Origin of the sequence: Lawsonibacter celer (genome assembly GCF_014281125.1) — a bacterium.
GTDB classification, from domain to species: Bacteria; Bacillota; Clostridia; order Oscillospirales; family Oscillospiraceae; genus Lawsonibacter_B; species Lawsonibacter_B celer.
Window position 1 is genome coordinate 1 of the sequence record NZ_JACOEA010000007.1, and the last position, 55,767, is coordinate 55,767.

General features: G+C 62.9%; 57 protein-coding genes and 1 pseudogene. 11 read left to right on the plus strand and 47 right to left on the minus strand.

Annotated features, from left to right (window positions below; translation table 11 throughout):
* The first annotated feature begins 209 nt into the window (after positions 1-209).
* Complete coding sequence (locus tag H9Q75_RS10655; protein WP_186566926.1) at positions 210-1,460, plus strand: hypothetical protein; 1,251 nt, start codon at positions 210-212, stop codon at positions 1,458-1,460.
* A 6-nt stretch (positions 1,461-1,466) separates the two neighbouring features.
* Positions 1,467-2,684, plus strand: coding sequence for a hypothetical protein (locus tag H9Q75_RS10660; RefSeq protein ID WP_186566928.1), 1,218 nt, complete (start codon positions 1,467-1,469; stop codon positions 2,682-2,684).
* Positions 2,685-2,728: 44 nt separating this feature from the next.
* Here H9Q75_RS10660 and H9Q75_RS10665 read toward each other — a convergent pair whose 3' ends face one another.
* From H9Q75_RS10665 to H9Q75_RS10760, 23 genes and pseudogenes are all read right to left on the minus strand, one after another.
* Positions 2,729-3,343, minus strand: coding sequence for a single-stranded DNA-binding protein (locus tag H9Q75_RS10665; protein WP_243200801.1), 615 nt, complete (start codon positions 3,341-3,343; stop codon positions 2,729-2,731).
* Between the two features lie 58 nt (positions 3,344-3,401).
* A complete protein-coding gene (locus tag H9Q75_RS10670) occupies positions 3,402-4,463 on the minus strand; it encodes an acyltransferase family protein (RefSeq protein ID WP_186566932.1) in 1,062 nt (353 codons plus the stop codon).
* Positions 4,460-4,912: a helix-turn-helix domain-containing protein gene (locus H9Q75_RS10675; protein WP_186566934.1), complete on the minus strand. Its 453-nt coding sequence runs from the start codon at positions 4,910-4,912 to the stop codon at positions 4,460-4,462. The genes H9Q75_RS10670 and H9Q75_RS10675 overlap by 4 nt, the downstream gene beginning before the upstream one ends.
* Positions 4,913-5,036: 124 nt before the next feature.
* Positions 5,037-5,168, minus strand: a complete 132-nt coding sequence (locus tag H9Q75_RS12815) for a hypothetical protein (protein ID WP_279287671.1) — start codon at positions 5,166-5,168, stop codon at positions 5,037-5,039.
* Between the two features lie 11 nt (positions 5,169-5,179).
* Positions 5,180-5,314, minus strand: a complete 135-nt coding sequence (locus H9Q75_RS12820) for a hypothetical protein (protein WP_279287672.1) — start codon at positions 5,312-5,314, stop codon at positions 5,180-5,182.
* Positions 5,315-5,319: 5 nt separating this feature from the next.
* Complete coding sequence (locus H9Q75_RS10680) at positions 5,320-5,748, minus strand: cupin domain-containing protein (protein ID WP_186566936.1); 429 nt, start codon at positions 5,746-5,748, stop codon at positions 5,320-5,322.
* Positions 5,749-6,831, minus strand: coding sequence for an ethanolamine utilization protein EutH (gene eutH / locus H9Q75_RS10685; RefSeq protein WP_186566938.1), 1,083 nt, complete (start codon positions 6,829-6,831; stop codon positions 5,749-5,751). It lies immediately after the preceding gene.
* Positions 6,832-6,961: 130 nt separating this feature from the next.
* Entirely contained in the window at positions 6,962-7,189 is a 228-nt protein-coding gene (locus H9Q75_RS10690) for a EutN/CcmL family microcompartment protein (protein WP_186566940.1), read from the minus strand.
* Positions 7,164-7,436, minus strand: coding sequence for a hypothetical protein (locus tag H9Q75_RS10695; RefSeq protein WP_186566942.1), 273 nt, complete (start codon positions 7,434-7,436; stop codon positions 7,164-7,166). Before H9Q75_RS10695 ends, H9Q75_RS10690 begins: the two co-directional genes overlap by 26 nt.
* Complete coding sequence (gene pduL, locus H9Q75_RS10700; RefSeq protein WP_186566944.1) at positions 7,433-8,056, minus strand: phosphate propanoyltransferase; 624 nt, start codon at positions 8,054-8,056, stop codon at positions 7,433-7,435. Before pduL ends, H9Q75_RS10695 begins: the two co-directional genes overlap by 4 nt.
* Entirely contained in the window at positions 8,040-8,795 is a 756-nt protein-coding gene (locus H9Q75_RS10705; protein ID WP_186566946.1) for an ATP-binding protein, read from the minus strand. The genes pduL and H9Q75_RS10705 overlap by 17 nt, the downstream gene beginning before the upstream one ends.
* Positions 8,796-8,798: 3 nt before the next feature.
* Positions 8,799-9,089 carry an ethanolamine utilization microcompartment protein EutM gene (eutM, locus tag H9Q75_RS10710; RefSeq protein ID WP_186567210.1) on the minus strand — a complete coding sequence of 97 codons (291 nt, stop codon included), beginning with the start codon at positions 9,087-9,089 and terminating at the stop codon, positions 8,799-8,801.
* A 374-nt stretch (positions 9,090-9,463) separates the two neighbouring features.
* The gene (locus tag H9Q75_RS10715) at positions 9,464-10,933 is read right to left on the minus strand and encodes an acetaldehyde dehydrogenase (acetylating) (protein ID WP_186566948.1); all 1,470 of its coding nucleotides are present in this window, start codon (positions 10,931-10,933) and stop codon (positions 9,464-9,466) included.
* Positions 10,934-11,249: 316 nt separating this feature from the next.
* Positions 11,250-11,903, minus strand: coding sequence for an ethanolamine utilization microcompartment protein EutL (gene eutL / locus H9Q75_RS10720; protein ID WP_186566950.1), 654 nt, complete (start codon positions 11,901-11,903; stop codon positions 11,250-11,252).
* 13 nt (positions 11,904-11,916) lie between these two features.
* A complete protein-coding gene (gene eutC / locus H9Q75_RS10725) occupies positions 11,917-12,801 on the minus strand; it encodes an ethanolamine ammonia-lyase subunit EutC (RefSeq protein ID WP_186566952.1) in 885 nt (294 codons plus the stop codon).
* Positions 12,802-12,813: 12 nt separating this feature from the next.
* Positions 12,814-14,178: an ethanolamine ammonia-lyase subunit EutB gene (locus H9Q75_RS10730; protein ID WP_186566962.1), complete on the minus strand. Its 1,365-nt coding sequence runs from the start codon at positions 14,176-14,178 to the stop codon at positions 12,814-12,816.
* Between the two features lie 41 nt (positions 14,179-14,219).
* Complete coding sequence (eutA, locus tag H9Q75_RS10735) at positions 14,220-15,650, minus strand: ethanolamine ammonia-lyase reactivating factor EutA (RefSeq protein ID WP_186566964.1); 1,431 nt, start codon at positions 15,648-15,650, stop codon at positions 14,220-14,222.
* On the minus strand, positions 15,650-16,249 hold the full coding sequence (locus tag H9Q75_RS13020) for a dehydroquinate synthase/iron-containing alcohol dehydrogenase family protein (RefSeq protein ID WP_480175513.1): 600 nt from the start codon (positions 16,247-16,249) through the stop codon (positions 15,650-15,652). Before H9Q75_RS13020 ends, eutA begins: the two co-directional genes overlap by 1 nt.
* A pseudogene (locus H9Q75_RS12990) lies at positions 16,232-16,699 on the minus strand (iron-containing alcohol dehydrogenase); the annotation flags it as partial. The gene H9Q75_RS13020 and the pseudogene H9Q75_RS12990, both read right to left, overlap by 18 nt.
* Before the next feature lie 120 nt (positions 16,700-16,819).
* Positions 16,820-18,178, minus strand: coding sequence for a PFL family protein (locus H9Q75_RS10745; protein WP_186566968.1), 1,359 nt, complete (start codon positions 18,176-18,178; stop codon positions 16,820-16,822).
* Between the two features lie 374 nt (positions 18,179-18,552).
* A complete protein-coding gene (locus tag H9Q75_RS10750) occupies positions 18,553-18,822 on the minus strand; it encodes an ACT domain-containing protein (protein ID WP_186566969.1) in 270 nt (89 codons plus the stop codon).
* Between the two features lie 32 nt (positions 18,823-18,854).
* A complete protein-coding gene (gene yfbR, locus H9Q75_RS10755; RefSeq protein ID WP_186566971.1) occupies positions 18,855-19,439 on the minus strand; it encodes a 5'-deoxynucleotidase in 585 nt (194 codons plus the stop codon).
* 43 nt (positions 19,440-19,482) lie between these two features.
* Positions 19,483-19,716: an HPr family phosphocarrier protein gene (locus tag H9Q75_RS10760; protein ID WP_186566973.1), complete on the minus strand. Its 234-nt coding sequence runs from the start codon at positions 19,714-19,716 to the stop codon at positions 19,483-19,485.
* Positions 19,717-19,907: 191 nt separating this feature from the next.
* Between H9Q75_RS10760 and mtaB the strand changes: the two genes are divergently transcribed.
* Positions 19,908-21,221 carry a tRNA (N(6)-L-threonylcarbamoyladenosine(37)-C(2))-methylthiotransferase MtaB gene (gene mtaB / locus H9Q75_RS10765; protein ID WP_186566975.1) on the plus strand — a complete coding sequence of 438 codons (1,314 nt, stop codon included), beginning with the start codon at positions 19,908-19,910 and terminating at the stop codon, positions 21,219-21,221.
* 42 nt (positions 21,222-21,263) lie between these two features.
* Here the strand turns inward: mtaB and H9Q75_RS10770 are convergent, their stop codons facing one another.
* Positions 21,264-21,512, minus strand: a complete 249-nt coding sequence (locus tag H9Q75_RS10770) for a helix-turn-helix domain-containing protein (protein ID WP_186566977.1) — start codon at positions 21,510-21,512, stop codon at positions 21,264-21,266.
* Positions 21,513-21,700: 188 nt separating this feature from the next.
* Between H9Q75_RS10770 and H9Q75_RS10775 the strand changes: the two genes are divergently transcribed.
* Positions 21,701-21,949: a hypothetical protein gene (locus H9Q75_RS10775; RefSeq protein WP_186566979.1), complete on the plus strand. Its 249-nt coding sequence runs from the start codon at positions 21,701-21,703 to the stop codon at positions 21,947-21,949.
* A 51-nt stretch (positions 21,950-22,000) separates the two neighbouring features.
* Here the strand turns inward: H9Q75_RS10775 and H9Q75_RS10780 are convergent, their stop codons facing one another.
* On the minus strand, positions 22,001-22,540 hold the full coding sequence (locus H9Q75_RS10780) for an FUSC family protein (protein ID WP_186566981.1): 540 nt from the start codon (positions 22,538-22,540) through the stop codon (positions 22,001-22,003).
* A 188-nt stretch (positions 22,541-22,728) separates the two neighbouring features.
* Here H9Q75_RS10780 and thyA point away from each other — a divergent pair, with 188 nt between their 5' ends.
* From thyA to H9Q75_RS10800, 4 genes are read left to right on the plus strand one after another with little or no spacing between them, the layout of a single operon-like run.
* Positions 22,729-23,559: a thymidylate synthase gene (thyA, locus tag H9Q75_RS10785; RefSeq protein ID WP_186566983.1), complete on the plus strand. Its 831-nt coding sequence runs from the start codon at positions 22,729-22,731 to the stop codon at positions 23,557-23,559.
* A gap of 15 nt (positions 23,560-23,574) precedes the next feature.
* Positions 23,575-24,060, plus strand: a complete 486-nt coding sequence (locus H9Q75_RS10790) for a dihydrofolate reductase (RefSeq protein WP_186566985.1) — start codon at positions 23,575-23,577, stop codon at positions 24,058-24,060.
* Complete coding sequence (locus H9Q75_RS10795; RefSeq protein WP_341480940.1) at positions 24,057-24,632, plus strand: NUDIX hydrolase; 576 nt, start codon at positions 24,057-24,059, stop codon at positions 24,630-24,632. The genes H9Q75_RS10790 and H9Q75_RS10795 overlap by 4 nt, the downstream gene beginning before the upstream one ends.
* Before the next feature lie 50 nt (positions 24,633-24,682).
* The gene (locus H9Q75_RS10800; protein ID WP_186566987.1) at positions 24,683-24,892 is read left to right on the plus strand and encodes a hypothetical protein; all 210 of its coding nucleotides are present in this window, start codon (positions 24,683-24,685) and stop codon (positions 24,890-24,892) included.
* A gap of 127 nt (positions 24,893-25,019) precedes the next feature.
* On the opposite strand, the gene H9Q75_RS10805 is transcribed toward H9Q75_RS10800, so the two are convergent.
* The 7 genes from H9Q75_RS10805 to H9Q75_RS10835 all read right to left on the minus strand — a co-directional run bounded on the left by H9Q75_RS10805 (position 25,020) and on the right by H9Q75_RS10835 (position 35,347).
* Positions 25,020-27,671, minus strand: coding sequence for a translation factor GTPase family protein (locus tag H9Q75_RS10805; protein ID WP_186566988.1), 2,652 nt, complete (start codon positions 27,669-27,671; stop codon positions 25,020-25,022).
* A gap of 371 nt (positions 27,672-28,042) precedes the next feature.
* Positions 28,043-29,032, minus strand: coding sequence for an electron transfer flavoprotein subunit alpha/FixB family protein (locus tag H9Q75_RS10810; protein ID WP_186566990.1), 990 nt, complete (start codon positions 29,030-29,032; stop codon positions 28,043-28,045).
* 13 nt (positions 29,033-29,045) lie between these two features.
* A complete protein-coding gene (locus H9Q75_RS10815) occupies positions 29,046-29,837 on the minus strand; it encodes an electron transfer flavoprotein subunit beta/FixA family protein (RefSeq protein WP_186566991.1) in 792 nt (263 codons plus the stop codon).
* 18 nt (positions 29,838-29,855) lie between these two features.
* Positions 29,856-30,995, minus strand: a complete 1,140-nt coding sequence (locus H9Q75_RS10820; RefSeq protein WP_186566992.1) for an acyl-CoA dehydrogenase family protein — start codon at positions 30,993-30,995, stop codon at positions 29,856-29,858.
* Positions 30,996-31,053: 58 nt separating this feature from the next.
* Complete coding sequence (locus tag H9Q75_RS10825) at positions 31,054-32,475, minus strand: FAD-binding oxidoreductase (RefSeq protein WP_186566993.1); 1,422 nt, start codon at positions 32,473-32,475, stop codon at positions 31,054-31,056.
* Positions 32,476-32,502: 27 nt separating this feature from the next.
* On the minus strand, positions 32,503-33,789 hold the full coding sequence (larA, locus tag H9Q75_RS10830) for a nickel-dependent lactate racemase (RefSeq protein WP_186566994.1): 1,287 nt from the start codon (positions 33,787-33,789) through the stop codon (positions 32,503-32,505).
* A gap of 13 nt (positions 33,790-33,802) precedes the next feature.
* The gene (locus tag H9Q75_RS10835; protein WP_186566995.1) at positions 33,803-35,347 is read right to left on the minus strand and encodes a lactate permease LctP family transporter; all 1,545 of its coding nucleotides are present in this window, start codon (positions 35,345-35,347) and stop codon (positions 33,803-33,805) included.
* 291 nt (positions 35,348-35,638) lie between these two features.
* On the opposite strand from H9Q75_RS10835, the gene H9Q75_RS12890 reads away from it, so the two are divergent.
* On the plus strand, positions 35,639-36,325 hold the full coding sequence (locus H9Q75_RS12890) for an FCD domain-containing protein (protein ID WP_186566996.1): 687 nt from the start codon (positions 35,639-35,641) through the stop codon (positions 36,323-36,325).
* A 106-nt stretch (positions 36,326-36,431) separates the two neighbouring features.
* Complete coding sequence (locus tag H9Q75_RS10845) at positions 36,432-37,214, plus strand: polysaccharide deacetylase family protein (RefSeq protein ID WP_186566998.1); 783 nt, start codon at positions 36,432-36,434, stop codon at positions 37,212-37,214.
* A gap of 102 nt (positions 37,215-37,316) precedes the next feature.
* Here H9Q75_RS10845 and H9Q75_RS10850 read toward each other — a convergent pair whose 3' ends face one another.
* From H9Q75_RS10850 to H9Q75_RS10910, 13 genes are all read right to left on the minus strand, one after another.
* A complete protein-coding gene (locus H9Q75_RS10850) occupies positions 37,317-38,792 on the minus strand; it encodes an acetyl-CoA hydrolase/transferase C-terminal domain-containing protein (RefSeq protein ID WP_186567000.1) in 1,476 nt (491 codons plus the stop codon).
* Positions 38,776-39,780 (minus strand): beta/alpha barrel domain-containing protein, encoded by a 1,005-nt coding sequence (locus H9Q75_RS10855; protein ID WP_186567002.1) that lies wholly within the window; start codon positions 39,778-39,780, stop codon positions 38,776-38,778. The genes H9Q75_RS10850 and H9Q75_RS10855 overlap by 17 nt, the downstream gene beginning before the upstream one ends.
* Positions 39,781-39,792: 12 nt before the next feature.
* Positions 39,793-40,968, minus strand: coding sequence for a thiolase family protein (locus tag H9Q75_RS10860; RefSeq protein WP_186567004.1), 1,176 nt, complete (start codon positions 40,966-40,968; stop codon positions 39,793-39,795).
* Positions 40,969-40,973: 5 nt separating this feature from the next.
* Entirely contained in the window at positions 40,974-41,762 is a 789-nt protein-coding gene (locus tag H9Q75_RS10865) for a cyclase family protein (RefSeq protein WP_186567006.1), read from the minus strand.
* Positions 41,763-41,797: 35 nt separating this feature from the next.
* Positions 41,798-42,673 (minus strand): beta-keto acid cleavage family enzyme, encoded by an 876-nt coding sequence (locus H9Q75_RS10870; RefSeq protein ID WP_186567008.1) that lies wholly within the window; start codon positions 42,671-42,673, stop codon positions 41,798-41,800.
* Positions 42,674-42,691: 18 nt separating this feature from the next.
* Positions 42,692-43,651, minus strand: a complete 960-nt coding sequence (locus H9Q75_RS10875; RefSeq protein ID WP_186567010.1) for an ABC transporter ATP-binding protein — start codon at positions 43,649-43,651, stop codon at positions 42,692-42,694.
* A complete protein-coding gene (locus H9Q75_RS10880) occupies positions 43,648-44,691 on the minus strand; it encodes an ABC transporter ATP-binding protein (RefSeq protein ID WP_186567012.1) in 1,044 nt (347 codons plus the stop codon). The genes H9Q75_RS10875 and H9Q75_RS10880 overlap by 4 nt, the downstream gene beginning before the upstream one ends.
* Positions 44,692-44,701: 10 nt before the next feature.
* Complete coding sequence (locus tag H9Q75_RS10885) at positions 44,702-45,571, minus strand: ABC transporter permease (protein ID WP_186567014.1); 870 nt, start codon at positions 45,569-45,571, stop codon at positions 44,702-44,704.
* Positions 45,564-46,541, minus strand: coding sequence for an ABC transporter permease (locus H9Q75_RS10890; protein ID WP_186567016.1), 978 nt, complete (start codon positions 46,539-46,541; stop codon positions 45,564-45,566). Before H9Q75_RS10890 ends, H9Q75_RS10885 begins: the two co-directional genes overlap by 8 nt.
* 138 nt (positions 46,542-46,679) lie before the next feature.
* Positions 46,680-48,260 (minus strand): ABC transporter substrate-binding protein, encoded by a 1,581-nt coding sequence (locus H9Q75_RS10895; RefSeq protein ID WP_186567018.1) that lies wholly within the window; start codon positions 48,258-48,260, stop codon positions 46,680-46,682.
* Between the two features lie 396 nt (positions 48,261-48,656).
* Positions 48,657-50,231: a sigma-54 interaction domain-containing protein gene (locus tag H9Q75_RS10900; RefSeq protein ID WP_186567020.1), complete on the minus strand. Its 1,575-nt coding sequence runs from the start codon at positions 50,229-50,231 to the stop codon at positions 48,657-48,659.
* A 136-nt stretch (positions 50,232-50,367) separates the two neighbouring features.
* Entirely contained in the window at positions 50,368-51,474 is a 1,107-nt protein-coding gene (locus tag H9Q75_RS10905) for a M20/M25/M40 family metallo-hydrolase (RefSeq protein ID WP_186567022.1), read from the minus strand.
* Positions 51,474-51,986: a deoxycytidylate deaminase gene (locus H9Q75_RS10910; protein ID WP_186567024.1), complete on the minus strand. Its 513-nt coding sequence runs from the start codon at positions 51,984-51,986 to the stop codon at positions 51,474-51,476. Before H9Q75_RS10910 ends, H9Q75_RS10905 begins: the two co-directional genes overlap by 1 nt.
* 183 nt (positions 51,987-52,169) lie before the next feature.
* Here H9Q75_RS10910 and H9Q75_RS10915 point away from each other — a divergent pair, with 183 nt between their 5' ends.
* Positions 52,170-52,559, plus strand: a complete 390-nt coding sequence (locus H9Q75_RS10915) for a hypothetical protein (protein ID WP_186567214.1) — start codon at positions 52,170-52,172, stop codon at positions 52,557-52,559.
* 81 nt (positions 52,560-52,640) lie between these two features.
* Here H9Q75_RS10915 and H9Q75_RS10920 read toward each other — a convergent pair whose 3' ends face one another.
* Together H9Q75_RS10920 and mnmE are read right to left on the minus strand one after the other, a co-directional pair.
* Positions 52,641-54,005, minus strand: coding sequence for a TIGR00366 family protein (locus H9Q75_RS10920; protein ID WP_186567026.1), 1,365 nt, complete (start codon positions 54,003-54,005; stop codon positions 52,641-52,643).
* 187 nt (positions 54,006-54,192) lie between these two features.
* A complete protein-coding gene (gene mnmE, locus H9Q75_RS10925) occupies positions 54,193-55,563 on the minus strand; it encodes a tRNA uridine-5-carboxymethylaminomethyl(34) synthesis GTPase MnmE (RefSeq protein ID WP_186567028.1) in 1,371 nt (456 codons plus the stop codon).
* Between the last annotated feature and the right edge of the window lie 204 nt (positions 55,564-55,767).

Genomic DNA, 55,767 nt, shown 5'->3' on the forward strand with positions numbered 1-55,767 from the left:
TCCGTGACTACTTCACCAACGTGCTGGGCGAGTACTTTGCCCCCTGCGACGGCGTGATGCTCTATGTCATCTCCTCCCTCCCCATCAATGCGGGCGACCCCATTATCGCCATCGGCTGAGTTTTATCCTGTATCCGCGCGGACGGAGACGGCATGTCGCCGTCTCCGTCCGTTTGCAGTATCACCGAAGAAAAAAAGGAGCGAATCGCTATGATGCGTTGGCTGCCTGAGGAAGCGGGCGACCGCTTTCAAAATGCAGTAAGCAGTCTGAACAAACAGACCCAGGCGATCTACGGCTGTGACCTGGTACTGGCCGACTACCGGGCCAAAGTGGGCACCCTGAACTCTCTGCAGGAGATCTGGGACGCCCTGTGCGACACGGAAAAGGCGGTCTCCCAGCTGCCCCACGGGCACGCACGGGACTATCTGGAGGCCATGCTGCCCGGCTTCAAGATGATTGTCCGGGTCATGCAGGGGGACGCTGTCCCCTATGACCGGCAGATCGCCGACATGCAGCAGGTGGTCTCCAGAGTCATCACCCGGGAGCAGATGGATGCCCTGTCCGCCTCCCTGGACCGGGACCTGTACGAGATGGGTTACCGGCAGGCTACCGCGCCGGAGAAGGCCATGGCCTTCCTGGACGACCATGTGCTGGCGGCGGAGGATGTGGTGCCCACCACCAAGGCCTTCCTCAGCCGCTGTCAGGGCGCCTGCCGGGCCAAGGTGCTCCCCCTGCCCGACGGGGACGGCATTGACGATATTCAGGGCGTGCGCAATGTGATCTACAGTGGAAATTCCGCCTATCTGGGGCATTATAAGGGCAAGCTGAGCTTTAACATCGACCGGCCCTGGAGCCTGCCCACCTTCGCCAACGTGCTCTGCCATGAGGGCTATCCCGGCCATCACGCCTTTTACTGCCACTGGGACGTGCTGTTCCAGCAGGGCGAGCTGCCTCTGGAGGCCGCCTACTATGTGAAGAACACCCCCACCAACGCCCTGTTTGAGGGCACGCCGGAGAACGCCCTGCACTTCCTGGGCTGGGACGATCTGAGCGAGGACACCCCGGAGATCGACGACGCCCAGAAGCGGCAGTTTCTGGCCGGCCGGAAGATCCTGGACCTGCAGCGGATGTACCAGCAGAATGGCTGCCACTATGTCAACCTGGAGGGCATGGGCAAGGACGAGGCGGAAGCCTACATGATGTCCAGCGGCCTGTTCCAGCCCTCTGAGGCGGCCAGTGCCTACCGCTTCTTCACCGACGCCACCCGCCGCACCTATTACCCCAGCTATTTCTACGGCCGCTGGCTGGTGCACAACGCCTACGTCCGTTTCCCCAGGGAGCGGCGGGCTGAGTTCTTCCATCTGCTCTATGACAACCCCCATACCAACAGCACCTTTATCAAGGCCGTTACCCAGGCCCTGGGCGCCGGCTTTGAGCCATTTGAAACAGAGAGGAGTTAATTTGTTATGATGCGCTATGCAAAAGAAGGCGTGGGCGAGGCGATTGTGGACATCGTCGGCAGCATCAACGCCATTGACGTGGCCCGGGGCAGCGCCCCCACCATGCTGGCCAACTACGGCCACATCCCCGCCACCTTAAAGACCCCCCGTGAGATATACGACGCTGCCATGAAAGTCAAATCGGAAGTCGCCGGCCTGGGCGGCCGGGAGGAGCTGTACATCAACGGCATGGTAGACGCCTTCGCCATGTACGCCCGCACCCTGGAGGGGGACAAGATTCCCTACAAGGAGGCCATCAAGGTCATGCAGCAGGTAGACCTGGCCCCGATCCCCCAGAGCGACTACGACACCCTGGCCGCCCGCATCGGCGAGGCCCTGGGCAAGCTGGGCTACACCGGCACTGTAGGTGACCAGGTGAGCGCCTTTCTGAAGAACACCGCCATCGAGCCCGATCAGGTGGGCAACGTGGCCATGCAGTTCCTGGGCAAGGCCAAGGAGGCCACCGAGCGCCTGGTGGTCCAGCTGAACCCTGCCGACGGCGTGGACGCGGTCAACACCGTCCGCGGCATGTTCTGGAGCGGCTATTCCCGCTACATCGATGATTTCCGCGGCGACCTGAGCTTCAACATTGACCGGCCCTGGAGCCTGCCCACCTTCGGCAACATTCTCTGCCACGAGGGCTACCCCGGCCACCAAGCCTTCTACAGCCACTGGGACGACTTGTACCGCAAGGGCCTGCTGCCCCTGGAGGGTGCCTACTACTCCACCGCCGGCAACCCCGCCAACTGCATGTTTGAGGGCTCTCCCGACACCGGTCTGCACTTCCTGGGCTGGGACGACTTTGACGAGAACACCCCCGAGATCACCGACGAGGAGAAGCGCACCTTCGCCATTGGCCGGGATATTTTGGACCTGCAGCGCATTCTGCAGACCCAGGCCTGCTACCGCTACCACGTGGAGGGGGCCAGCCACGACGAGGTCGTGGCCTTCATGCTCTCCACAGGTATCTACAACCAGGTGGAGGCGGAGAACAGCTTCCGCTTCTTCACCGACCGGGTGCAGCAGTACTACTATCCCTGCTACTACTACGGCCACTGGATGATCCACGACTGGTACGAGAAGGTGCCCAAGGACAAGCGGAGTGCGTTCTTCCGCCTGCTCTACGACCGTCCCCACACCAATGAGACCTTTGTCAAGGAGACCCAGGAGCTTTTGGCGGACTGATCCACAGCGTTCAGAGGGCCGCGGCATTGCCGCGGCCCTCTTATTTATGCGTCTTCCACCGCCTCCAGCTGCATGACTGAGACCTCGTAGGCGGTTTTTTCATAGGACACGCCGTTTTCCACCTTGGTATAGCCCCGGCTCTGGAGGCGGCCGGCGATGCGCACCCCGTCTCCCACCTCCAGCGCGCCGCATCGCCGGGCCAGGGTGCCCCAGGCGATGCAGGGCAGGTAATCCGCGCGGCCGTACCTTCGGTTCACTGCCAGCATCAGGTCGCAGATGTCCCGGCCCAAGGGCGTGCGGCGGAGCACCGGCGGCTTGCAGAGCACCCCGGCCAGGGTCAGATCATTGATCGGCTCCCCATCGCCCGGCCGCAGGGCTCTGGCGTAAAGGGTAATGACCAGGCGGCTGCCGTGTCCGCTCTTATTGTTGAAAGAGCGCACCTCCCCCTCCACCTCCAGCTCCTTTCCCTCCTCCGCCGGACACTCTGCCAGCAGTTCCCGGGAAGCCACCACATTCACCGTATCCCGCTGCCCGGACAGCCGGAGTACGGACAGGGGGAAGGTCTCGTAGCTCACTCCATGGTTTGCGTGGGAAAAGACGGGCGGGGCGGCGGCCACCCCTCGCAGCAGCGCCCGATTTTCGTTCCAGCCTGTTTGCATATCCATCCACACTCCGTATTCGGTAATATGTGGCATGTATATGCGGGCCCGTCCCCCCTTATGACGGGCGGCGCAGGGCAAAAAGGGTCCGCAGACCCGGGATGCGGGAAATTCCTTCATAGAACAGCAGGGAGACCCCCACGGGCAGCAGGAGCACCGCGGGGAAGGCCGCGGCTGCGGGCAGAGGGCGCACCTCTGTCACGATCCAGGCCGTGACCATCATTGCCAGGTAGTGGAACTGGTATACGGCAAAGCTCCGCGCCCGCCAGAACCGGGACGCCGCCCCGGAGCCGCCGCACCAGCGGCGAAAGCCGGAGAGCAGAGCCAGACAGGCGCACCAGCCGTAGGCGGTGGTGAGCGGATGGGTCAAAAATTCTGCGGCCACACAGGAGACTCCCCAAAAATACAGCGTCACCGCCCCGCCCAGCGCCGCGGCGGCGGCAATAAACGCCGGGGCCAGCCGCTCCAGCCGGTCTATTACCTCCTGTTGGGCAAAGACAAAATACCCCAGCAAAAGCATGAGCAGATTGAGCGCCTCCCGGTTGCCCAGATTGCCGAAGGCGGAGCCCGCCCAGTACACCAGCCAAAATACCGCCCAGGCGGGCGGCCCCGCCCGGCGGGCCAGTCCGGTCAGCCTTCCCCCCGCGTCCAGCCGGCGGGCGACCGGGAGGACCATGGAAAACAGGAAGAGCTCCAGCAGAAACCACTGGGGCCCCATACCCATGAGCGCCAGAAAGAAAAGGGCAATCCCGGGCTGGGGAAAATAGGCGATCATCTCCCCTACGCTTCCCCCCATCACATGGAAGGTCAATGCGACCAGGGGCCAGGCGAAGCACGCCAGCGCCCCCAGCAGGGGGAGGAGCAGCCGTCTGACCCGGTCGGCCCGGAACTGCCGTAGGGTACGTTTTTCCAGGGCATACCGGGCGGACATGCCCGCCAGCAGAAACATCAGGGGCATTAGCCACGGGTAGAGCAGCAGCCCCACCCCATCCAGAACGGGCAGGGGCGGCCCCTGGACATTGAGCACGGCCCCGCTGCCGGCAAAGACCAAGCAGGCGTGGTGTAGCACCACCAGCAGCACAATAGCGCTGCGCAGATTGTCTATGTAAGCCCGTCTCATGTGTCCCCTCCTTTTCTGTGCCCCAAGGCCTGATCCATCTGGGCAAAAAACACCTGAGGGTCCACCAGGGCCAAGCCCCGGGACCCCACCCGCTCGTCCCCCAGCACCAGCAGGGTGTCGCCGGGGGACAGGCGAAAGATCTCCCGGGCCTTTTTGGGAATGACGATCTGCCCTCGCTCCCCCATCGTGACCACCCCGAACATATGCCGCCCCTCCGGGGGTATGGGGAGTCCGGTATCCTCCTGGCTATGGCGGACCAGTGCGTCCAGAGTGACGCCGTAGAGCTCCGCCAAGGCGGCGCAGTTGGCGATGTCCGGCGTGCTCTCGCCGTTCTCCCACTTGCCCACCGCCTGCCGGGACACGCCGATCCGCCCGGCCACCTCCTCCAGGGAGAATCGGTTATACTGCCGCAGCGCCTTGAGGTTCCGGCTCAAATTCACACTTTTCATACCTTTCCCACCTCCATCCCCTTCAGTATAGCGCTTTTTTGCTCTTCCGCAACCAACTGATGCGAGCAATTTTTGTTCACTTTAGTTGACAGAGGCGGCCGCCCTTCGGGCGGCCGCCTCTGTCTTACGGCTCGGTGATGGGCTTGGCCTTTTCCTTGGTGGTTTTGGCCTTGCCCTGGAGCTCCGGCACCGGAGGAGCCTCATTACGGGGCTTCACGTGGGTGCGTGAGGGCCGCTTCATACCCTGTTTCGCCATGGTAATACCTCTCACACGTCGTTGTTGGGGGCGGAGTGCTTTTTCTCATTGGGTCCCTGATTCTGATTTTCTCTTGTGATGGGGGTCTGTCCGTTGCACTTGCGCCTGCGCGCCTGTTTGTTGTCCGGCTGGCTGTCCTTGGGCATGGTACTCACTCCTTTTGATTCTGCCAATCGGCGGGATAGACAAAGTATAAAAACCGGGCGTGTCCGGTGACGGAAAACTCGATGGAGCTTCCTTTGGGGATAAACAGGACCTCCCCTGGCCCGGCAGAGATTTTCTCTCCGCCGATGAGCACCTCCAGCCGGCCGCTGACCACGTAGTCCATCTCGTCGTAGTTCAGCGTCCACGGAAAGGTGGTGTCGGTCATCTCCATAATGCCCGCGCCCAGGCGGGGGGACTGCTCCAGGGAAAACAGATCCCGGGTGTACACCCGGTGGGCGGGATTCCCCGTGTCCATGCGGTGCTCCTCGGCGACGCTCAGAGCGGGAACCGGAACCGCCCGCACTCCGTGAGAGGGGCCTCCCAGGGTCTCCAAAATGATTTGGCGCACCAGCGCCTCCAGGCCTTTGGTATCCATTTATCCCCGCGCCTCCTTCCGGGTGAGGAGCATGGCCACCGCCACGGCGGTAATGCCGCCCACCAGCTTGCCCACAATCATGGGGAAAATCATATCCGCGTCAAACCCCGCGGTAAAACCCAGGTGGTCCCCGAACACAAACGCGGCGGAGACTGCGAAAGCCACGTTGATGATCTTGCCCCGCCGGTCCATGTCGTGCATCATCTGGAACATGGGGATGTTGTTGGCCAGGGTTGCCACCAGTCCCGCGGCGGCAATATCGTTCATGCCCAACACGTGGCCCAGCTTCATCAGGGGCCGCTTGAACACCTTGGTGATAACAAACACCAGGGGGAAGGCCCCGGCCAGCACTACGGCAATGTCCCCCACGATGGCTACACCCTCCTCAATGGGGTTCATCCCCGGAATGAGGGTCAGGGGTGTGAGCTTTTGGATAATGGCGGCGGCCAGGCCGATGGTAATGATGATGACAATAATCCTGCCAAATACCTGAAAGCCTTTGACCATACCGTTTGGAATGCGCCACAGGCCCAGGGCGATCAGCACGGCGATGAGCACAATGGGTACCAGATTGCGCAGCACCATGCCGATGGGAAATCCGGCAGCCAGGCCGCCCACAAATCCCCCGATGGGGATGGTGATGACCCCGGCCAGCACACCAGTGGCCAGGCAGGGCCGGTCCTCGGCCTTGATGATGCCCAGGCCCACGGGGATGGTAAAGACGATGGTGGGGCCCAGCATGGAGCCTACAATGAGTCCGCCGAACTGCCCGGCCTCCCTGGTCAGGGCCAGCTCCTGCGCCAGAGGCGCGCCGCCCATGTCGTTGGCCAGAATGGTGCCCGCAAACATGGCCGGGTCGGCCCCCAGAAACTGATATACCGGCACGACCACCGGCCGTAGCAGGCTGGCCAGCACCGGGGCCAGGCAGATGATACCCACCATGGCCAGAGCCAGGCTGCCCATGGCCAGAATGCCCTCTTCAAATTTTTCACCCAGGCCGAAGCGATTGCCGATGATCCGGTCAATGGCTCCCAGAGCCATAAAGAGGACCATCAGGTATACAATGATCTCATTAATGGACACTTGCATGTCCCCTTTCTTTCACTGCCTGGAACGGACAAAGGTCTTTCCAGGCAAAAAGCTCGCTGTTGTATGCCGCCGCTGGCGGAGTGGCGGCTTTGCCGCCAGGGAGAACAACGCGCCTCCCCCGGACTTAATCTATAATTCCGATAATGGCGGCGTCGATGGGGATCTGTCCTCCCGCCGCCACCCGGGCCGCTCCGCCGGTGGCCACAAGTACCGTTTCCCCCTCGCCCGCCCCCACGCAGTCGGCGCACACCATGGTCCGGCCGTCCACCTCCACCGTGAGGAAGGCCTGCCCGGTCAGGGCCGGGGATTTTTTGGTCGCCCAGACCTTATCGATAACCTGTCCTAGTAACACAAATCCCCATCTCCCGCAGACGCCGCTCCAGGCCGGCGCATTTCTGATAGATGCCCATGGGCGCGCTGCGCCGGTAGCGCCGGTACTCCAGGGCCTCCCGGCCCATGCACACCCGCGCCCCGGCCAGCAGGGCCGCCAGTACCTCCTGCTCCTGCGCCGTATGCGGCGCGCAGGCCGCCAGCCGCCCCATGGAGGCCACTGGCAGCCAGGTGATATACAGGGTGCGGCCTCTCCACTCACAGTTCAAACCAAGATCATACCCCGGTCGCCCTTCTGAAATCCGCAGGCGTTGGCCTCGTCGTAGTCGATGTGCACCACGGTGGCGAATTTGGGGGAAACCCGCACCTCCACGTCCCCGAACACCAGCGGGCGGGTGGTGAAACACTTCAGGCGCACATTCTGCTTGTCCGCTAAGCCGAAGCGCGCCGCATCCTCCGGGGTCATGTGGATGTGCCGCTTGGCCGTGATCAGCCCCCGGGGGAGGGTGATGGTCCGGTCCCCCCGACGGACGGTGACGGCCGGCGTGTCCGCGATCTCCCCAGAGATGCGCACCGGGGGGCGCACGCCCAGGACCACCGCGTCGGTCAGGGAGATCTCCGCCTGGCTCTCAGGCCGCTCAGGCCCCAGAACCACCACGTTGCGCAGCTCTCCCTTGGGCCCGGCAAGGGTCACCCGCTCGGCACACACGAACTGCCCGGGCTGGGACAGATCCTTGACCCGGTTGAGTTGGTAGCCCGTACCGAAGAGCGCCTCCACATCGGCCCGGCTAAGGTGGATATGCCGTCCGCTGGCCTCGATCTCAAGAGTCAGGCGGGCAATCAGCCGCTCTGCCAGGCGCGGTATATCTATGCTATTTACTGCGTTCATATTTTCCCGCCTTCAGCTTAATCATCATAATCCATAGCAGGGAGGACAGCCGGTTCAGACCCAGAATGATATCCTCCCGCGCCACATTGCCGTCCGCGTCCCGGAAGGCCCCATAGGCCGCCAGCTCAGTCCTGCGTACCACAGTGCGCACCTTGTTCACTGCCAGCAGGGCGGGGCCGTCGCTGTAATGGACTAGGAAATGGGGCTGGCCGAAGTGTTTCTCCGGATAGTGGGAATACTCCCTCAGCTGCTCCGGGGTATAGCCGCACAGGCGCACCTCACCCACCGGCTCGTCCAGCACATCGAAGCGAATATTCCGCCGTACAAAGGAGAGTACCTCCTCCAGCTCCTCCGTCAGCGTTCGGTATCCCTCCTCTGCAGCGGCCTGCTGGGCGAGCAGGATCTCCGCCTCCAGCAGGTCGATCATGCCCCGAAAGGCGATGCGGGGGTGATCCTTGAATACCAGCACATTGCCCTTCAGGTGGGTCATGTGCTCGGGCTTCTCGTTCAGCTGCGCACCAAAGAGGGTGCGGTATTTGGCCGGGGCCGCCCCGCCGGAGCCGCCGGGCTTTCCGGACGTTTCCTCCGGCTTTCCCTGTGGATAGACCACCTCCACCCGGTGTTCCTGCAGGTAGTCCCTGGCCCCGGGGGCGAGCACCTGGTCCCGGCGCACCACCACGGGCCCCCGGGTGCCGTTGTTGGACATGGCACGCACATCCTCCAGGGTGAGCAGGGCCATGGCTTAGCCCTCGCTCCTGGCGTGGGGCAGGATACCGTCCACCTCGGCGTGGGGGCGGGGAATGACGTGGACGGAGATGAGCTCCCCCACCTTCTCGGCAGCCGCGGCGCCCGCGTCGGTGGCCGCCTTGACGGCGCCCACGTCGCCCCGGACCATGACGGTCACCAGGCCGCCGCCCACCTGCTCCTTGCCTACCAGCTGGACGTTAGCCGCCTTTACCATGGCGTCCGCGGCCTCAATTGCCCCTACCAGGCCCCTGGTCTCCACCATACCCAGCGCGTTTGTGTTTGCCATGCGAATCTCTCCTTTCTCATTGGGCTTCTCCCGGGAGAAGCCATCGCCTGAGGCGATTGACGCGGGGAGGGTCTCCCCGCTGTTTTTTTGTTTTGTGCTGCCGGCCGCGCGCCTGCGCGCCGGCTTTTGTGTCTGCGCGGACAGCCCGGTCCCCGAGGGGCGGTGCTCCCCCACCGGCGCGGCGGTGGCGGTAGGGATGTGGGGCGCGCCCCCTACCCGGCCTGCCGGCGCCCCATTGGCGGCGTAAACCTCGTGTTCCATATCGTCCTCCAGGCCTTCCGGCGCCTCCGCCATCAGGGCGTTGGACAGGGCCTGCACCTCCTGGAGAATGGCCTCATGGGGGTTGAGGAGCACACCGTCTGCATTGACCTCGCTCATACGTTCAGCCTCCTCAGGATCTGCTCTACCAGTGCCTCCAGTCCGGCGGTGTCCAGTCCGGGCCGCCCGGGCTCAAAGGGTGCGGAGGACGCCCCGGCGCGCAGCTCCTCAATCTCCCGCACGCCCCAGGCCACCCGTTTGATGTTGATCAGGTCCAGCGGGCCGATGTTGTTGGAACTGGAGGAGCCGCCCACGGCCCCGCACCCCAGGGTGAGGGCGGGGAACAGGCAGGTGGTGGCCCCGATGCCTCCCAGGGCGGAGGGGGTGTTCACCAGCACCCGGCTGGCAGGCACCTCCTGCGCAAAGCGGCGCACCACATTCTCCTCCTCGCTGTGGATGGAGAAGGTGTGGCCCGCCCCCTCCCACTCCAGGATCTCCACACAGCGGCGGAGCACCGCGGCCTCATCCTCCTCCACGTAGTAAGCCAGGATGAGACCCAGCTTCTCGTTGGAATAGGGATAGCCCCGGCCCACGCCGGTCTCCCGGGCCACCAGCACCCGGGCCCCCGGGGGCATCCCCTCCAGCCCGGCCAGCTTGGCCACAGTCTCCACGGATTTGCCCACAATGGCCGGGTTCATCGTGCCGTTGGCGCGCAGGATGAATTTGGACAGCTTGCGGTGCTCCCCGTCGGGCAGGATCCACGCCCCCTGCCGCTGAAGCTCCGCCGTCACCGCCTGGTCCATCTCCCGGGTGACCACAATGGACTGCTCGCTGGCGCATACCGTTCCGTTGTCAAAGGTCTTGGAGTCCAGAATACGCTTTACCGCCAGGGCCACGTCCGCGCTTTTGTGGATATAGGCCGGACCGTTGCCTGCCCCCACGCCGATGGCCGGCGTGCCGGAGGAATAGGCTGCTTTGACCATGGCCCCGCCACCAGTCGCCAGGATCAGCCGGGTATGGTCGTGCCGCATCAGCTCGTTGGTGGCCTCCAGGGTGGGGGTCGTGATGCACCCGATGGCCCCCGCCGGGGCCCCGGCGCTCTCCGCCGCCCGGCGGACCACATTTACGGTCTCCAGAATACAGTTTACCGCGCTGGGATGGGGGGAAAAAATGATGGGGTTGCCCGCCTTCATACAGATCATGGCCTTGTAAATCACCGTGGAGGTGGGGTTGGTGGAGGGCACCAGCCCCGCCACGATACCCACCGGCACCCCCACGTCAATGGTGCGCTTCTCCCGGTTCTCCGCCAGGATGCCGTGGGTGCGCTCGTCCTTGATGGCGTCGTAGAGGGTCAGGGCGGCAAAGCGGTTTTTCAGCTCCTTATCCGCCGGACGGCCGAAGCCAGTCTCCTCCACTGCCATGTCCCCCAGCCGCCGGGCGTGATCCGCCGCCGCGGCTGAGATGGCCGCTGTTATTTTGTCCAGGTCTGCCTGGCTCATGCGCTCCAGCACGCTCTGGGCCCGCCGCGCCTGGGCGATGAGGCCGCGCACCTCCTGGATGGATCTTAAGTCTTTGTCCAGTTCCATAGAATACCTCCGTTTCCACCCCCCCAAAGAGCGGAGGGGGCATCGCGCCCTGCGGGCACGTATCCTGCCGCGCAGCGGCAGGGAGCTTCCGCAGAAAATCGACGCGCCTCATACCTCCCGGGGACGATGAGCCACCGCCCTCACCGCTTCCGCAAAGGCGGCCGCGCTCCCCACCCGGCTTCCGCCGGGCGGGGGCCCCATTTTCCTGCATCCTCGGGCGAAGTGAATTCGCCCTGCGGCAAGGGTTTGCCCTCGGTCAAATCCTTGGACGCGCCTTACGGCGCGGCTCGCTTCCGCTCGCGCGGCGGACGGCCGGTCATACCTCCCGGGGCCGCTGAGCCACCGCCCTCACCGCTTCCGCAAAGGCGGCCGCCGCCGCGTTGCAGGCGGACTGGGTTCCGGTGAGCAGGCCGCCGCCGAAGTTGGTCTCACTGGGCGGCTCAAAGAGGGCTACCAGCTCCACGTCGCTGGCCTTCAGGGCCTCGTCCAGCCCCACCACCGCCTCCATAGGGGGCGCGATGAGATAGGCCAGGGCCTCGCCCTCCTTTACCCCGGCGGTCTTGGACAGGTAGGTGCCCGTGCGGGAGACCGTGTGGGCAAAATAGACGATGGAATCGTCCTCGTTGGCCGAGCGGAAGCCCACGCCGCTCTCCAGAAACGCCGTACAGGCCCGCAGGCCGGACTGCACCTCTGCCGGATTGGGTCCGGCCAGGATGCCGATAACTTCGCCGGCCAGCTTGGTGGATGCGTTGGCCGCGCCGGCGTAGAGGCTCCTGCCGTACACCACCTCCACCGCAGCGGCCTTTGTGGCCTCGTCCAGGGCGCAGTAGGTCACGTCGTCGCTGTCCGCGGTGATGATACCGATGGAGCGGTACTGCTCCGGCAGCCCCAATTTTTGGGCCAGTGTATCACTGACATTGGCAATCGTATGGGTGGAGAGTACCTTTGCAGGGATTAAATCGCCTGTCATACCTTTCCCCTCCTTACAGCTTCAGGTCAATGCCGGATGCCTTTTTCTCCAGCATGGTTTTAATCAGCTCCGCCACGTGGGCGCCCGCCTCTACGGCGGTGGTGCCCTGGCGGTGGATATTGGAGATGACGGTGCGCTTGGACTCGGGAATACCCAGATAGGGCTTATATGTGACGTAGGCAGACATGGACTCCGCGGTCACCAAGCCGGGGCGCTCTCCCACCAGCATGCACACCACCTCTGCTCCTGTCAGCTCGCCGATGTGGTCCGACGCACCCACCCGACAGTACTTGACAAAGAGCACCTTGCCCGGCTGGATTCCGTAGCCCTCCAGTCCGGCCCGAATGGCCTCCATGCAGTCGGGCGCATTGGCCTCGATGGCTGCAGAGGAAAGCCCGTCCCCCACCACCAGGGCCACTTTGGGACTGACCCCGAAGGTATTCTTGATGATCTGCTGGTTCTGCTCGTCAAAGCGGCGGCCCCGGTCAGGCCTGGTCAGATACTCATCCTTGTCCGCGCAGAGGGTCTGGCAGAATACCCAGCCGTTCTGATCCACAAACGCCTCGTCCACATGGGAAAAAACCGAATCCTGGGCCGCCGCATGGTCGGCGCGCACCCGCAGCATTGTAATTGTCTTATACCGCGCACCCGCCCGGCCTACTCCGATACGGGCTGGGGTTTTGCGCTTGAGATCCTGAAAGGCCGCCCCGTTGCGCGGGTTGGGTACCAGATACTGCTGCCTCAGGTCAATCTCGGAAATATCGTCCAGGCAGCCCGTATTAGTCCCCTCCGGCTGGGTGGGGTGATAGTCCGCCCCCTTCACCTGGGGTGTGGGGGCCTGTCCGGCCAGTTCGGCCACCATGCGCTCCACCAGAGCGCGCAATTCTTTTTCATTCATTTACTTTCCCCCCTATGCCAGTAAGATGGACGCATCACCCGCTAATTCCGTCAGCTTATTGTCCCGGACAAAGCCCATGTCCTCCAGCCATCGCTGGAAGGGGGCGATGGCGGTCAGGCCGAACATCTCACGCAGCGCCGCCGTCTCGTGGAAGCCGGTGGTCTGGTAGTTGAGCATCACGTCATCCCCGTGGGGAATCCCCATGAAATAATTGCACCCGGCGGTGGTCAGCAGCACGGCCAGATCCTCAATATCATTCTGGTCTGCCTTCATATGGTTAGTGTAGCAGGCATCGCAACCCATGGGAATGCCGGTGAGCTTGCCCATGAAGTGGTCCTCCAGGCCCGCCCGAATCACCTGTTTGGAGTTATACAGGTACTCCGGCCCGATAAAGCCCACCACTGTGTTCACCAGGAAGGGCTGGAACCGCTTGGCAAAGCCGTAGCAGCGGGCCTCCATGACCACTTGGTCGGCCCCGTGGTGGGCTTCGCTGGACAGCTCGGAGCCCTGGCCGGTCTCAAAGTACATCACATTGGGTCCCTGGGCGGTACCCTCCCGCAACGCCAGCTGACGGGCCTCCTCAATGAGCTTGCCGTCCAGGCCAAAGGCCTCGTTGCCCTTCTGGCTGCCCGCGATGGACTGAAAAATCAGATCACAGGGCGCGCCCTGGCGCACTGCCTCCATCTGGGTGGTCACATGCGCCAGCACGCAGATCTGGGTGGGGATGGACCAGCGCTTCTTGATCTCCTGGAAGCGGTCCAGCACCCGCCGCACGCTCTCCACGCTGTCATCCACCGGGTTGAGGCCCAGCACCGCGTCCCCGGCGCCGTAGGTCAGTCCCTCCAGCAGGCTGGCCATGATGCCGTCCGGGTCGTCGGTGGGATGGTTGGGCTGGAGGCGGCAGGACAGGGTGCCAGGCTCGCCGATGGTGGTGTTGCAGTGGGCGGTAACCGTAATCTTTTTGGCCGCGTAGATCAGGTCCATGTTACTCATTAGCTTGGCCACGGCGGCAATCATCTCCGCCGTCAGCCCCCGGCTGATCCGCCGGATAGCCGCCCCGTCGTTTTTTTCGTCCAGCAGCCACTCCCGCAGCTCGGCCACGGTCCATCCCTTGATCTCGCCATAGATTTTTTCGTTCACGTCGTCCTGAATGATACGGGTGACCTCGTCCTCCTCATAGGGGACGGCCGGGTGATTGCGCAGGTCGGCCAGGGTCAGGTTGGCCACCACCACCTTGGCGGCCACCCGCTCCTCGGCATTCTCGGCGGCGATGCCCGCCAGCCGGTCTCCCGACTTCTCCTCATTGGCCTTGGCCAGGACGTCCTTGACAGACTTGAACTCATAGACATGTCCCAGCAGCTTGGTTTTGAGTATCAAATGATCAGCTCCTTACAAAGCGTGCGGCCCTGCCGCCCATTTTACCCTTTGTTGAATACAAGCGTTTTAATAACAACTGGTAATACCGCTCCGTTTGCAATAGGCGCACCCACGTCGATGTAATCGCCGTTGTCCACGCCCACCCCGTCCAAACACAGCAGCGGACCCTCCAGCAGGGGAGCCATGGCCTGACCCAGCACCTTGGCCATGTCAGCCTCCACCACAAGCACAGGGAAAAAGCCTTCCTGACACAGGGGCTCCAGTCCGCGGCACACCCCCTGGGCCAGCTCCTTTACCCGCCGGTACTCCGGGTTTTTGCTCCCCCGCAGGGCCAGGGCGGTCTGGGTCAGCCCCCCCTCGTCGGCAAACCACCCCAGCTTGGCCCGGAGCGCCCCCTCCAGATCGGCGGCGCTCCCCCGCTCCTCCTCCTCGGTGAGCTTGAGGATGGGCAGGTTTTTCAGCGGGAACTCCACCCCCCGGTAGAAAATGGTGGAGCCGGACAGATCGGTAGAGTGGCTGCCCGCCCCCACCACGGTGGCCCGGATGGTCTCCGCCCCCCTCCGCAGCCGGACGGACCGGAAGGCCGCCGAGTCCCGGATGGCCCGGCCCAACAGAACACCGATGTCCCCATAGGCCCGCCAGTCCCCCTGAGGGTCGTAGATGCAGTCGGCCACGCCGCCGGAGAAGGAGAGGACCGGAGCCTGAACCGGCTCCCATCGGGTGCCTTCGGTTTTGAAGTGCTCCAGCCGGTCGGTGCCCGGCCGCAGAAGGGCAGCCTGCTCCAAGGCCTCCACCATGATCTGAACCACAGGGGCCAGCTCCTCCGGCCCCACCCGTTCCCCCACGGCGGGGACCGGACACCAGCCCCGCTCCCCCAGGCGGCGGAGTACCGGAGAGACATAGGTGACTGCTCCGCTCTCCCGCTCCAGCTTGATCAGCCGTCCGCCCACATTCAGGCAGCCAGTGGCGGCCAGCTCTCCCCGGTCGTACAGGGACAGGTTGGATGTTCCTCCGCCGATATCAAAGTGTAATACCTTGCAATGATTTTCCCGGGCGTATTCGTCGGCGCCAGCCCCCCGGGCGGCCAGGATGGACTCCAGGTCAGGTCCCGCCGTGGCCACCACAAAGTCCCCGGCAAAGGCCGACAGGGCGCGCAGCACCTCTCGGGCGTTTTCCTTTCGGGCGGTCTCACCGGTGATGATGACCGCGCCGGTGCTCACGTCCTCCCTGCTGAAGCCGGACTTTTCATACTCCTCCGCCACAATGGCCCGCACACCCTCCGCGTCAATCACCGTGTCGGAGCGCAGAGGCGTAAAGTGAATGCCGCTGCGGTAGCACACCTCCCGCTTGGCAATGGAGATGCGGGGTACGGAAAAGGGATTAGCCCGGTTCTCCAGAGTGAGCCGTGAGATCACCAGCTGGGTAGTGGAGGTGCCGATATCAATGCCTACCGAGAGCAGCTCCTCTGCCATCAGACCACCTCCCGCAGCAGGGTCTCCAGCTCGGCGGCGGCGGCGGCCCTGGGGTTGTCCGGGGTGCAGCGGTCGGCTAAGGCCGTCCGGGCGGCCGCCGGGCGGTCTACGGACTCGGTCAGCCGGGCGGGCATGCCCAGGCTCTCCCGCAGGCGGACCAGCCCGGAGGCCAGCGCCCGGGCCGTGCCTGGGCGGCCGCACAGCTGGGAGAGCCTGCCGTACTTTTTCGCCGCCTCCCCCTCCTTGGCATTGAAGCGGATCACGTGGGGCAGCAGCATGGCGTTGAGCCGGCCGTGGGGCATGTGCACCCGTCCGCCCAGGCTGTGGGCCAGGCCGTGACAGATGCCCAGTCCGGCGGAATTGAAGGCCATGCCGGCCAGGCAGGAGGCCAGCAGCATCTTCGCCCGCGCCTCCAGGTCCCCCGCCACAGCGGCGGGCAGGGCCTGCCAGGCCAGGGCAAAGGCATGCTCCGCCAGTGCGTCGCTGAAGGGGCTGGCCCGCCTGGCCACATAGCCCTCGGCCGCGTGGGCGAGCACGTCCATTCCCGTGTCCGCGGTCACCGCGGGGGGCACCCCGGCCAGAAGGGAGGCGTCCAGCACTGCCGCGTCGGGGAGGAGTGCGTCATCCACCAGGGGATACTTCACACCCTTCTCCTGGTCGGTGAGCACGGCAAAGGAAGTGACCTCCGACCCGGTCCCCGCCGTGGTGGGCACCGCCCAGAAGGGCAGTTCCGGCCGGGCGGAAAAATACCGCATTGCCTTGGCGCAGTCCAGGGGAGAGCCGCCGCCGAAAGCCACCATGGCCTCCGGCTGCGCACTCTCTAGGGTGTGCACCCCCCGGGCCACCAGCTCCAGGGGCGGGTCCGGGATCACCTGGTCGAACACCTCCACGGTGCAGCCCCTCAGCGCCCCTTTGAGCTTGTCCAGCAGTCCGGACTTGGCCAGAAAGCCGTCGGTGACCACCAGCACCCGCTTCCCCGCCAGCGCCTCCAGGGCTCCCAGCGCGTCCGAACCAAAATAAATCCTGGGTTTCAGGCAAAAGGTCTCCATATGCCGCCCCCTGTTTTTTCCTTGATGGCGATAGTATGGCAGGGTTGGAAATCAATTATGCAGATAAAAAGCAAGCCACGGCGCACAAAGTGCGCCGTGGCTTGCTTATGGCTTTGAACTTTAGTTCTTCAGGCTCTGCAGGGGCGCGGGAATCCGACCGCCCCGGGCCACGAAGGCGTCGCTGGAGAAGGGGTGGACGGGCATCACCGGGGCGGAGCCCAGCAGGCCGCCGAACTCCACCGTGTCTCCCACCTTACAGCCGGGGGCGGGGATAATACGCACGGCCGTGGTTTTGGAGTTGACCATGCCGATGGCCGCCTCGTCGGCGATGATGGCGGAGATGGTCTCAGCGCTGGTGTCCCCGGGCACGGCGATCATATCCAGGCCCACGGAACACACGCAGGTCATGGCCTCCAGCTTGTCCAGGCAGAGGGCGCCGGAGGCGGCCGCGGCAATCATGCCCTCGTCCTCGCTCACCGGGATAAACGCGCCAGACAGTCCGCCCACGTGGGAGGAGGCCATGACGCCCCCTTTCTTCACCGCGTCGTTCAGAAGCGCCAGGGCGGCGGTGGTGCCGTGGGTGCCGCACACCTCCAGGCCCATCTCCTCCAGGATGCGGGCCACGGAGTCCCCCACGGCGGGGGTTGGGGCCAGGCTCAGGTCCACAATGCCGAAGGGCACGCCCAGCCGGCGGGAGGCCTCCTGGGCCACCAGCTGGCCCATGCGGGTCACCCGGAAGGCGGTCTTTTTGATGGTCTCAGCCACCACGTCAAAGGGCTGGCCCTTCACCGCCTGGAGCGCGTGGTGCACCACGCCGGGGCCGGACACCCCCACATTGATGACGCAGTCCCCCTCGCCCACGCCGTGGAAGGCGCCGGCCATAAAAGGGTTGTCCTCCACCGCGTTGCAGAATACCACCAGCTTGGCGCAGGCAAAGCCGCCCCGGCCGGCGGTACGCTCCGCCGCGCTCTTGATGACCCGGCCCATTTCCGCCACCGCGTCCATGTTGATGCCCGCCCGGGTGGTGCCCACGTTGACCGAGGCACACACCACCTGCGTGTCGGCCAGCGCCTCCGGGATGGAGGCGATGAGCCTCTGGTCGGCCGGGGTGGCCCCCTTCTGCACCAGGGCAGAAAAGCCGCCGATAAAGTTCACCCCCACCGCCCTGGCCGCCTCGTCCATGGCCCTGGCGAAGGGTACATAGTCCGCCGTCTCGCTGGCCCCGGCCACCAGGGCCATGGGGGTCACGGAGATACGCTTATTGACGATGGGGATACCGAACTCTCGCTCAATGGCCTCTCCGGTGGCCACCAGCTTGTCCGCCCGGCGGGTGATCTTGTCGTAGATCTTGCGGCAGGCGGCCTTGGGGTCTGCGTCCGCGCAGTCCAGCAGGGAGATGCCCATGGTGATGGTGCGGATGTCCAGGTGCTGCTGGTCGATCATACGGATGGTATCTAGAATTTCGTTGGTGTTGATCATGGTTTGATCCTCCCTGTGGGTCTTTGGGGATGTCCTTGGCGGCTCCCGCCGGGGGTCAAAACCACTTCTTTTTGACTGGCCAAAAAGAAATGGTTTTGGATTCCAAAGAAAAAGCCCACCGTTCATCTGACGCCCTTGCCTTCTATTGGTCGGCATGCCCGTCAGGGCGGCCCAGGCGGTTCCTTCGGCGGCTCAGCCGCCTTCCCTGGCGGGGAATCGGCCTGGCAGCCCCCATTGAAGCGCGTCTCGCGGCTGAGCCGTATGGCTGCCAAACCTGAACACGGCGCACGGTGCCGGCGACGGCCCGTCTGTACTGCGCAGAGGCAGTTGCCTACAAGTCTTGCCTTTTACACGCCGAGGGGCGGCAGCAGCCCTCAGATCCGGTGCATGGCGTTAAAAATATCCTCTCTCTGTGCGTGGATGGACAGGTCGCGGGCTTTCCCCTCCTGCTCCAGCAGGCCGGCCAGGTCGGCGAAGGGCATGTCACCGGCGCTCACGTCCACCAGCATGACCATGGTGAAGTAGCCCTGCAGGATGGTCTGGCTGATGTCCAGCACATTGACGTTGTGCTCGGCCAGCAGGGTGCATACCGCGGACATGATGCCCACCCGGTCCTTTCCCAGTACAGTCACGATCGCTCTCATTGCATTCTCTCCTTTTGTCACAATGCGTTTTCTTATCTGAGTTCATCCAAGGTAAGGCTGAAGCTGGGCAGGAAGTGCTCCATAAAATAGGCCACCTCGGGCAGGTCGGAGGCCTCCAGGGCCTGCCTGGTCTGCTCTGCGGCCTGGCGGAACTCGTTGTTGCCCGCCTTGACCTCCTCCACGCATTTGAGGTAGGCGGAGAGCTTATCCGCTGCCTTCACCAGCTCCCGGGTGGACGGGTCGTAGTCCTCGCTCATCAGCGGCTCATAGGCGGGGCGCAGGTGCTCGGGCAGCATGCCCAGCAGCTTCTGCGCGGAGAAGGCCTCCACCTGCTTATAGGCGTCGCGGATCTCCGGATTGTAGTACTTCACCGGCGTGGGCAGATCTCCGGTGAGGATCTCCGGCGCGTCGTGGAACAGGGCGGCGGCCGCCGCCAGGCCGGGGTCGGCGGGCTTTCCAAACACCTCGCGGCGGATGACCGCCAGGGCGTGGGCCAGCACGGCCACCATGTGGGAGTGCTCCTGAATGTTTTCCTGGACGGTATTGCGCATCAGTCCCCAGCGGTTGATATACCGCATCCGGGACAGGTAGGCGTAGAAATGGTATCCCTCGGGCATTCCGCGGTCCTCCTTCGGTTTGTGTGCGTTTCCGGACGGCGGCTCAGCGGACAAAAGCGGCCACGTCCCCCTGAAAGGCGTCTGCCTGCGCCTGGGTCCCCAGGACCTCCACCTCCACCGGCTGAGACAGATCCAGGGAGAACAGCCCCATAATGGACTTGGCGTTGACCACATAGCGGCCGGAGCGCACGTCAATCTCGCAGGCACAGCGGCTGGCTGCATCTACAAACTGCTTTACCTCGTCCACCGAGGTCAGCGACACGATAAAACGGGACATAAAGTACCTCCTTCTGAATTCAGTCTGTACAAGTTCGACCGGATTGCTTATAATGTTGCCAGGGCGCGCAGAGGGCGCCGCCTGTTGTTTCATTATAATCAGCCCGGCCGGGAAATACAATGGCCAAGCGGGAAACTTTCCCGAAATTCAGTCCTTTTCACAATTTTAGAAATCATATAAGAGGAATCCACATGCGAGTTGCTATCTACACCCTTGGCTGCAAGGTCAACCAATACGAAACCCAGGCTCTGGAGCGGGAACTGGAGCGGCGCGGGCACGCCCTGGTGCCCTTTGACGGCCCTGCCGACGCCTATGTGGTCAACACCTGCACCGTCACGGCGGTAAGCGACAAAAAGTCCCGCCACACCATCCGCCAGGCCCGCCGCCGCTGTCCGGAGGCGGTGGTAGCGGTGTGCGGCTGCTACGCCCAGACCGACCCGGCGGCGGTAGAGGCTCTGGGTGTGGACCTGATTATGGGTACCAACGACCGCATGGGGTTTCTGGACGCGCTGGAGCGCCTGGCATCGGCGCGCGCCGCCGCCCCGGTGGTGGACGTGGACGAGGCCCTGAAGCGCCGGCAGTTTGAGCCCCTGCCCGCCGGCGGGCTGGAGGGGCGCACCCGGGCCATGCTCAAGGTGGAGGACGGGTGTGTCAACTTCTGCTCCTACTGTATCATCCCTTACGCCCGGGGGCCCATTCGCTCCCTGCCCCTGGCCAGCGCGGTCCGGGAGGCCGCCCGCCTGACCGGGGAGGGCTATCGGGAGCTGGTGCTCACCGGCATCGAGATCTCCTCCTGGGGGGCGGACCTGAAGAGCGGCGCAGGCCTCATCGACCTGGTGGAGGCCCTGTGCGCCGCCGCCCCGGACTGCCGGGTGCGGCTGGGCAGCCTGGAGCCGCGCACCATCACGGAGGAATTCTGCCGCAGGGCGGCCGCCCTGCCCAACCTGTGCCCCCAGTTCCACCTGTCCCTGCAGTCCGGCTGCGACGCCACCCTGAAGCGGATGAACCGGAAATATGACGCCGCCCGGTATGCGGAGAGCGTCGCGCTGCTCCGGGCGCATTTTGACCGCCCCGGCATCACCACCGACCTGATCGTGGGCTTCCCCGGCGAGACGGAGGAGGAGTTCTCCGCCACCCTGGCCTTTGTGGAGCGCTGCGCCTTCTCCGCCATGCACATCTTCCCCTACTCCCGCCGCCCGGGCACCCCGGCGGCGGCCATGCCCGGCCAGGTCCCCAGGGCGGTGAAGGAAGAGCGTGCCCACCGGGCCGCCCGCCTGGCCGAGGCTCTTCGGACGGCTTACCTGGAGCAGTGGGTGGGTCAGGTCCTGCCCGTGCTCTTTGAGGAGGAAAAAAACGGCCTCTGGCGGGGCTACGCCCCCAATTACGCCGAGGTGTACGTCCCCGGCGTGTCGCTCCACAACCAGATCCGGCAGGTCAAAATCTCCGCCGCGGAGGGAGACCACCTGGTAGGGGAGCTTCTCTCCCGCCCCTATTCTGAAGCATAACAAAAACGCTTCGTATTCTGTCTGAACTAGAATACGAAGCGTTTATTTTTCTTCTTCATCCAGGAGCCAAATTGGGCTTACCCGAAGCGCTTTTGCGAAAAACTTGATTTCATAATCAGGGACAACCCGCTCGCCTGTCTCAATCCGGCTAATCGACTTCTGGCTAATCTCCAGCCCAAGCAGCTGCAGCTTCGCCGCCAGCGCCTCTTGAGAAAGTTTAGCCGCCTCCCTGGCCTGACGAATCCGCACACCCGATACATTACATTTTCCCAGATAGGAATAAAGCCTCATCACACCACAGCCATTTCTACCTCAAAGATGAGTAATTACTATTTGACAATAGCATGGCCGCTGTGCTATTTTTATTCCAAAGATGACTATATTATTGGAGATATCCCATGAATTTTTTCTCTTATCCCCTTGACCTCATACCTTCCAAGGAGCGTGAAATTTTTCTCAGGCACTGTACGGAAGATGATTTGAAAATTCTGACCGGAAAGGTCCGGCCGCGTTTTGCCGACTATCTGCGCCTGGGCGAGCTGGCCGGGGCGCTTCATCTCTATTTTCTCAGCTGCGCACTGGAACAGGAAATGGCGGTGCTTTTCCCTGACCGGTATGCCTATCTGACGCGTTTGGAGTCCGTTGATCCGGAGGACGCTCAGGAACAGCTGATTCTGGATGCTGAAGAATATCTGGAGCGCCTGGCGCAATACGATGGTATTTTTTAAGGACAGGGAGCCCGACAGCCAGTGGCTGTCGGGCTCCCTGTCCTCTCTTCTCTATCTCCCAAACCGGGCTTTCAGCGCCTCTCTCCAGCCCACCAGGCGCTCCCTGGGGAGCAGCCAGTTGATGAGCAGGGAGATCACCACGCCCACGCCGGTGTCCAGCATGCGGTTGAGGGAGTATACAATATAGTCGTCCGGTCCGATACTGAACAGCAGCAGGCAGAGCACCACGCTCCCCGGCTGCACCGCGCCCACCCAAAAGAACTGGGAGAGCAGAATCAGAATGACCACGCCCACAAACAGCAGGGGCACCAGCAGCAGGTGGTGTTCCCCCTCCGGATAGAAGATCAGGTAAATGCGGTACAGACCGATTCCCAGGAATCCGCCAATGATGGTGCCGAACAGGCGGTTGCCGCCGTGGAGCTTGGAGTGCTCCAGATTGGAGCCCATTCCAAATACCGCGCCGATGCAGGCGAACGCAGGGTTGCGGTCGAGAAAATAGTAGAGAAACGCGCACAGCGATGCGGAAAAGGCCGTCTTCAGGTTGCGCAGCCCTATGTGGGGATGCCGGTGCGCGGGCGATTGCTGCTCCATGTGACCATTCTGCTCCTTTTTGGGGGAAATCCCCCTTTATCCTTTAGAGGATAACATATACCGTTGAGTTTGAAAAGTCCGGGTGCTGACTTTTGGCCAAAAATTTTGTAAGTGTGCTCTCCCACAACCCGTCCTCACTATGCTATAATGTAAAATTAAGATTGCCATATAAGTAGGAGGAACCGCCCATGAGCCGCGCTGATGAATTGTTTATTCAAAATTGCAAGGATATCCTTGCCCACGGAGTGTGGGACACGGATCAGGCCGTCCGCCCCCGCTGGGAGGATGGAATGCCCGCCCACACGGTAAAGCGATTCGGCGTCATCAACCGCTATGACCTGCGGGAGGAGTTCCCCATCCAGACCATCCGCCGTATGTTTTTTAAAAGCGCGGTGGACGAGCTTTTGTGGATCTGGCAGAAGAAATCCAACAACATTCGCGACCTGTCCAGCCGCATCTGGGACGCCTGGGCGGATGAGAACGGCTCCATCGGCAAGGCCTACGGCTACCAGTTGGGGGTGAAGCATTCCTACCCCGAGGGGGAGATGGACCAGGTGGACCGGGTGCTCTACGACCTGAAGCACAACCCCGCCTCCCGGCGCATTATGACCAATCTTTACAACCACCACGACCTGAGCGAGATGGCCCTCTACCCCTGCGCCTATTCCATGACCTTCAACGTCAGCGGCAAAACCCTCAATGCCATTCTCAACCAGCGCAGCCAGGACATGCTCACCGCCAACGGCTGGAACGTGATGCAGTACGCCGCCCTGGTGCACATGATGGCCCAGGTGTCCGGTCTGGAGGCCGGGGAGCTGGTCCATGTGATCGCCGACGCCCACATCTATGACCGCCACGTGCCCATTGTGGAGGAGATCATCACCCGCTCGCCCTATGACGCCCCCGTCTTGCGCCTGGACCCGGCGGTGACCGATTTCTACGCCTTCACCAAGAACAGCTTCACCCTGGAGGGCTATCAGTACCATGAGCTGGCCGCCCCCATCCCGGTGGCGGTATAAGGGAGGGGCGCGGGTATGAACGCCATTGTAGCGGTAGACCGGAACTGGGCCATCGGCAAGGACGGGGACCAGTTTGTATACCTGTCCAGGGACCTGCACAACTTCAAGACAGTGACCATGGGCCACCCAGTGATCCTGGGCCGAAGAACCCTGGCCACCTTCCCCGGCGGTCGGCCCCTGAAGGGGCGGCGCAACCTGGTGCTCTCCCGTGACCCGGACTTCCGCCCCGAGGGGGCGGAAGTCTTTCGGGATCTGGACAGCCTGCTGGCCGCGGCGCCCGAAGACGCCTTCGTCATCGGCGGGGGCAGCGTATATGAGGCCCTGCTGCCCCACTGCGACACCGTGTATGTGACCAAGCTCCAGGGGGAGTGGCCCGCCGACACCTGGTTCCCCCGGCTGGACCGGCTGCCCGGCTGGGCGCTGACCTCCACCAGCGCCCCTATGGAGGAGAAGGGCGTGCGCTTCACCTTTGACGTTTACCGGAGGGAGGCGGGACAGTGAGCTGGCTGGATGAGATCGCGGCCTACATTCCCCGGGACCGGCAGGAGACGGAGGATCAGCGTTTGATGCTGGAGTACGCCCGCCGTTTTCCCGGCACCCTGCTCACCCGGGAAAACGAGCTCGCGCACATCACCGCTTCCGGCTTTGTGGTCAACGCCGACGCCTCCAAGGTCCTCATGGCCCACCACAATATCTACCGGGTGTGGGCCTGGACCGGCGGCCACGCCGACGGGGAGGGCGACCTGCTCTCCGTGGCCCTGCGAGAGGCCTGGGAGGAGACCGGTGCGGAGCACATCCGCCCCCTGTCGCCCCGGATCGCCTCCCTGGACATCCTGCCCGTGTGGGGGCATGTGAAGCGCGGGAACTACGTTCCCTCCCATCTGCATCTGAATGTGTCCTACCTGCTCACAGCGGAGGAGTCCGGCCCCCTCCGGATCTGCCAGGGGGAAAACTCCAGCGTGGCCTGGCTCCCCGCCGACCGCCTGCTGGAGCTCACCAACGAGTGGCAAATGGACGGGGTTTATACCAAGCTGCTGGCCCGGGCCAGGGCGCTTTTGGAACATCGTACTTAAACAAAAACGGCCCTGGTTCAGGTTGGAATGAAAAGATAGGAGGATTCGTTATGAAAAACGCCGCCAGAAATGCCGTGTGCATCATCGCCGGTTTTGTCGTCCTGTGGTATGTGGGCGCAATGTTTAACTTCTTCCCGTTCCTTGCCGACGATTTGGCCATCCGCGCGGTCGGCTTTACGGGGCTTCTGATCGTCGCCGTCATAGTCATCTGCACCTGCTGGATCATTACAAAGCTGGAGGAAAAGAACCACGGTAAATGAGCCTCCCGGACAGCCTCTTTTAGGGGCTGTCCGTTTTCGTTTCAGCGGTTTCCCGGCACTGCATCGCAAGCGCTTCTTTGAGGCCGGGACAAAAAGAGGGGAGATGCCGCTGGCATCTCCCCTCATCTTATTTTTCAGAAGCCCGGCGGCGCTGGGCGCGCTCCAAGGCCGCCTTGACCGGCTGGGCGCGTTCCCGCCGGTTGTTGCGGGCGAGGATGTCCGCAATCTGGCCGTTGACCTGCTCCATCTCTTCCTTAAAGATGCGGGCGGACAGGCGCAGGGCCCCATGGCCCAGGATGATGAGCTGCTCGGCGCTGTCCGAGGTGGCCACCCGCACCCGGTGGCGCTTCCCGATCTCATAGGTGGCCCGCTCGATATAGGTGTCCGCCGTCTCGGCCTCCTTGGTGTACACCACGTAGATATTGTGGTATCTGGACACCTCACCGGTGTTCCGGGGCACCTTGTAGGCGTCGAACACCAGGATGACCTCGCACTTCTTGAAGCCCTGGTAGTTGCTCAGCAAATCCATCAAAAGCTGCCGGGCCGCCTCCAGGTTGGTCCGGGCCACCTCCTTGAGCTCATCCCAGGCAAAGATGATATTGTACCCGTCCACCAGCAGATATTCCGGCCCAGCCGGAGGCGGCGGAATATGGCGTTTCCCCCCCGCCGGGGCCTGTGGTCTGGGGCGCTCCTGAGCCTGGAAGGCCCGGGGCTTCATCGGTCCGTAGGTGCGCTCAAAGATGGCCTGCAGCTCCTTGTCCTGTGCCAGGGAGTCGGCGTAGCCGCCGCTCCGGCAGGGTGGGGCGGTGTGGGCCTCTTCCTCCTCCGGCGGGATCTCCCCCAGGCGCAGGCCGCTGTCCACATGGGCACTGGCCTTCACCTGGTCCCATTTGACGGTGACGCCCGCCCCGTGGGAACAGAACACCGAATCCGCCGGGTTGTCCGTGTCCCGCTCCGGGTCATAGCCCAGGGCGGCCACCACCTCCGCCTGGTCATGGCAGGGCTCGTACCCCCGCAGGGTGCAGGACAGCCGCCCCAGCCCCCTGGTGTAGGCGGCCACCTGGGCGGCGTAGTCCCGCAGGCCGGCCACCGGCGCGCTGCCGGTGAGCACAGTTTCCTCCCCCGCGCCCTCGGGGGCGTCCGCCCGACCGCCCATGCGCTGGATGTCCGTAAGGGCGCGTCCCACCTGGGCGGCGGGCAGCTCCAGGCGGAAGTCGTACCAGGGCTCCAGCAGGATGCTCTCCGCCTGCATCAGCCCCTGGCGCACCGCCCGGTAGGTGGCCTGGCGGAAGTCGCCACCCTCGGTGTGCTTCACATGGGCCCGACCGGCCACCAGGGTGATCTTCAGATCCGTGACGGGGGAGCCGGTGAGTACCCCCGGGTGGGCCCGCTCGGCCAGGTGGGTGAGGATGAGCCGCTGCCAGTTCCCATCCAGCTGGTCCGTGGGGCAGGCGGAGGCAAAGCGCAGGCCGCTCCCACGCGCGCCCGGCTCCAGCAGCAGGTGGACCTCCGCATAGTGGCGCAGGGGCTCAAAGTGGCCGATGCCCTCCACCGGCGCGGCGATGGTCTCCCGATAGACGATGTTCCCCGCGCCGAAGGCGACCTCCAGGCCGAAGCGCTGGGCGATCACCCGCTGCAGGATCTCCAGCTGGATCTCCCCCATGAGCTGCACATGGATCTCCCGCAGATGCCCGTTCCAGACGATGTGCAGCTGAGGGTCCTCCTCCTGCAGCTGGCTGAGCCGGGGCAGCACGGCGTGGGGGTCGCACCCCTGGGGCAGGTCCATGCGGTAGGTGAGCACCGGCTCCAGCACCGGCGGGGCGCTCTCCGCCTCATACCCCAGCCCCTGGCCGGGATAGGTGCGGCTCAGGCCGGTGACGGCGCACACCGTTCCCGCCTCTACCCCGTCGGCGGTCTGGAACCTGTCCCCGGAATACAGGCGGATCTGGTCCACCTTTTCCCCCGGCCCGTCCACCCCCGCAGCCAGGGCGGCCTTCACCTTCAGCCGTCCGCCGGTCACCTTCAGCCAGGTGAGCCGGGCCCCCTGGGCGTCCCGGGTAATTTTGAATACCTTTGCGCCGAATTCCTCCGGCCACACGGGCCGGGGGGCATAGCGCTCCAGCCCGTCCAGCAGCGCGTCCACCCCCTCCAGCTTCAGGGCGGAGCCGAAGTAACAGGGAAAGAGCTTCCGCCCGGCCGCCAGGGCGACGATCTCCCCGTCCTCCAGGGTGCCCCGCTCCAGATAGGCGGTCAGGGCGTCCTCGCCGCACAGGGCGGCGTTTTCCAGCAGGACCGCCCGGTCCTGCTCCGGGGAGAAATCCACACATCCCCCGTCCAGCTCCCGTTTCAGACCGGCCAGCAGGGCCGCCCGGTCCGCCCCGGCCAGATCCATTTTGTTGACAAAGAGGAACACCGGCACCTGGTAGCGCTCCAGCAGCCGCCAGAGGGTGCGGGTGTGCCCCTGCACTCCGTCGGTGCCGCTGATGACCAGCACGGCGCAGTCCAGCACCCGGAGGGTGCGCTCCATCTCGGCGGAGAAGTCCACATGCCCCGGGGTGTCCAGCAGGGTGAGGGTGCGGTTGGCCAGGGGGAGCATAGCCTGCTTGGAAAAGATGGTAATGCCCCGCTCCCGCTCCAGCGTGTCCGTGTCCAGAAAGGCGTCCTGATGGTCCACCCGGCCCAGCCGCCGCAGGCGGCCGCCCTGGTAGAGCAGCGCCTCGGACAGGGTGGTCTTGCCCGCGTCCACATGGGCCAGCAGACCGACGGTCAATCGCTCCATTACCTCACCTCCCCTGAAAAAAGTCTGTCCCTATCAGTATATCGGCACCGGGCCTGAATTTCAACCAGAAAAAGTCCCCGGCCGCAGACCCGTCATCTGCGGCCGGGGAAAAGGTCTCATCTGTCGATTTTTGAAGGGTGTGGACTGCTTGTCCGGGCCGCGGGTCCGTCGCCCGCGGCCGGAGGAAAAAGAGGGTATTTGTAACATCGTCCAACGGCCCGCAGGGGGTCCGTCCGACCGGGGCGGCTCCGCCGCGCCCGACCTTTGGAGCGGCCGGTCCCATCCTCAGCCGCGTGTCTCTTGGGGGGACAGGGGGAGCATGCGCCCCGGCCTGTGAGAGACCCGCCGCCGCATCCGGCGGCCCGCCGGCCTTACTCAGCCTTGCGCTTGCGGATCTCCTCGATCATAACGGGCAGCACCTGCATGGCGTCGCCGATGATTCCCACGTCGGCCACGTCAAAGATGGGGGCGTCCTCATCCTTGTTGATGGCCACTACATAGCCCGAGCCGGACATGCCGGACACGTGCTGAGTCGCGCCGGACACGCCGCACGCGATATAGAGGGCGGGGGCCACGATCTTGCCCGACTGGCCCACCTGGTGGGCGCGGGAGACCCACGCTTCCTCGATGGCTGGACGGGTGGCGCCCACCACACCGCCCAAGAGCTGGGCAAGCTCCTCCACCAGGGCGAAGTTCTCCTTGCTTCCCATGCCCCGGCCGCCGGTGACGATGACCTTGGCCTCCTCCAGATTGACGGCCTCGGAGATCTCCTTGACCGCCTCCAGCACACGGGCCTTGACCGCGTCGGCGGGGACCTCCACCGTCTCGGCGGTCACCGCCGCGGCCACGCTCGCCTCCGGCTTGGAGAATGCACCTGAGCGCACCGTCACCGCCATGGGCAGGGTGTCCGCCGCCACGTCGTTGAGCACCGTGCCGCCGTAGACCGGCACCGTCCACAGGACCTGATCGCCCTCAATTTTCAGGGCGGTGGCGTCCTGCACGCTGCCCAGGCACAGGCGGGCGCTCAGGCGGGCGGTGAGCTCACGGCCCAGGGGGGTGTTGCCCGCCAGCACGGCGGCGGGCACGTACTTGTTCACCATGGCCTCCAACGCGCAGGTCAGCGCGTCGGCACAGCCGTCTCCGAAGGCGCTGCCCTCTACCGAGAGCACGCCGTCGCAGCAGACCGCGGCCTTTTCCGCCGCCGCGGCGTTGTCCGTGCCGACAACCAGCGCCAGCACCCGGCCTCCGGTGAGTCCGGCCAGGGTGCGGGCGGGCGTAAGGGCCTCCAGCCCCACGTTGACCGCCTTGCCTTCCTTTTGCTCCAGGAAGACCAGAATATCTTTGCGATTGCCCCAATCCATGACCGTCTCTCCTTTACAGCAGCTTGGCCTCGGCCATCATGCCCACGGCCTTGATGGCGGAATCCGCGCAGGTTTCCTCTTTGATCTTCACGCCCGCCTGACGCTTGGCCGGCTCATAGACCTTGACCACATGGACGCCCGGCTGGCCGGGGTCCACCTGTCCCAACTCGGCGGCGGAAAGCACGGGTATGGGCATCTTGCGGGCGGCCATCTTGTTCTTGATGGTGGGATAACGGGGGTCATACGCCGGCTTGTTCACCGTCACCACGCAGGGGGTGGCGGCCTCCACCCTGCGGTATCCCTCCTCGGTCTCCTGCTTGGCGCAGATGCCGCCGGCCGTCTGCTCGATGTCCACCAGGTCGGTGATCACGCCCACGCCCAGGGTCTCGGCCAGCTGGGGGCCCAGCTGACCGGTGGCCCGGTCGGTTGCCTCGCGGCCGCAGAAAATCAGGTCGAAAGGCTTTCCGGCCTCGGTCTCAAGCCGCTTGATCGCGGCGGCGAGGATCTTGCTTCTCCCCAAGGTGTCAGCTCCCTCAAATGCGGGATCGCTGATCAGATAGCCCTGGTTGGCGCCCACGGCCAGGCAGGTCTTGACCGCGTCCTTGGCCCCCTCGGGGCCCACGGTGACGGCGGTCACGCTGCCACCCACCGCCTCCTTGAGGCGGGCGGCCATCTCCAGGGCGTAGGTATCAAACGCATTGACCACATTGGCCACGCCGTCCAGGTTGACTTCCTCGGTGCCCGGCTTGAGGCGGATCTCCACCGAATCGTCGGGCACCTGCTTCAGACAGACCAGAATCTCCATGTCGTCTCCGCTCCTTGTTTAGAATCTGCCGATGGTGTTGTTGGCCACCACGATGCGCTGGACCTCGTTGGTGCCCTCGAAGATCTGGAAAATCTTCGCGTCCCGCAGCAGCTTCTCCACCGGGTACTCCCGGCTGTAGCCGTAGCCGCCGAACATCTGGATGGCCTCGGATGCCACCTCCATGGCGATGTCGGAGGCGTAGCACTTGGCAATGGCCGACTCCTTGCTGTAGGTCAGACCCTGGTCCATCCGGGTCAGGGAGTGGGCCACCATCTGGCGGGCGGTCTCAATCTTGATGGCCATGTCGGCCACCTTAAACTGCAGGGCCTGGTTCTTCAGCACGGGCTTGCCGAACTGCACCCGCTCCTTGGTGTAGGCAATGGCCTCCTCCATGGCGCGCTGGGCGATGCCGGTGGCGATGCAGCCCATCCAGGTGCGGGCCTGGTCCAGGGTCTTCATGGCGATGGAGAAGCCCTTGCCCTCGGCGCCGATCAGGTTGGAGGCGGGGATGCGGCAGTCCTCAAAGACCACGTCGCAGGTGTTGGAGGTGCGGATGCCCATCTTGTCCTCCTCATGGCCGGTGGACAGGCCGGGGGTGCCCGCCTCCACGAAGAACATGGAAATGCCCTTCACCCCGGCGGATTTGTCGGTCATAGCGGTGACGCAATAGAAGGAGGCCACGCCGCCGTTGGTGATAAAGCACTTGCGGCCGTTGAGCACATAGCTGTCCCCGTCTTTCACGGCCACGGTCTTGCCGGCGCTGGCGTCGGAGCCGGCGCCCGGCTCAGTCAGACAGAAGGCACCGAAGCCGCCGTCCACAATGATCTGGCAGGCGCGCTTCTTCAGCTCCTCGCTGCCGGCGATGAGCACGGGCTTGGTGCCCAGGCCGCTGGCGGAAATGGTGGTGGCAAAGCCAGCGTCGGCCTTGGCCATCTCCTCAAACAGGGCGGCCACGTCCACACGGCTCAATCCCATTCCGCCGTACTCCTCGGGGACCTCCAGCATATGCAGCTGCATCTCAATGGCCTTGTCGTAGATCTCCTTGGGCCACTCGCCGGTGCGGTCGTACTCCTTGCACTGCTCCTTGACTTCCTTCTCGCAGAAGTCCTTGACGGCGCCCAGCAGCTCCTGGGCCTCTTCCGAAATCAGATATGCCATAACAAATTTCCTCCTAACAGATTCGTCCGCTTTGTTTGTTGTTTTTATCGTTACAGCCTTACAGCTTGTAGCAGACCTTGCCGGGGTTGAGGATCAGATTGGGGTCGAACACCTGCTTGACGCCCTCCATCAGGCGCATGTTCACCGGGCCCACCATCTGGGCCAGGTACTCCAGCTTACCGTGGCCGATGCCGTGCTCGCCGGAAATGAGGCCGCCCAGCTCGGTGGCCTTGGCGTAGGCGCGCTTCATAAAGTCCGCCACCTGGCGCTCAAACTCCTTCACCTCCATGTCGTTGGAGCAGTTATAGATGTGCAGGTTGCCGTCACCGGCGTGGCCAAAGCTCTTGACCTCAAAGTCGTATTCGGCGGCGATGGTGTTGATGAACTTCACATAGTTGGCGATCTCGTTGACCGGGACCACCACGTCGCTCTCGTCCAGCAGCTTGGTGTTGGCCTCAATGGCCTCCAGGAAGGTGGAGCGGGCGGCCCAGGCGTCCTTCTTGAGCTGGGGGGTGTCGGCCACCAGCACATCCAGCGCGCCGGCCTCCAGCACCACTTCGGAGGCCTGCTCGATGATCTCGTTAAGCTGGTCCTCATTGTCGCCGTCAAAGGTGATGAGCAGGTAGGCGTTGATGTCCGTACCCTCAAAGGTCTGGGGGAAGGTGCTCTTGCCCAGGTAGGACTCGCTCAGGCGGACGATCTCCCGCTCCATGAACTCCAGGGCCTGGGGATGCAGGTTGGCGCGCATCAGCTTGGGTACGGTGGCGATGCAGTCCTCCAGATTCTCATAGAGGACCACCAGGCTGATAACCTCTTTGGGGGCGGGGATCAGCTTGAGGGTGAGCTCGGTGATGATGCCCAGGGTGCCCTCGGAGCCGATCATCAGGTTGAGCAGGGAGTAGCCGGAGCTGGTCTTGGACACGCTGGCGCCCAGGTGCACGATCTCGCCGGTGGGGAGTACCACGGTCATGGCCCGCACATAATCCCGGGTGGCGCCGTACTTGACGGCCCGCATGCCGCCGGCGTTGGTGGACACGTTACCGCCCAGAGTAGCGAACTTCTCGCCGGGATCCGGGGGATACAGCAGGCCCTGCTTGGCCGCGTCCTCCGCCAGGTCGTTGAGCAGCACGCCCGCCTGAACCCGGACCACCATATTCTCGGTGTCATAGCCCAGGATCTTGTTCATCTTGGTGGTGGAGAGCACCACGCCGCCGTGGATGGCCACTGCGCCGCCAGCCAGGCCGGTGCCCGCGCCCCGGGGAGTGACGGGCACACGGTGCTCATTGCACAGCTTCATGACTGCGGCCACCTCTTCCGTGGTGACGGCCTCCACCACCACCTCGGGCATGGCCTTGCCGTAGATGGGCATCTCGTCGTGGGAGAAGTCCTCGTTGATGTCCCCGTCCACACTGACCCGGCCGGGTACGGCCGCCTTCAGCGCCTCAATGAGCTCGGGGGTGACTTTTTCGTACTGACTCATAGCTGAAATCCCCTTTTATGATGAATTTTATTTGCTCTTTACAATCACCGACACGCCGTCGGGAATCACAGTGATGGGGCTGTCCGTCCGGCCCAGCAGCCGGTCCGCCAAGGCGATAGCCGACGGCAAGTCGGCCGCCCAGTGCATCTGCATCTCCTCCACCATCTCCCTAGGGGCCTGGGTGACCAGGATGACCTGGTGTTTGCGCAGCACCCGGCAGAGGATCTGGGCCTCCCACTGGTCGGGGATGGTCTGGTCGCTGGGGGTGGCCAGAAAGCGGGCCATGATCTTCTCCTTGTCCTTCTCGCCTGCGAAGGTATCGTACAGGGACTGGCCGCCGTGGCCGTCGCTGCAGGCGGAGACCATGATGATCACGCCGCCGGGGGCGCAGGTGGCCTCGGCCGCCGTCATGCCCTTCACGGACTGATAGATGTTCTGGTCCAGGGGGTAGCCGCCGTTGGTGGTGACCACGATGGGCGCGGGGACCGCGTCCACGCCGGAGAGCTGTTCCACAAAGGCGCAGCCCTCTCTGTGGGCCTGGTCATAGTGGCCGGCAAAGGCGGCGATGACCTTCTTGTCTGCGTCGATGACCACGTTGCAGATGAAGGCCAGCCTGGCCTGTCCGGCGGCGTAGACCATATCCCTGTGGATGGGGTTGCCGTCCAGAATCCCGGTGCGGGAGAAAGGGCTGTCAATAAAGGCCGAGCAGTGGTTGGCCAGCACGGTGACCCGGCTGGCCACGCCGGGGAGCACGCTCTTGCGCCCGCCGGAGAAGCCGGCGAAGAAGTGGGGCTCAATAAAGCCCTCCCCCACCAGCAGGTCGGCCTGGGCGGCGAGGCGGTTGATGAGCAGCTCACCCCCCGAGGGCAGGGTGCCCAGATGGACCATGTCCTCGGCCTTGCCGCTCTCATGGACCACAAAGCGCAGGCCGGCGTGCCGATAGAGCTCCTCGCCGTATTTGTCCAGCAGCTCGGCCTCAGTGGTGGGCCGATGGAAACCGGTGGCCACCAGGACGGTAATCTCCGCCTGAGGGCTGCCCGCCCGGATTTCTCTGACCAGTTCAGGCAGGATGACCTTGCTGGGCACGGGCCGGGTGTGGTCGCTGCTGATGATGACCACATTGTGCTTGCCCCGGGCCAGTTCCTTCAGGCGGGGGGAGCCGATGGGCTGCTCCAGCGCCCGCCGGACCAGCTCCGCCTCCCCGGCGGCGGGATGGTAGCTGTGGGCCTTGGACTGGAGCACGCCGGCCAGCCGCTCGTCCGGAATCTCCGCCAGGACTTTGCCCCTTCCGTAGGGCAGCGTTATGGTTGCCATAGGTAATTCCTCCTTACATTAAGCGCATCAGGGGGTGGCCCAGCAGGGCGATCAGGCCGAACACCACCACAAAGAGGACGTAGTAGCCGATGGCGGAGCGGAGGATCTTGCTCTCCTGCCCCACGGTGTCGGTGGCGGCGGTGGCAATGGAGATGCTCTGGGGAGAAATAATCTTGCCGGCCGTGGCGCCGATGGTGTTGGCCGCCACCAGCCACATGCTGTCCATGTTCAGCGCCACGGCGGTCTCGGCCTGCAGACCGCTGAAGAGCACCGAGGCGGAGGTGGCGCTGCCGGTGACAAAGGTCCCGATGGAGCCAATAAGGGGAGCCACCACCGGGTAGAAGGTCCCGGTCACCGCCACCAGGAAGGCCGCGATGTCCCCGGTCATGCCGCAGTAGCCCATAATCTTGGCGGCAGCCAGGATAGAGACCAGAGTGATGATGGTCTTATACATCTGCTTGAGGGTGGCCAGGAACACCTGTCCCATGACTCGCCCTCCCGCCTTCTGCAGACACCCGCCGATGATGGCCGCAATGAAGATGAGTACACCCGGCGTATTGATCCACGAGATGGTATAGGGGCTGGCCCCTTCACCGGAGTAGATGGGAATCGAAGTCTTGATTGCTGCCAGGGCGTCATGGATGGGGGGTACCAGGTTAGAGGTGAGCAGCAGGAACACAAAGATCAGGATAAAGGGCGACCAGGCCAACACCATGGTTTTTCCAGTGAGCCGCTCCCCCTTCTTCTCCGTGCCGGGGAGGGCATAGGCCGGGTCGTTCTTACGCAGGAACACCTTGGACAGCAGGACCGTGACCACCATGCACACCACGGAGCCGGTGACCACGGGCAGCTCTGCGCCCACGAACTTGGCGGTGATGAACTCCGGGATCACGAAGGCCAGGCCGGAGCCCAGGGCCACGGGCCACACCCCTTTGAGGCCCTTCAAGCCTCCGCCGGTCATCATGACCATAATCAGAGGGGTGACCACTACCATCAGCGCCAGCTGCAGGACGACCACCACAGCGGTGGGACCCGCATCCAGCCCTGCCACAGAGGCGGCGGTGATGGTGGGGATGCCGATGGATCCGAAGGCGGTGGGGGTGGCGTTGGCCACCAGGCACACCAAGGCGGAGAAGATGGGGTCGAAGCCCAGGCCGCAGAGAATGCCGGCGGGAATGGCCACTGCGGTGCCAAAGCCCGCCATGCCCTCCATAAAGCCGCCGAACCCCCAGGCAATGATCAGCACCAACACCCGCTTGTCGCTGGTTACTGCGGTAAGCATACTCTTAATAGTCTCCATGGCACCGGTGCGCACGGTCAGGTTGTAGGTAAAAACGGCGGCCACGATGACCAGGGAGATGGGCCACAGGCCCATAACCGCGCCCTCCAGGCCGCCGGTCAGCACCTCCATTCCCGGACTCTTCCAGTAAAAGAGCGCCAGCACCACGGTGATGACCAGCGCAATGGGGCAAACCTTGTAGGCGGGCAGCTTGAGCACGCTCAACGCCACCGCCAGCCAGATAATCGGCAGCAGTGCCAGGACAAATCGCAGGAACACAACTACGCACTTCCTTTTTTGCGCCTCGATTGGTTCTACCATATCAGGCTAAGTTTTGCACCGTTTTTCTTTCCAATACTTGAATTCGCTTTCATATTATGCGTGTTCTTTGCAGAAGTCAAGGTGTGTTTTCCCTCTTTTCGTTACTTTTGTCAGGATGCATAAACTGCAGTAATCCTTTTTGTGCATATTTGGTCCTACCATTTTTAATTAATTGGTACCACCTTTGCATCCAATCAAATTTTATGCTATAATGCCTTTGTCAATTTTCCTGGAAGGGCGGCGACTCCTGTGGCAGAACAGCCAAAATCCTATGAAAAAGTCCTTACCTATCTGGAGGAGTCCCTGCGCAGCGGCAAGTTGGCACTGGGACAGTCCCTCCCCCCGGAACGAGAGCTGGCCGAGCTGCTCGGCATCAGCCGCAACTCTGTGCGCGAGGCCATCCGATTGCTGGAGCACATGGGCTTTGTGGTGAGCAGCCAGGGGGCCGGAAATTTTATCAGCTGCAATATCCAGCGCAATCTGCAGGACTCCTTTGATCTGCTGATGCTTCTGCAGCGGATTGACTACCATCAGCTGGCCGAACTGCGCGCCGGCCTGGAACTTCAGGCCGCTCTGCTTGCGGCAGACCGCATTACCGACGCCCAGGCCGCAGAATTGGCCGCCCTCGTCCGGGAAATGGCCTCCTGCTCGGCAGAACGGGCGGCCCACCTGGACAAACAGCTGCATGATACCATTGCCGCAATCTCCGGCAATGAGTTGATTATTCAGATTCACAGAGCCCTCTCCTCCACCATTGACCGGTTTATTACCGACATGCGCCGGCGGATTCTGCTGAATTTTCAGACGGGCAGTCAGCTGCAGTACGCCCATGAGCAGATTGCGGACGCCCTTGCCCGCCGGGATAAAACGCAGCTCACGCTGGCCATCAACCATCACTTCAATGTGGTCAACGCAAATATGGAGCCTCACCTTTAATCAAAACCGCCCACCGCAGTCCATCTGCGGCGGGCGGTTTTCTTTTGTCCTGTAGCTTCTGTCCGGCTGGGACTGGGCATAGAATGTCACCAAAGGAGGGTCCGATATGCGAAAAATTTTTATGTTAAGACGAAAACATTTGGCTGTTCTGGCCTGTGTCCTGGCGGCTGCCGCTATTTTTTACGCAGTCAGCTATCCGGCCGCGGTCGGCGCTTACGCGGCCAAGCGTCAGCTGCCCATTTACTGTGTCCAGCGGGATCAGAAGGTCCTCTCCATCTCCTTTGACGCCGCCTGGGGCAATGAGGACACCCAGCAGCTCATCGACATTTTGGCCAAATACAATGTGAAAGCCACCTTTTTTGTCGTGGGCGAGTGGGTCGACAAGTATCCGGAGTCCGTCAAAGCCCTGCACGATGCGGGGCATGAGGTGATGAACCACTCCAACGACCACGCCCATATGACACAGCTCTCCCAGGATCAAATTATCGCCGACGTCAACGCCTGCAACGACAAGATTGAGGCGGTCACCGGAGTGCGTCCCACCCTGATCCGTCCCCCCTATGGAGAATACGACGACAAGGTAATCACCGCCATCCGCTCTATGGGTATGGAGCCCATTCAATGGGATGTGGACAGTTTGGACTGGAAGGATCTGTCGGCCGGTGAGATTACCAAGCGGGTCGTCAGCAAGGTGCAGCCCGGCTCGATTGTGCTCTTCCACAATGCCGCGCTCCACACCCCTGAGGCCTTGCCCGGTATTATTGAAGCTCTGCTGCAGGAGGGCTATTCCTTTGTCCCCATCTCCCAGATCCTTCTCCCCGGCGCGTATAACACGGACTATACCATTGACCACACCGGCCGCCAGTGCCCGGCCTCCGGCTCCACATAATCCCTTTTATGGGCTTATCATCTCCATAAAAACACCCCTGGGTGGAAAAGCCAGCTTCTCGTGCTGTTTTTTCCGCCCAGGGGCAGTGTTTTTCGCGGTCTTTCAGCCGCCCGGCATAGTCCCGCTGCGCAGGAATTGTTCCTGCCAGGCAAATGCGCCGTCCAGACTCAGCGGGTGGTGGCCGCCGCCCGCCAGGGCCCGCTCCAGGGACTGCTCCAGCCCCGCCCGATAATCCGGGTGGGCGCAGTTTTGAAGGATCAGGCGGGCGCACTCCACATCGTCGAGGCCACGCAGGTCGGCCACGCCGTACTCACTGATCACCACGTCCACGTCGTGGTGAATCACATCCACATGGGGCGTATGGGGTACAAAGCAGGAGATTCGGCCCTCTTTGCGGGTCGATGGCATCAGCATAACCGACAGGCCTGCGTTTGCCGCAAAGGCGGCGCCCCCGCCGATGCCGTTGACCAGTCGGGTCCCTCCGATATGGCTGGAATTGACATTGCCGAACAGATCCATCTCAATGCCGGTATTCAGCGCCAGCACACCCAAGCCGCCCACCGCGGCTGAGCCGTTACACACCTCCATGCTGCGCAGCACCAGACGCTCCCTCAGTCCGGGACCAAAGCCCCGGAGCAGTTCCAGCGTCTCCGGGTCCGTGGGAACAGAGCCCCCGGATAGCACCTCTGCCTTTCCCTCGGCCAGCAGCCCCACCATTTCCGCCTGGAGCGCGCCGCAGAAAAACGTCAGATCTCGGTACCGGCTGCCCCGGAACCCGGCCAGGATGGCCTTGGACAGGCTTCCAATTCCCGTTTGAATCGGAGGCAGCCTCTGCCCGGGGAAGGTGCGCTCCAAAAAGCCCATCAGCTGTTCGCAGACGGCCCGCTCCGTCTCGTCGGGTTCCGCAGGCGCGGTGGGCGCGTCCGTCTGGTGGGAGAAAACCACCGCCTCCACCTTGTTCAGGTCAACCTGTATCCAGGGTCTCCCCACCCGCTCACCGGCAGACCGGAGCACAGCGCCTGTGTGGCAGGGCGATTCATATACGTCGTGGACGCCGCAGAGCAGCTCCGGCTGGGCGGTGTTGAGCTCCACAATGATGCGTCCGGCCTTTTGGCACATAAGCTGGGTCATCCCCACGGAGGTGGTGGGAATCATGCGGCCGTCCTCGTCCAGGCCCATGGCCTCCACCACCGCCACATCGGGCACGCCGAAGCTCCCGGCGGCAAAGACCCGTGGCATTTTCCCCATTGCCGCCTCCACATAGCGGATCTGCCGGAGATTGGCCAGCCTCCGCACCGCCCCGGACACGGTAAACGGCGCCCGGCGGTCAAGTATTCCAGCCTCCGCCAAGGCATTCTCCACCTCGCCGGACAGCTGTGCCGCGGTAATCAAGTCGATTTTATGTATCTCCCCCGCCCTGCCCCGGGCGGCCAGGGCCAGCAGCGTGGCCTTGGGATCGCCGGCGGCGGTGTAGCCGCTGGCCGCGACTACGCCATGCTCCGGAATCAGGCCGGCCGCCTGCTCCGGAGTACACACCTTGCCCGCAAGGCATGCCGGCGCCTTAAACAGCGTCTCCATAGGACCCTTCATTTCCGGTGCCGGTGCCCGCTGCCGCCACGGCAAACGAGTCCAGCTTCCGCCCCAGCAGCTGCTCCATATAGCCGCCCAGGCAGATCAGCCCGGCGGTGTCGATCCCGGTATCATACCCCATGCGGCCCAGCATGGCAGCAAAATCCTCTGTGGACACAAGGCCGGTTCGGCCCTGCGTGAAATAGTACGCGCCTGTACCCTTGACCGCCACGCCGTCCAGCCGGTTGGCGGGCTGGCCGCCGATGCCGCCCAGGGTACACTCAAACTGTCGGATACCCTGTTCCATCGCCGCGCAGTAGCAGGCCATCCCCATTCCGTTGATGTCGTGGATGTGGAACACATGGCGGGCGGGATCCGGCCAGCGGCGCATAATCTCCGCGCAGTATTCCGTCACGCGGTCCGGCGACGCGGCACCGTCCGGGTCCGAGTGCTCAATCTCATCAAAGCCCATGTCCAGCAACCGGTCCACAAATTCATAGGCCTTCTCCAGGGGCATCTCTCCCTCTATGGGGCAGCCGAAGATCGTCCCCACGTTGGCGCACACCCGTTTGACTCCGCCTTCATGGAGCATTTTTACCAGCTCGCCGGCCTCCTGGAACAGCTCCTCATGGGTGCGGTTCATGTTTTTGACGGCATAGGACACGCTGGTGGCCAGCTGTCCGGTGAGAACCCGGTCAATGGGCGCCCCCTTTCCCTTCAGGTCCACAACCCGCTCCACCGCCCTGCGGTTGAGCGCCAGGAATGTGTACTCCACCCCCTCGTGCCTGGGAAGCATCATGGCAAAGCGGTGAATCTCCCGGAATTGAGGCAAATACTCGGGATGGGCAAAAGAGCCCACCTCAATCTTCGTAATCCCGGCGTCAATCAGCCGGGAGGCAATCTCCAAGCGGGAGCCGAGCGGCAGATAGTGCTCCTCATGCTGCAGGCCGTCCCGCAGCGTCGTATCAATAATCGAAACCTTTGCTTTCCGTTGCATATGCGGCTCCTTTTACGCGCGCTCCACGATCAGGGACACGCCCTGCCCGCCGCCGCAGCAGAAGGTTACCAGGCCGCGCCCAGCGCCGCGGCGCTTGAGTTCGTAGACCATCTTGGTCACCAGAATACCGCCGGTCGCCGCCAGTGGGTGCCCCAGCGCAATGGCGCCGCCGTTGGGGTTGAGCCTATTCCGGTCCATATTCAGCTCTCGGATACAGGCCAGGGACTGGGGCGCAAACGCCTCGTTCATCTCAATGACGTCAATGTCGTCCATGCTCAGGCCGGTCTTGGCCAGCAGCTTCACAGTGGCTGCCACAGGACCGATCCCCATAATCTTGGGGTCCACGCCGGCCGAGGCGAAGCCCCCGATATAGCCCAATATCTCACAGCCCAGGGCCTCTGCCTTGGACTCCTCCATCAGGATTACAGCGCTGGCGCCATCGCTGTTGGGAGAGCTGTTGCCCGCAGTGGCCACGCCGTCCGGCTTGAAGGCGGGCTTGAGCCTGGCCAGGCTCTCCAGCGTGCAGTCCCGGCGGAACACCTCGTCCGTGTCCACAGTGACGCTGGTGCCCTTCTTGGCGTTCGTGACGGTCACGGGCACGATCTGCTCCTTAAAGTAGCCGTTGTCCCAGGCGTGCACCGCCTTGCGGTGGCTCTCCACGGCAAAGGCGTCGCAGTCCTCCCGGCTCAGGTGGTAAAGCTCCGCCAGATTCTCCGCGGTCATACCCATATGGGGGTTTCCAATCTCCTCGGGGGCCAGTTGGGATTTGCCCCGGAAGACAGGGCCCGCCATGTCGTGCAGCCTCTTCTGCTGCAGCATCACGTAGGGACGGTTGGAGTCGGATTCCACCCCGCCGGCCAGGATACAGTCCGCGTCGCCGGCGCGGATCAGGGCGTCCGCCCAGGAGATGGCGGTCAGGGAGGTGCCGCAGCGGCGGTCAATGGTCACGCCGGGCACCTCAATGGGCAGACCGCCTGCCAGGGCCACATAGCGGGCCATATTGGAGATGTCGTGGGCATACAGATTGCCGTAAATCACCTCGTCCACCACTCTGCCCTCAATCCCAGCGCGCTTAACGGCCTCTCTCACCACCAGCGCGCCGAGCTCGTGGGCCGGGATATCAGACAGCGCGCCGCGGATCCGGCCCACCGGAGTACGTACCGCGGCGACAATTGCAGTTCTTCTCATCCGTCTCATTCCTCCTTTTCCTTATCTACAATGGCAAACGCGCGCACCCAGCCCGCGCTTGCCTGATCAATTTTAATGGGAACGCCAAAAAACCGGAATCCGTAGGGGGGCAGCTGTTCGAGATTAGTCAGCTTCTCATACTGCACATAGGCCTTGGCTGCGCCGGCCTTATGCCCCTCCCAGCAGACGGCAGGGTCCCCTGTCTCCTGAAACCGCTTGAGCGCATACTCCCGGGGCACATCCCAGCTCCAGGAGTCCGTGCCTACGGCCCGGACCCCCTGGTCCAGCAGCCAAAGGGTTCCCTCACGGCCCACGCCGCAGCCCTTGTCCAGATACTCCGGCCCGCCCCACGCCGACATGGCGTTGGTGCGCACAAGCACAATATCCCCGGGCTTAAGCTGATAGCCGATTTTCTGAAAATAGGCCTTGAAGTCCTCGGAGGTGCAGACATAGCCGTCCGGCTTGTCGTAAAAATCCACGACAACGCCGTCGCCGATGAACCAGTCCAGCGGAACCTGGTCCACCGTCCAGGCGGGTTCCCCGTTGTTCATGGTGGGGTGGTAGTGATAGGGCGCGTCCACATGGGTGCCGGTGTGGGTGGACAGCTGGATCTGTTCGATGGCCCAGCCGTGGCCATCCAGGCACTGCTCCCTGGTCAGCCCGGGGTAGGCGGCCAGGAAGGTGGAGACCGACTCCTCGTCGGTGTGCCTGCGATAGCGGATCTTGGGAATCTGCACCGCCCGGTCCACCGGGAGGCCGTCCACAATGCTCACGCTTAAATCAATGATTTTCATTTGGTATGTCCCTTCTTTTCAAACCCCGATGGGAGTTATCGCTCCAGGGGCGGAATCCCCATGATCTGCCGGGCCTCCGCCGGGGTGGCGGGCTGCTTATTATACAGGCGCACCAGCTGCGCGGCCCGTTCCACCAGGGCGGCGTTGGTGGCCGGCACGCCGCGATCCAGGTAGAGGTTGTCCTCGAGCCCCACCCGCACGCCGTTGGCGCCCAAGGCAATGGCGCTGTACAAAATGGGCAGGTGTCCGCTGCCAATTCCGGTGGCGGACCAGAGCGCGCCCTCCGGCAGGTGGCGCACCAGATATTGCAGGTTCTCCGGCGTGGCCTCCATCCCGCCCAGCACACCGAGCACAAACTGGCACCACAGGGGCTCCTGCAGCAGCTTCAGCTTCTCAAAGTAGTGTCTGGCGTTGCCCAGCATGCCCATGTCAAAAATCTCCACCTCCGGCTTGACTCCATGCTCCAGGTAGGTATGGGCCAGCTCTTTGAGAAAGACGGGGTCGTTGTTGAACTCTTTCGCGTCCCCCCAGTTGAACGTACCGGCGTCAAAGCTGCCCACTTCAATCTGGGGAATCCGTTTGAAATGCTCCAGCCGGGAGGCGGTGGAACGCACGCCGTCCGGCCCGGGGCCGCCGGAGGAGGTGCAGTTGATGATGACGTCGCACTCCTTATGGCTGCGGATCAGGCGGACGGTCTTTTCAAACCGCTCCCAGTCCATAATGCCGTTCATGGCGTCGTCTCGCATATGGAGATGGACCACCGCCGCGCCGGCGCGCCAGGCGGCGAGCGCATCCTCTGCGATCTCCTCCGGCGTAACAGGCAGGTGTGGGTTTTTGGCCCGGGGCGTGGAAGTTCCGGTCATGGCGCAGGAGATGACCACTTTCGTTCTTCTCAGTTCTTCCAGTTGCATTTCAGATCTCCTTCCGCCTCAAAGCTTTCCGGCCATTGGGCAGGCGCACCAGTGGTTGGGGGCGATTTCACGCAGCTGGTAGGGCGCCTCGGCGCACTCCTTGGTGGCATAAGGGCAGCGCGGAGCAAACCGGCAGCCCGGCTTGGGGTCCACGGGGGAGGTCAGCTCGCCGGACAGGGCCTCGCTCTCCAGGTTTTTCTGTCCCAGCACAGGCATAGGGATGGCCGCCAGCAGGGCTTTGGTATAGGGGTGAGCGGGATTGGCAAACAAGTCGCGGGAGGAGGCCCGCTCGATCATCTGGCCCAGATACATCACCGCGATCTCATCTGAGATATGCTTGACCACGGAGAGGTTGTGGGTGATAAACATATAGGTCAGCCCCATCTGCTCCTGCAGGTCCATCAGCAGATTGAGCACCTGGGCCTGAATGGAGACGTCCAGGGCAGACACCGGCTCGTCGCAGACCACGAACTTCGGGTTCAGGGACAGGGCGCGCGCAATGCCGATTCGCTGTCGGCGGCCGCCGTCCATCTCATGGGGATACATGGAGGCATAGCGCTCCGTCAGCCCCACGGTGCGCATCAGCTCATAGGTGCGCGCCTCCACCCCGTCGGCGGTAGCGTACATTTTGTGAAACTGCAGCGGCTCCGCAATGGTCTGGAACACGGTTTTTCTCGGATCCAGGGAGGCATAGGGGTCCTGAAAGACAATCTGCATCTTGCGGCGCAGCTCCACAGACTCCTTTTTGTCGCACTCCAGAATATTCCTGCCCTCAAAGAGCACCTGTCCCGAGGTGGCGGGCAGCAGGCGCAGGATGGTGCGCCCCAGGGTGGACTTGCCGCAGCCGGACTCCCCCACCACGCCCAGGGTCTTGCCCGTCTCAATGGAAAAGCTCACGTCATCCACCGCGTGGAGCTTGCCCCTGGGGGTGTCGAAGTATTTTTTCAGGTTTCTGCACTCCAGAATTGCTTCGCTCATGCCGGTTCACCCTCCTTTGCAAAGAGATGGCATTTGATCGAATGGGTGCCCTCCACCACTGTGGGGGCGGATGCCTCCACGATCTGTGCCTTGCCGTCTCCATCCGTGGCCGCTGTTTTGCAGGGGACGGTACACCGCTCCATGCAGTGGGGGCAGCGGGGGTGGAACATACAGCCCTGGGGCAGATTTGTGGGCTCGGGCATCAGGCCGTCGATGGGCTGAAGGCGGTGGCTCTCCACATAGATATTGGGGATGGAGCGGAACAGTCCCTCGGTGTATGGGTGATGCTTCCGCTCCGGGTCAAAGATGTCCTCCACCGTGCCGTACTCCACAATCTCGCCGGCATACATAATGGCCACGTAGTCGCAGATATTGGCCACCACGCCCAGGTCGTGGGTAATCATCAGCATAGAGGAGCCCAGCTCCCGGCGCAGCCTGCGCATCATGTTCAGAACCTGGGCCTGGATGGTCACGTCCAGGGCCGTGGTAGGCTCATCGGCAATGAGCAGCTCCGGGCTGCAGGCGATGGCAATGGCGATCACCACCCGCTGCTTCATGCCGCCGGAGAACTGGTGTGGATAGTCGCTCATACGGAAGGCGGGTATCCCCACCATCTCCAGCAGACGGCCGATCTCCTGATCCAGCGCCTCGCCCTTCAGGTCATGGCGGTGGAGCTTGAGTACCTCCGCGATCTGATCCCGCACGGTGAGCACCGGGTTCAGGCTGGTCATGGGGTCCTGAAAGATCATGGAGATGCGTCCGCCGCGGATTTTCCGCATGCGGGCCTCATTTTTCTCCAGCAGGTTCTCGCCGTCAAACCAGATCTCGCCGGTGGGAATGCGGGCGGTGAATTTGGGCAGCAGCTGGAGGATGGACAGGGCGGTGGTGGTCTTGCCCGCGCCCGTCTCGCCCACCAGGCCCAGGGTCTTGCCCTTGGGGATGGTCAGGCTGATGTCGTTGACGGCGTGGACCACTTCGCCCTCAGTCACGTACTGAATGGTCAGATGCTTGATCTCAAGCAGATTCTGTTGCTTTTCCATGGCTGCCTCCTTATGCCTTCCCCTTGAGCCGGGGATCAAGGGCATCGCGCAGGCCGTCGCCGAACAGGTTGATGGCCAGGGCCGTAATGGTGATAAAGATGGTGGGGAAGATCACGATATGTCCGGTATAGCGCAGGTAACTGATACCGTCGGAGGCAATCTGGCCCCACTCCGGGGTAGGAATGGGGGCGCCCAGCCCCAGGAAGGACAGCAGCGCGCCCATCAGGATGTTGCGTGCCACCTGCATGGTAGCCTGCACCAGGATGGTGCCCATCGCGTTGGGGATGATGTGGGTCATGATAATGCGACCGTTTTTCAGACCCAGGGCGCGCTCTGCCTCAATGTACTCCTGATCCACCAGGTTGAGCACGGCGGAACGGATTACGCGGGTAAAGCTGGCCAGCTGGCCGATGGTGATAGCGCATACCAGCTGCGGAATTCCGGTGCCGAAGCCGGCGGAGATGGCCAGCGCCAGCAGTACGCTTGGGATGGAGATGAGGATATCAAAGGCGCGCATGAGCAGGCTGTCGAACTTACCGCCGAAGTAGGCGGCGGTGGTGCCCAGCGCCACCGCGGTCACCGTTGTGATGGCCGTGGTTCCGAAGCCCAGCAGCAGCGAGATCCGGCTGCCGTGAATGATGCGGGCGAACAGATCGCGGCCCAGGCCGTCGCAGCCGAACCAGTGCTCGGCGCTGGGGCTGGCCAGCTTGTCGGCGGCGGACTGGGTAATGGCCGCGCTGTAGTCCACGATCAGGTCAGCAAAGAGGGCCATGGCGATCAGCAGGACAATCACCACCAGGGAGACCATGGCCACTTTGTTCTTTTTCAGGCGGCGCCACGCGTCGGCATAGGCGCTCTTCGTCTTTTTTGTCTTAGCCATTGTGTGCCGTCTCCTTTTTGGCAGTCTTGCGGACCTTACCGCCGGAGTATTTCGCCCGGATGCGGGGGTCCACCGCGGCGTAGAGCAGGTCTACCACCAGCATGATCATCATAAAGGTGAAAGCCATAAGCGTAATTGCGCCGATGACCAGGGGCACATCGTTTCGGTTGAGGGCATCCTGAACCAGCGTGCCCAGGCCGGGGATGACAAACACCTTCTCCATGGCCACGGCGCCGCCCAGCAGCGCGCCCATGGTGGTGCCGGAGATGGTAATTAGGGGCAGCAGGGCGTTGCGGAAGGCATGGCGCCACACCATAGTGCGCTCGGCCACGCCCTTGGCCCGGGCGGTACGGATGTAGTCCTGCCGGGTGGTGTCCAGCATGGTAGAGCGGGTAAACCGCAGAAACTGGGCGGAATAGGAAATACCCAGGGTAATGGCGGGCAGAATCCAGCTCTTCCAGCCGTTGGTCACACCGCTGGCCGGCACCAGGCCGAATTTATAGGAAAATGTGAGCACCAGCAGCGCCGCCATACAGAAGGTGGGCACAGCGGAGAGCAGCATGGATGCCACCGTGGCAATTCGATCCAATATGGAGTACTGCTTTACAGCGGAGAGCACGCCCAGGGAAATGCCCGCCGCCAGGGCGATGGCCATGCTGAGCAGGGTCAGCTTGATGGTATAGGGCCAGCGTCCCATAATGATGTCCATCACGGGCTCGTTATAATAGTAGGACACGCCGAAATCGCCCTTGAGGATGCCCACCACATACTTGCCGTAGCGCACAATCAGCGGGTCATGCAGCCCCAGCGACTCGTTGTAGGCATAGACGTCCTCCTCGCTGGCGTCCGCACCCAACTTCATCCGGCCCGGGTCCACCTTGGACATGGACACCAGTGCGAAAACGATAAAGATGATGACCAGCATCATGGGGATGATCGTCAGCAATCGTTTGATAATAAATCTGATCATAAGATTTCTCCCATCCTTGGTTCCGGGAAAGCGGCAGCACCGCTGCCCTCTCTTGGCATTAAAAATGCAGGGGCGAAGGACCCTTCCTTTCGCCCCCGCATACACTCATATCACCGGAGCGCTCCCAGGCCCGGACGCTTACTCAGCCCAGGACCAGTTGCAGATATAGTCGCTCAGGATGCTGGGGCACCAGGCCATGCCCTGAAGGTTCTCAGAGCAGCCGTAGTTCATCATCTGATAGGCGATGGGGACATACATGCAGGACTCGCCCACCTGGGTGCTGATGTCCTCGTACATGGCAATACGGGTGGCGTCATCATAGGTCTGGCCCGCCTCATCAATCTTTTCGGAGAGGCCTTCAATGGTGTTGTTGCGGCCCACATAGCCGGTGGGCTTGTAGTACAGCTTATAGAACAGGGCGGGATTGTAGGGAATGGAGGCCAGGTTCCACGCGCAGGCCTCAATATCGCCGGCAAACAGCGCAGTCTTGACGGCGCCGCTCTCCAGGGAATTCAGGGTGACGTTGACGCCGATGGCCTCCATGGCCTCCTTAAAGGCGGCGCCCAGGGCGGGTCCGTAGCCGCTGGTGGAGACGGTCAGGGAGAAGGACATCTCATCCTGGCTCAGGCCGGACAGCTCCAGCATCTCCTTGGCCTTCTCGATGTTGTAGTCATAGGTGGGAATGGCGTCGCAGTAGCCCTCCTCGCCCTCGCTGAGCATGGTGTTCTTGGTAACCGGCACAGCCAGGTCGTTCCACACCAGGGAGCACCAGGCCTCCTTGTCAATGGCGTAGGCAATAGCCTTGCGGAAATACTCGTTGTTCAGGGGTGCCTCCGCCTGATTGAAGGCGATGAAGTAGGCCGCGGTGCGCTGGAAGGAGTGGACCGTCATCCCATCCGTGTTGTTGACGTAGTCCACGTCCAGGGCAGTGGTCACCTGATCCAGGTCAATCTCCCCGTTGAGCAGGGCGGTCAGAGCGGTGTTGTTGTCCGGGATCAGCTTGTAGTTAATGGTCTCAAAATAGGGTTCGCCGCCCCAATAGTCCTTGTTGGACTCCAGGGTCACACCCACGCCGGTGGTGTTGGAGACAAATTTGTAGGCGCCGGTGCCGATCAGCATCTGGTCGTTGTCGTCGCCGTAGGTCTCAACCGCGTTCTTGCTGACAATGCACCAGGGATAGGAGGCCAGCTGCAGAATAAAGTTGGGATAGGCGTATTCCAAGGTCAGCTTCACGGTGTGCTCGTCCAGGGCCTCGGCGCTCTTGATGACAGCGGCCTTGCTCTTGGTGGAGGGCATCTCCTTGGCGCGGTTCATGGTGAACACCACGTCATCGGCGGTAAAGTCGCTGCCGTCGTGCCACTTGACGCCCTCACGCAGGTTGAATACATACTCCAGGCCGTCGTCGCTGATGGTCCAGTCCGTGGCCAGCAGGGGGACCGCCTCAAACTTGGTGCCGTTGAATTTCACCAGGCCCTCAAAGATCTGCACAAACATGCAGTACTCCTCATTGACGGTGGTGACCTGGGGATCCAGAGAGGTGATGTCGCTGGTAATGCGCAGGTTCAGCGTGGGATGCAACTTTTCCCCCGACTGGCTGCCGGTGGGCTCGACGGAGCCAGAGGGCGTACTGCTGCCGCTGGGCTCCGAGCTGTTTGAACAGCCGGCCAGCAGCCCCATACACAAGGCCAGGGTCAGGAACAGGGAAATCGCTTTCTTCATTTCACTACCTCCTAAAAATTTTGCATACAACAGGGCCGATTCCTCCTTCCGGTTCCGCCCTGCGCCACACGAGTAAGAAAAGCAAATATGGTGCCAACTTTTTCTCCCCTCCAAATACGGATATTTCCGTGGATCTCCCAGATATTCGTGTCTTTTCTGGCACTCTCCGACAAAAATTCTGTGCCAAAAATGGCAATGCGCTATTTTTGGCACAGAATTTACAGAAAGGCCCCATACTGTTCCTCAGCTGTCTATAGGTTTTCTCCATTTTGGTAAAATATTTTTCCGAGAGAGTCCTCGTCTCAGACCTTCCGCCGGCAGGAAAAGACAAACCTTCCGGCAAAGTCGGAAGGTTTGTCTTTTCCATATGACAGCCGGTATCCACAGCTTCCGCCCTCAATCCAAAGGAATCTGCAGCTCCCGCACTTTTCGGTAGAAGGTCCTGCGGGGAATTCCCAGGATCTCGACCGCCTTTTTCCTGCTCTGGCCGCTTTTCGCCAGGGCGGACAGGATGGTGGCCCGCTCGCAGGCGGCCACCGCCTCCTCCAGCCTCTCCGGAAATCCCGGCCCCATGGGAGACGCCGTGTCCTGCCCAGGCAGGTCTCCCCTGGCAAATTGCTCCGGGAGGTCTTCCGGCCGGATCACCCCCTGGCTGCACAGGACCACGCAGCTCTCCACCACATTCTGCAGCTCACGCACGTTGCCCGGCCAGGCATATTTCAGAAACATTTGATAAACCGCCTCTGAGATGCGCACCTGCTTGCCGTATTTCTGGTTGTAGCGCTCCAGATAGTGGGCCGCCAGCAGCACTACATCGTTGCCCCGCGCCCGAAGCGGCGGGATCTCAATGGGCACCACGTTGAGGCGGTAGAACAGGTCCTGCCGGAACCTCCCCTCCTCGATCATGCGCTCCAGCGGCTGATTAGTGGCGGCAATCAGCCGCACGTCCACCGAAATCGGGCGCTGCCGGCCGATTTTTTCAATCTCCCCCTCCTGGAGCACCCGCAGCAGCTTGGCCTGCATGGGCAGCGGCATATCGCCGATCTCATCCAGGAACAGGGTGCCGCCTTCGGCCATCTGGAATTTGCCCAGCTGGCCGCCCCGGCGCGCCCCGGTGAACGAGCCCTCCTCATAGCCGAAGAGCTCGCTTTCAATCAGGCTCTCCGGAATGGCGGCGCAGTTCATGGCGATAAAGGGCTTGTCCTTGCGGGCACTGTTGCGGTGGAGCAGCCGGGTAAAAACCTCCTTGCCTGCGCCGTTCTCCCCCCGGAGCAGCACCGTGGCATCCGTGGCCGCCACCGCCTTGGCCTTCATCACGCTGTTGACAAAGCACCGGCTCTCTCCAATCACATTGTTTTGTCGCAGGACATCCTGCGCCTCAATCTGGCGGTTGTACTCCGCCGCCATCTGTGAGGCCCGCTCCAGCTCCAAATTCAGCCGGTTGACCTCTGTGGTATCCCGGAAGATGGAGGCCGCACCCACCATCTCCCCCCGGGACATCAGCGGGAACATCCGCACCGCCACATAGCGCTGCACCGTCTGTACCAGCTGCTTCTCCCGGGTGATGGAGCGGCCGGTGTGCAGCACCTCCAGCAGATTAGCCCCGTTTTCAATGATGTGCATGTCCTTCCCCAGAATCTTTCCCGCCGGCACCCCCAGTATTTTGGAATAGGCGGGATTGACGTAAAAAATAATGCCCTCCAGATTCACCGCCACCACTGCCTCGTCCAGCTCGTCCAGAAGCGGAGCTATCTGCATTTCCCGCATCATGCTCAGAATGGAGCGCAGCCGCGGCGCTGCTACCGCTCCCAGACGCCTGCCTGCGGTATCCAAGGCACACACAAATTCCGCGTCGGCCGGGATCTCCTCCGGCTCCAGGTCGGAGAGGCTGACCGTTCCGTCCATGCAGCAGGCGCGCTCCGCCTGCGCCAGTTTGGGGTTCACAATGCTGCTCAGCTGAAGTCTGGACATAGGGCACCTCCGCTTTTCGACTCTTTTCGACAGTATACCACGCCGCCGGACCCACGCGCAACCGCTTTCCCGACTCCAGAAAAAGGGAGGTCCGCAGAGCGGCCCTCCCTTTTCTCAGCTGTGTTCCATTTGAGCCTCAGGGCGTCATCAGCGCCAGAGCCAGGGCGGCGGTCCGCTCCAGATTCTGCACCGTGATTTCTTCCTCCACCGTGTGGACCTTGCTCATGCCGGTCCCCACCACCACAGCCTTGACCCCGTTGGCGTTCAGGTGGTTGGCGTCGCTGCCGCCTCCGCTGGAGGTCAGGACCGGCTCCGCGCCCGCCCGCCGCCAGGCCTCCGCCACCTGCTGCACAAAGGGGTCGTCCGGGCTGTGGGCATAGCTCTCATAGGCCTTTTCCAGGCCACCCTCCAGCCGGGCGCCGTACTTCTCGCAGGCCGCGCGCAGGCAGTCCATCATGTGCCCAGCCTGGACCTCCAGCTTGGCGCTGCTGCGGCTGCGCGCCTCGCCCACAAGCTCCAGGCGCTCCGGGACAATGTTGGTGGGCGACTGGGCACAGATGCTGCCGATGTTGGCGGTAGTCTCCCCGTCAATGCGCAGTAGCTTCATGTGGGCAATCGCCTCCGCCGCCACTTGGATGGCGCTGACCCCCTCCTCAGGCGCTACGCCCGCATGGGCCCTCCGCCCGATAATCACTGCGGAGAGTTTATACTGTCCGGGGGCACTGAGGATGATCTTCCCAGCGTCCCCGCTGCTGTCCATCACCACCGCGCGCCCTGCTGCCAGCCTGTCATACTCCAGGGAGGCGGAGCCCTTCAGGCCGATCTCCTCTCCCACGGTAAAAATGCCCTGCACCGTCGGGTGGGGCAGCTTCTGCTCCACCAGGGTGCGCATGGCCTCCACAATGGCGGCCGCGCCGGATTTGTCGTCGCTGCCCAGGACGGTGTTTCCCTTGCTACGAATTATGCCGTCCTCTACCACCGGCTCTATCCCCACGCCGGGGACCACGGTATCCATATGGGCCGTGAGCACCACCGCCTCGCCGGGTGCGGTGCCGGGCAGCGTACAATACAGGTTTCCGGTCTCACAGCCGGTCCTGTCCATGCTGCCGTCCCGGTAGATCTCACAGCCGACGGCCGCCAGGTCGGAGGCCAGGCGGTCCGCCATGGCCCCCTCATGGGTGCTCTCGCTGTCAATCTGCACATACTCCAGGAAGGTGGCCAGCAGGCGCTGCTTGTTGATCATCACCCGCACCCCCCGCAGCCACAGCCCAGGCCCATATTTTCGGGCAGGGAATCATCCTCCCGTACCCAGTCCTCCACATAGACCACCCGGTACTTGGTCTTGGTATCCCGGATGACCACCCGCTCAATTCCGGCGTTGATAATCTGTCGACGGCACATGGAGCAGGAGGTGGAGTCGGGAATCAGCTCCCCGGAATCCGGGTCCTTGCAGGCCATATAGATGGTCGCCCCCATGGTGTCCCGCCGGGCGGCGGAGATGATGGCGTTGGCCTCGGCGTGGACGGAGCGGCACAGTTCATAGCGCTCCCCGGAGGGGATCTTCAGCGCTTCCCGGGTGCAGTAGTTCAGGTCCACACAGTTTTTTCTGCCCCGGGGCGCGCCGTTGTAGCCCGTGGCAATGATCTCATCGCTGCGCACAATAATGGCCCCATAGTGCCGTCGCAGGCAGGTGGAGCGCCCGGCAACGGTCTCGGCGATATCCAAGTAATAATTTTCTTTATCAATGCGTCCCATAATGGTCCTCCGCTTTGCTTTTTTCAACAGTATAGCGGGTTTTTCCCCATCCTGCAAGCACAATTCACACATTGTTTACGTTTCGTTTCTTGACTCGGAACCGCCTGCGCGCTATCATTACTAATGTTAAGAATTTCGTAAGTATTTGATATACTTCGTTCTAAAGGAGACGAGCCGTATTTGATGAACATGCTCAGACGACTGATGTACGGCCGGTATGGCAGCGACCAGCTCTCTCTCTTCCTTCTGGCCGTCTACCTGCTGCTGTACCTGATCTCCATGGTGCTGAAGTGGCCGATTCTCTCCTGGATCGCGCTTGTGATTCTGTTCTGGGATTTCTACCGCATGATGTCCCGCCGGATTGACAAGCGCCGGGCAGAGAACGCCAAGTTCCTTCAGCTGGCCGGCCCGGCCATCCGCTGGTTCAAGATGCGCCGTACCATCCATCGGGATCGGGACCACCGCTATTTTAAATGCCCCAACTGCGGCCAGTACCTGAGGGTACCCCGGGGCAAGGGAAAAATCACCATTAACTGCCGCAACTGCGGGGTCAGCTTTGAGGAACGCAGTTGACCCCGTCGCGCCTGCCCAGCCGGCAAAAACGCCCACTCCAAAAGGAGTGGGCGTTTTTCCGCTTTTCGGGCCGGGATGCGGTTAGAAGAACGCACCCCAGAGGAGGAAGCCTCCACAGGCCACCAGACCGGTAAAGATCAGCACAATGACCAGATAACCCATAATATTGCGGGCGGACAGGCCAGCAATGCCCAGGGCAGGCAGAGCCCAGAAGGGCTGGATCATGTTGGTCCACTGGTCGCCCCAGGCAATGGCCATGGCGGCACGGCCGTACTCAATGCCCATCTCGGTAGCAGCGGGCATGACAATGGGGGCCTGGACCGCCCACTGGCCGCCGCCGGAGGGCACGAAGAAGTTGATAATGCCGGCGGACAGGAAGGTGAGCACCGGGAAAGTAACATTGGTGGAGATGTTGGTGAAGAAGTTGGCGATGATGCCGGCCAGGGACACACCGGTCTCCGGGTTGGCAGCCACCATCAGACCCATGATGCCGGCGTAGAAGGGGAACTGGAGCAGGATGCCCGCGGCGCCCGCGGCGGCGTCACCCACGGCGTCCACATATCTGCGCAGGTCGCCGTGGAGCAGAATACCCAGGAACAGGAAGATCATATTGACGATATTCAGGTCCAGGCTGAAGCCGTTTTTCACAAAGTAGTAAACGATGTACACAAAGCCCAGCACCAGGGTAATGACCCACAGGATCTTGCTGTGTTCCATCTTCTCCGCGGGGGTGTCCTTGGTGTAGGTGCGCTCCTCCTCATCCACCAGCTTGGAAGGGTCCACCACGATGGTGTGGGAGGCGTCGGGATGCATGGCGTAGTTGACAAAGGGCATCAGCACCAGGATCACCGCCACCATCAGCAGGTTCATGGGGTGGAAGATGGTCTCCATGGTGGAAGCAGAGTAGGCCACACCCAGAATTTCCGTACCGCCTGCCGCGTTCATCTGCAGGGGGATGGAGCCGGACAGGCCGGCGTGCCAGATCACAAAACCGGAGTAGGCCGCAGCGATCAGCAGGGGGTAGTCCACGTCGCGCACGCGCTTGGCCACCTCGCGGGCCAGCAGAGCGCCGGCGATCAGGCCAAAGCCCCAGTTGAGCCAGCAGCAGATGGTGGACACAAAGGTAGTAATCAGAATGGCGCTTCTCTTATTCTTTGCCAGAGACGCAATCGCGCCCAAGGCGCGCTTGCAGGCCTTGGCGGAGGCCATGGCCGAGCCGAATACCAGCACCAGCGCCATCTGCATGGCGAAGGCCAGCAGGCTCCAGAAGCCGGACTGTGTCTTGCCCTGGCCGCCCCAGGCCCAAACCAACTCCAGCGGCCCCTGCTGAGTGCCGATCATCGCGGCAACAAAGACCACGATGGTCAGGATGACCGCGAACAGGAATGGGTCGGGAAGCCAGCGGTTGACCACCCGCACGCAGCCGTTTGTGAATTTTTTGAACACAAAAAATCCTCCTTTACTCTTTTCTCACACACATTTTATAGCAACATACCGCTGCTATAGGTTTAGTTTACGCCATTGTTAAAATCGTGTCAATACTTTGTTCACATTTCCGGACAAAATTATGAACAAAAAATGAACAGACATTTTGCACACCAATCCGTTCAATGTGCAAAATGTCTGTTTGCTCCTATTTCCCCACGCAAAAACGCTGAAAAATCCGGGCCGTGACGTCCTCCCGGACCGAGCTCCCCGTGAGCTCTCCCAGGGCGGCCATGGCCTCCTCCAGGTCCAGAAGCACCGCGTCCGGCGTTATGCCTGCGGCCAGGCCGAGCTTCGCCCGCCCTACGCCCGCAAGGGCCTGGCGGGCCGCCTCCGCCTGCCGGGCGTTGGAGAGCAGTTCTCCGGCCGCCCCCCCGGCCCCGGCCGGTAAGCAACAGCTCACAGCCTCCTCCAGCGCGGCCAGCCCCGCGCCCGTCTTGGCGCTCACCTCCACCACAGGCAGGTCCCGGGGCAGCGGCGGACAGGTCGCCGGAGCGGCGGACAGGTCGCATTTGTTCCACACCAGAATGACACAAGCCCGGGCCGCGGCCTGTTCCAGCAGAGCGACGTCTTCTTCCGCCACCGGGGTGGAGGCGTCCCACACCACCAGAACCAGCTCGGCCTCCTCCAGCGCGGCCCGACTGCGGTCCACGCCCAGGCGCTCCACCTCGTCCGCCGTCTCCCGCAGGCCGGCGGTGTCGATGAGCCGCAGGGAGAGTCCCCCCAAGGTGCATTTCTCTTCCACCGTGTCTCGGGTGGTGCCGGGGCGGTCGGTCACAATGGCCCGCTCATACCCCAACAGGGCGTTGAGCAGGGAGGACTTTCCCGCATTGGGCCGCCCCACAATGGCGCAGGGAATGCCCCGTGCGATCAGCCTGCCTCGGCGGTAGGTAGCCAGGAGGGCGTTGAGCCCCTCCTCCGCCCGCTCCAGCGCATCCCCCAGGGTGCGGGCCTGAAAGGGGTCAATATCCTCGTCCGGATAGTCCAGCACTGCGTGGAAATGGGCGCTTATATCCACGAGAAGGTCGTAGATCTCCCCCACGCGCCGGCCCAGGGCACCCGAGAGCTGTCCGGCTGCCTGATGCACGGCGGCCGGACTGTCCGCGTCGATCAGGTCGGCCACCGCCTCCGCCTGAGTCAGGTCCAGCCGGCCGTTGAGGAAGGCCCGCTTGGTAAACTCCCCCGGGCCGGCCTGCCGGGCGCCCGCCTGGAGCAGCGCCTCCAGGCCGAGGGCGAGCACAGTGGGGGAGCCGTGGCACTGGATCTCCGCGGTGTCCTCCCCAGTGTAGCTGGCCGGCCCCCGGCTCCAGGTGGCCAGAGCTCGGTCAATTACCCGCCCCTCCCGGTCGTACACAGTGCCATAAATCAGCCGGTGGGGCTCACACTCCTCCAAAGCCCGCCCATGCTCCGGTCGGAACACCGCCCCAGCCGTCCGCGCCGCGCCGGGCCCGGACAGGCGCAGAATTCCGATCGCGCTGGGCAGGGCTGGTGTGGCAATGGCGGCTATCAGATCTGACATAACGCTTCCTCCCCTGGCTGCAATTTCCTGCGGCCCCTATGGCAGTACCGTCCCTCTGCCGCCGCAATTGCCGAATCCTGAATTTTTGTGGATTCCGCCGCAACATTTCCTCTTGACATGTTTTTATGTCAACTTTCTTATGCATATCCGCAGGCTAAGCCGGCATCATACGTCGGTGGAAAACCCTGTGGACAATGTGGAAAA

Excerpts from the sequence above, each read along its gene's own strand:
- H9Q75_RS10655 (WP_186566926.1), top strand. The coding sequence starts at position 210 with ATGATGCGTTGGCTGCCTGAGGAAGCGGGCGACCGCTTTCAAAATGCA.
- H9Q75_RS10660 (WP_186566928.1), top strand. The coding sequence starts at position 1,467 with ATGATGCGCTATGCAAAAGAAGGCGTGGGCGAGGCGATTGTGGACATC.
- H9Q75_RS10665 (WP_243200801.1), bottom strand. The coding sequence starts at position 3,343 with ATGCAAACAGGCTGGAACGAAAATCGGGCGCTGCTGCGAGGGGTGGCC.
- H9Q75_RS10670 (WP_186566932.1), bottom strand. The coding sequence starts at position 4,463 with ATGAGACGGGCTTACATAGACAATCTGCGCAGCGCTATTGTGCTGCTG.
- H9Q75_RS10675 (WP_186566934.1), bottom strand. The coding sequence starts at position 4,912 with ATGAAAAGTGTGAATTTGAGCCGGAACCTCAAGGCGCTGCGGCAGTAT.
- H9Q75_RS12815 (WP_279287671.1), bottom strand. The coding sequence starts at position 5,168 with ATGGCGAAACAGGGTATGAAGCGGCCCTCACGCACCCACGTGAAGCCC.
- H9Q75_RS12820 (WP_279287672.1), bottom strand. The coding sequence starts at position 5,314 with ATGCCCAAGGACAGCCAGCCGGACAACAAACAGGCGCGCAGGCGCAAG.
- H9Q75_RS10680 (WP_186566936.1), bottom strand. The coding sequence starts at position 5,748 with ATGGATACCAAAGGCCTGGAGGCGCTGGTGCGCCAAATCATTTTGGAG.
- pduL (WP_186566944.1), bottom strand. The coding sequence starts at position 8,056 with ATGAACGCAGTAAATAGCATAGATATACCGCGCCTGGCAGAGCGGCTG.
- H9Q75_RS10705 (WP_186566946.1), bottom strand. The coding sequence starts at position 8,795 with ATGGCCCTGCTCACCCTGGAGGATGTGCGTGCCATGTCCAACAACGGC.
- eutM (WP_186567210.1), bottom strand. The coding sequence starts at position 9,089 with ATGGCAAACACAAACGCGCTGGGTATGGTGGAGACCAGGGGCCTGGTA.
- H9Q75_RS10715 (WP_186566948.1), bottom strand. The coding sequence starts at position 10,933 with ATGGAACTGGACAAAGACTTAAGATCCATCCAGGAGGTGCGCGGCCTC.
- eutL (WP_186566950.1), bottom strand. The coding sequence starts at position 11,903 with ATGACAGGCGATTTAATCCCTGCAAAGGTACTCTCCACCCATACGATT.
- eutC (WP_186566952.1), bottom strand. The coding sequence starts at position 12,801 with ATGAATGAAAAAGAATTGCGCGCTCTGGTGGAGCGCATGGTGGCCGAA.
- eutA (WP_186566964.1), bottom strand. The coding sequence starts at position 15,650 with ATGGCAGAGGAGCTGCTCTCGGTAGGCATTGATATCGGCACCTCCACT.
- H9Q75_RS10745 (WP_186566968.1), bottom strand. The coding sequence starts at position 18,178 with ATGATCAACACCAACGAAATTCTAGATACCATCCGTATGATCGACCAG.
- H9Q75_RS10750 (WP_186566969.1), bottom strand. The coding sequence starts at position 18,822 with ATGAGAGCGATCGTGACTGTACTGGGAAAGGACCGGGTGGGCATCATG.
- yfbR (WP_186566971.1), bottom strand. The coding sequence starts at position 19,439 with ATGCCCGAGGGATACCATTTCTACGCCTACCTGTCCCGGATGCGGTAT.
- H9Q75_RS10760 (WP_186566973.1), bottom strand. The coding sequence starts at position 19,716 with ATGTCCCGTTTTATCGTGTCGCTGACCTCGGTGGACGAGGTAAAGCAG.
- mtaB (WP_186566975.1), top strand. The coding sequence starts at position 19,908 with ATGCGAGTTGCTATCTACACCCTTGGCTGCAAGGTCAACCAATACGAA.
- H9Q75_RS10770 (WP_186566977.1), bottom strand. The coding sequence starts at position 21,512 with ATGAGGCTTTATTCCTATCTGGGAAAATGTAATGTATCGGGTGTGCGG.
- H9Q75_RS10780 (WP_186566981.1), bottom strand. The coding sequence starts at position 22,540 with ATGGAGCAGCAATCGCCCGCGCACCGGCATCCCCACATAGGGCTGCGC.
- thyA (WP_186566983.1), top strand. The coding sequence starts at position 22,729 with ATGAGCCGCGCTGATGAATTGTTTATTCAAAATTGCAAGGATATCCTT.
- H9Q75_RS10790 (WP_186566985.1), top strand. The coding sequence starts at position 23,575 with ATGAACGCCATTGTAGCGGTAGACCGGAACTGGGCCATCGGCAAGGAC.
- H9Q75_RS10800 (WP_186566987.1), top strand. The coding sequence starts at position 24,683 with ATGAAAAACGCCGCCAGAAATGCCGTGTGCATCATCGCCGGTTTTGTC.
- H9Q75_RS10805 (WP_186566988.1), bottom strand. The coding sequence starts at position 27,671 with ATGGAGCGATTGACCGTCGGTCTGCTGGCCCATGTGGACGCGGGCAAG.
- H9Q75_RS10810 (WP_186566990.1), bottom strand. The coding sequence starts at position 29,032 with ATGGATTGGGGCAATCGCAAAGATATTCTGGTCTTCCTGGAGCAAAAG.
- H9Q75_RS10815 (WP_186566991.1), bottom strand. The coding sequence starts at position 29,837 with ATGGAGATTCTGGTCTGTCTGAAGCAGGTGCCCGACGATTCGGTGGAG.
- H9Q75_RS10820 (WP_186566992.1), bottom strand. The coding sequence starts at position 30,995 with ATGGCATATCTGATTTCGGAAGAGGCCCAGGAGCTGCTGGGCGCCGTC.
- H9Q75_RS10825 (WP_186566993.1), bottom strand. The coding sequence starts at position 32,475 with ATGAGTCAGTACGAAAAAGTCACCCCCGAGCTCATTGAGGCGCTGAAG.
- larA (WP_186566994.1), bottom strand. The coding sequence starts at position 33,789 with ATGGCAACCATAACGCTGCCCTACGGAAGGGGCAAAGTCCTGGCGGAG.
- H9Q75_RS10845 (WP_186566998.1), top strand. The coding sequence starts at position 36,432 with ATGCGAAAAATTTTTATGTTAAGACGAAAACATTTGGCTGTTCTGGCC.
- H9Q75_RS10850 (WP_186567000.1), bottom strand. The coding sequence starts at position 38,792 with ATGGAGACGCTGTTTAAGGCGCCGGCATGCCTTGCGGGCAAGGTGTGT.
- H9Q75_RS10855 (WP_186567002.1), bottom strand. The coding sequence starts at position 39,780 with ATGCAACGGAAAGCAAAGGTTTCGATTATTGATACGACGCTGCGGGAC.
- H9Q75_RS10860 (WP_186567004.1), bottom strand. The coding sequence starts at position 40,968 with ATGAGAAGAACTGCAATTGTCGCCGCGGTACGTACTCCGGTGGGCCGG.
- H9Q75_RS10865 (WP_186567006.1), bottom strand. The coding sequence starts at position 41,762 with ATGAAAATCATTGATTTAAGCGTGAGCATTGTGGACGGCCTCCCGGTG.
- H9Q75_RS10870 (WP_186567008.1), bottom strand. The coding sequence starts at position 42,673 with ATGCAACTGGAAGAACTGAGAAGAACGAAAGTGGTCATCTCCTGCGCC.
- H9Q75_RS10875 (WP_186567010.1), bottom strand. The coding sequence starts at position 43,651 with ATGAGCGAAGCAATTCTGGAGTGCAGAAACCTGAAAAAATACTTCGAC.
- H9Q75_RS10880 (WP_186567012.1), bottom strand. The coding sequence starts at position 44,691 with ATGGAAAAGCAACAGAATCTGCTTGAGATCAAGCATCTGACCATTCAG.
- H9Q75_RS10885 (WP_186567014.1), bottom strand. The coding sequence starts at position 45,571 with ATGGCTAAGACAAAAAAGACGAAGAGCGCCTATGCCGACGCGTGGCGC.
- H9Q75_RS10890 (WP_186567016.1), bottom strand. The coding sequence starts at position 46,541 with ATGATCAGATTTATTATCAAACGATTGCTGACGATCATCCCCATGATG.
- H9Q75_RS10895 (WP_186567018.1), bottom strand. The coding sequence starts at position 48,260 with ATGAAGAAAGCGATTTCCCTGTTCCTGACCCTGGCCTTGTGTATGGGG.
- H9Q75_RS10900 (WP_186567020.1), bottom strand. The coding sequence starts at position 50,231 with ATGTCCAGACTTCAGCTGAGCAGCATTGTGAACCCCAAACTGGCGCAG.
- H9Q75_RS10905 (WP_186567022.1), bottom strand. The coding sequence starts at position 51,474 with ATGATCAACAAGCAGCGCCTGCTGGCCACCTTCCTGGAGTATGTGCAG.
- H9Q75_RS10910 (WP_186567024.1), bottom strand. The coding sequence starts at position 51,986 with ATGGGACGCATTGATAAAGAAAATTATTACTTGGATATCGCCGAGACC.
- H9Q75_RS10915 (WP_186567214.1), top strand. The coding sequence starts at position 52,170 with ATGAACATGCTCAGACGACTGATGTACGGCCGGTATGGCAGCGACCAG.
- mnmE (WP_186567028.1), bottom strand. The coding sequence starts at position 55,563 with ATGTCAGATCTGATAGCCGCCATTGCCACACCAGCCCTGCCCAGCGCG.